The sequence below is a fragment of the Halorubrum sp. SS7 genome, assembly GCF_005435055.1.
GTDB lineage: Archaea > Halobacteriota > Halobacteria > Halobacteriales > Haloferacaceae > Halorubrum > Halorubrum salinarum.
This window is the reverse complement of record NZ_SGXV01000002.1, coordinates 1-54404: the sequence shown is the minus strand read 5'-3', so window position 1 is coordinate 54404 and position 54404 is coordinate 1. Positions and strand designations below refer to the sequence as shown.

The 54404-nt window shown below is 71.8% G+C and carries 60 protein-coding genes and 1 tRNA gene (1 of these 61 running past the window's edge); 38 read left to right on the top strand and 23 right to left on the bottom strand.

What is annotated here, in order from left to right; translation table 11 throughout:
- Together EXE44_RS02675 and EXE44_RS02670 are read left to right on the top strand one after the other, a co-directional pair.
- On the top strand, positions 1-1125 hold the 3' portion of the coding sequence (locus EXE44_RS02675; RefSeq protein WP_137715856.1) for an OB-fold nucleic acid binding domain-containing protein. The gene continues 1056 nt to the left of window position 1, outside the view; 1125 of the gene's 2181 nt are visible here — the last part of the coding sequence; its start codon lies beyond the left edge, outside the window; it ends in the stop codon at positions 1123-1125.
- Between the two features lie 162 nt (positions 1126-1287).
- The gene (locus EXE44_RS02670; protein ID WP_137715855.1) at positions 1288-1869 is read left to right on the top strand and encodes a DoxX family protein; all 582 of its coding nucleotides are present in this window, start codon (positions 1288-1290) and stop codon (positions 1867-1869) included.
- A gap of 81 nt (positions 1870-1950) precedes the next feature.
- Here EXE44_RS02670 and fer read toward each other — a convergent pair whose 3' ends face one another.
- A complete protein-coding gene (gene fer, locus EXE44_RS02665; protein ID WP_137715854.1) occupies positions 1951-2607 on the bottom strand; it encodes a ferredoxin Fer in 657 nt (218 codons plus the stop codon).
- Between the two features lie 184 nt (positions 2608-2791).
- On the opposite strand from fer, the gene fen reads away from it, so the two are divergent.
- The 4 genes from fen (at position 2792) to gcvPB (ending at position 7306) form a co-directional block, all read left to right on the top strand.
- Complete coding sequence (gene fen, locus EXE44_RS02660; RefSeq protein ID WP_137715853.1) at positions 2792-3769, top strand: flap endonuclease-1; 978 nt, start codon at positions 2792-2794, stop codon at positions 3767-3769.
- Between the two features lie 223 nt (positions 3770-3992).
- Positions 3993-4376, top strand: coding sequence for a glycine cleavage system protein GcvH (gcvH, locus tag EXE44_RS02655; RefSeq protein ID WP_137715852.1), 384 nt, complete (start codon positions 3993-3995; stop codon positions 4374-4376).
- A 171-nt stretch (positions 4377-4547) separates the two neighbouring features.
- The gene (gene gcvPA / locus EXE44_RS02650) at positions 4548-5876 is read left to right on the top strand and encodes an aminomethyl-transferring glycine dehydrogenase subunit GcvPA (RefSeq protein WP_137715851.1); all 1329 of its coding nucleotides are present in this window, start codon (positions 4548-4550) and stop codon (positions 5874-5876) included.
- Entirely contained in the window at positions 5876-7306 is a 1431-nt protein-coding gene (gene gcvPB / locus EXE44_RS02645) for an aminomethyl-transferring glycine dehydrogenase subunit GcvPB (protein WP_137715850.1), read from the top strand. The genes gcvPA and gcvPB overlap by 1 nt, the downstream gene beginning before the upstream one ends.
- Before the next feature lie 29 nt (positions 7307-7335).
- Here gcvPB and EXE44_RS02640 read toward each other — a convergent pair whose 3' ends face one another.
- Entirely contained in the window at positions 7336-8226 is an 891-nt protein-coding gene (locus EXE44_RS02640) for a helix-turn-helix domain-containing protein (protein WP_137715849.1), read from the bottom strand.
- A gap of 228 nt (positions 8227-8454) precedes the next feature.
- On the opposite strand from EXE44_RS02640, the gene EXE44_RS02635 reads away from it, so the two are divergent.
- The 5 genes from EXE44_RS02635 to EXE44_RS02615 all read left to right on the top strand — a co-directional run bounded on the left by EXE44_RS02635 (position 8455) and on the right by EXE44_RS02615 (position 13311).
- Positions 8455-9681 carry a threonine synthase gene (locus EXE44_RS02635; RefSeq protein ID WP_137715848.1) on the top strand — a complete coding sequence of 409 codons (1227 nt, stop codon included), beginning with the start codon at positions 8455-8457 and terminating at the stop codon, positions 9679-9681.
- Positions 9647-10669 (top strand): NADP-dependent phosphogluconate dehydrogenase, encoded by a 1023-nt coding sequence (locus EXE44_RS02630; RefSeq protein WP_274595366.1) that lies wholly within the window; start codon positions 9647-9649, stop codon positions 10667-10669. Before EXE44_RS02635 ends, EXE44_RS02630 begins: the two co-directional genes overlap by 35 nt.
- A 102-nt stretch (positions 10670-10771) precedes the next feature.
- Positions 10772-11560, top strand: a complete 789-nt coding sequence (locus EXE44_RS02625; RefSeq protein ID WP_137715846.1) for a winged helix-turn-helix domain-containing protein — start codon at positions 10772-10774, stop codon at positions 11558-11560.
- An 82-nt stretch (positions 11561-11642) separates the two neighbouring features.
- Entirely contained in the window at positions 11643-11987 is a 345-nt protein-coding gene (locus EXE44_RS02620; protein WP_121562574.1) for a DUF5802 family protein, read from the top strand.
- Between the two features lie 415 nt (positions 11988-12402).
- Positions 12403-13311: a Vms1/Ankzf1 family peptidyl-tRNA hydrolase gene (locus EXE44_RS02615; protein ID WP_137715845.1), complete on the top strand. Its 909-nt coding sequence runs from the start codon at positions 12403-12405 to the stop codon at positions 13309-13311.
- A gap of 29 nt (positions 13312-13340) precedes the next feature.
- Here EXE44_RS02615 and EXE44_RS02610 read toward each other — a convergent pair whose 3' ends face one another.
- The 5 genes from EXE44_RS02610 to EXE44_RS02590 all read right to left on the bottom strand — a co-directional run bounded on the left by EXE44_RS02610 (position 13341) and on the right by EXE44_RS02590 (position 15354).
- Positions 13341-13733, bottom strand: a complete 393-nt coding sequence (locus EXE44_RS02610; protein WP_137715844.1) for a rhodanese-like domain-containing protein — start codon at positions 13731-13733, stop codon at positions 13341-13343.
- On the bottom strand, positions 13733-14059 hold the full coding sequence (locus tag EXE44_RS02605) for a cupin domain-containing protein (protein WP_137715843.1): 327 nt from the start codon (positions 14057-14059) through the stop codon (positions 13733-13735). Before EXE44_RS02605 ends, EXE44_RS02610 begins: the two co-directional genes overlap by 1 nt.
- Positions 14060-14106: 47 nt before the next feature.
- Positions 14107-14640, bottom strand: a complete 534-nt coding sequence (locus EXE44_RS02600; protein WP_137715842.1) for a cob(I)yrinic acid a,c-diamide adenosyltransferase — start codon at positions 14638-14640, stop codon at positions 14107-14109.
- Positions 14637-14876 carry a glutaredoxin gene (locus EXE44_RS02595; RefSeq protein ID WP_121562579.1) on the bottom strand — a complete coding sequence of 80 codons (240 nt, stop codon included), beginning with the start codon at positions 14874-14876 and terminating at the stop codon, positions 14637-14639. The genes EXE44_RS02600 and EXE44_RS02595 overlap by 4 nt, the downstream gene beginning before the upstream one ends.
- Positions 14877-14955: 79 nt before the next feature.
- Positions 14956-15354 (bottom strand): thioesterase family protein, encoded by a 399-nt coding sequence (locus EXE44_RS02590; protein ID WP_137715841.1) that lies wholly within the window; start codon positions 15352-15354, stop codon positions 14956-14958.
- A gap of 112 nt (positions 15355-15466) precedes the next feature.
- Between EXE44_RS02590 and EXE44_RS02585 the strand changes: the two genes are divergently transcribed.
- Positions 15467-15946 carry an Lrp/AsnC family transcriptional regulator gene (locus EXE44_RS02585; RefSeq protein WP_053771048.1) on the top strand — a complete coding sequence of 160 codons (480 nt, stop codon included), beginning with the start codon at positions 15467-15469 and terminating at the stop codon, positions 15944-15946.
- Between the two features lie 9 nt (positions 15947-15955).
- Here the strand turns inward: EXE44_RS02585 and EXE44_RS02580 are convergent, their stop codons facing one another.
- Positions 15956-16972 carry an amidohydrolase family protein gene (locus EXE44_RS02580; protein WP_137715840.1) on the bottom strand — a complete coding sequence of 339 codons (1017 nt, stop codon included), beginning with the start codon at positions 16970-16972 and terminating at the stop codon, positions 15956-15958.
- Between the two features lie 264 nt (positions 16973-17236).
- Here EXE44_RS02580 and EXE44_RS02575 point away from each other — a divergent pair, with 264 nt between their 5' ends.
- The 3 genes from EXE44_RS02575 (at position 17237) to EXE44_RS02565 (ending at position 22696) form a co-directional block, all read left to right on the top strand.
- On the top strand, positions 17237-18724 hold the full coding sequence (locus tag EXE44_RS02575; RefSeq protein ID WP_137715839.1) for a proton-conducting transporter membrane subunit: 1488 nt from the start codon (positions 17237-17239) through the stop codon (positions 18722-18724).
- The gene (locus EXE44_RS02570; RefSeq protein ID WP_137715838.1) at positions 18714-21179 is read left to right on the top strand and encodes a DUF2309 domain-containing protein; all 2466 of its coding nucleotides are present in this window, start codon (positions 18714-18716) and stop codon (positions 21177-21179) included. Before EXE44_RS02575 ends, EXE44_RS02570 begins: the two co-directional genes overlap by 11 nt.
- 110 nt (positions 21180-21289) lie before the next feature.
- Positions 21290-22696: an ATP-binding protein gene (locus EXE44_RS02565; RefSeq protein WP_137715837.1), complete on the top strand. Its 1407-nt coding sequence runs from the start codon at positions 21290-21292 to the stop codon at positions 22694-22696.
- A gap of 69 nt (positions 22697-22765) precedes the next feature.
- Here the strand turns inward: EXE44_RS02565 and EXE44_RS02560 are convergent, their stop codons facing one another.
- Together EXE44_RS02560 and phoU are read right to left on the bottom strand one after the other, a co-directional pair.
- Positions 22766-23110: a hypothetical protein gene (locus tag EXE44_RS02560; protein ID WP_137715836.1), complete on the bottom strand. Its 345-nt coding sequence runs from the start codon at positions 23108-23110 to the stop codon at positions 22766-22768.
- Positions 23111-23265: 155 nt separating this feature from the next.
- Positions 23266-23940, bottom strand: coding sequence for a phosphate signaling complex protein PhoU (gene phoU, locus EXE44_RS02555; protein ID WP_137715835.1), 675 nt, complete (start codon positions 23938-23940; stop codon positions 23266-23268).
- A gap of 143 nt (positions 23941-24083) precedes the next feature.
- On the opposite strand from phoU, the gene EXE44_RS02550 reads away from it, so the two are divergent.
- From EXE44_RS02550 to EXE44_RS02540, 4 genes are all read left to right on the top strand, one after another.
- Positions 24084-25742 carry an ABC transporter substrate-binding protein gene (locus EXE44_RS02550; RefSeq protein ID WP_137715834.1) on the top strand — a complete coding sequence of 553 codons (1659 nt, stop codon included), beginning with the start codon at positions 24084-24086 and terminating at the stop codon, positions 25740-25742.
- A gap of 70 nt (positions 25743-25812) precedes the next feature.
- Positions 25813-25947: a hypothetical protein gene (locus EXE44_RS21885; RefSeq protein ID WP_268898302.1), complete on the top strand. Its 135-nt coding sequence runs from the start codon at positions 25813-25815 to the stop codon at positions 25945-25947.
- Positions 25948-26033: 86 nt separating this feature from the next.
- Positions 26034-26777: a carbonic anhydrase gene (locus tag EXE44_RS02545; protein ID WP_137715833.1), complete on the top strand. Its 744-nt coding sequence runs from the start codon at positions 26034-26036 to the stop codon at positions 26775-26777.
- 87 nt (positions 26778-26864) lie between these two features.
- Positions 26865-28109 (top strand): PQQ-binding-like beta-propeller repeat protein, encoded by a 1245-nt coding sequence (locus EXE44_RS02540; RefSeq protein ID WP_137715832.1) that lies wholly within the window; start codon positions 26865-26867, stop codon positions 28107-28109.
- A 161-nt stretch (positions 28110-28270) separates the two neighbouring features.
- Here the strand turns inward: EXE44_RS02540 and ndk are convergent, their stop codons facing one another.
- The 4 genes from ndk to rpl7ae are packed head-to-tail and all read right to left on the bottom strand — an operon-like array spanning position 28271 to position 29538.
- Entirely contained in the window at positions 28271-28750 is a 480-nt protein-coding gene (gene ndk / locus EXE44_RS02535; RefSeq protein ID WP_121562590.1) for a nucleoside-diphosphate kinase, read from the bottom strand.
- Positions 28747-28941 carry a 50S ribosomal protein L24e gene (locus EXE44_RS02530; protein WP_004595320.1) on the bottom strand — a complete coding sequence of 65 codons (195 nt, stop codon included), beginning with the start codon at positions 28939-28941 and terminating at the stop codon, positions 28747-28749. Before EXE44_RS02530 ends, ndk begins: the two co-directional genes overlap by 4 nt.
- Before the next feature lie 3 nt (positions 28942-28944).
- The gene (locus EXE44_RS02525; RefSeq protein ID WP_004595321.1) at positions 28945-29169 is read right to left on the bottom strand and encodes a 30S ribosomal protein S28e; all 225 of its coding nucleotides are present in this window, start codon (positions 29167-29169) and stop codon (positions 28945-28947) included.
- A gap of 6 nt (positions 29170-29175) precedes the next feature.
- Positions 29176-29538, bottom strand: coding sequence for a 50S ribosomal protein L7Ae (gene rpl7ae / locus EXE44_RS02520; RefSeq protein WP_004595322.1), 363 nt, complete (start codon positions 29536-29538; stop codon positions 29176-29178).
- Between the two features lie 278 nt (positions 29539-29816).
- Here rpl7ae and EXE44_RS02515 point away from each other — a divergent pair, with 278 nt between their 5' ends.
- A complete protein-coding gene (locus EXE44_RS02515; protein WP_137715831.1) occupies positions 29817-31244 on the top strand; it encodes a bifunctional UDP-sugar hydrolase/5'-nucleotidase in 1428 nt (475 codons plus the stop codon).
- A gap of 10 nt (positions 31245-31254) precedes the next feature.
- Here EXE44_RS02515 and EXE44_RS02510 read toward each other — a convergent pair whose 3' ends face one another.
- A complete protein-coding gene (locus EXE44_RS02510; protein ID WP_137715830.1) occupies positions 31255-32148 on the bottom strand; it encodes a bifunctional methylenetetrahydrofolate dehydrogenase/methenyltetrahydrofolate cyclohydrolase in 894 nt (297 codons plus the stop codon).
- 93 nt (positions 32149-32241) lie between these two features.
- Positions 32242-33018: an aldo/keto reductase gene (locus EXE44_RS02505; RefSeq protein ID WP_137715829.1), complete on the bottom strand. Its 777-nt coding sequence runs from the start codon at positions 33016-33018 to the stop codon at positions 32242-32244.
- Between the two features lie 216 nt (positions 33019-33234).
- Here EXE44_RS02505 and EXE44_RS02500 point away from each other — a divergent pair, with 216 nt between their 5' ends.
- The gene (locus EXE44_RS02500; protein ID WP_137715828.1) at positions 33235-33774 is read left to right on the top strand and encodes a hypothetical protein; all 540 of its coding nucleotides are present in this window, start codon (positions 33235-33237) and stop codon (positions 33772-33774) included.
- Position 33775: 1 nt separating this feature from the next.
- Here EXE44_RS02500 and EXE44_RS02495 read toward each other — a convergent pair whose 3' ends face one another.
- The 3 genes from EXE44_RS02495 to EXE44_RS20640 all read right to left on the bottom strand — a co-directional run bounded on the left by EXE44_RS02495 (position 33776) and on the right by EXE44_RS20640 (position 35479).
- Positions 33776-34525 (bottom strand): hypothetical protein, encoded by a 750-nt coding sequence (locus EXE44_RS02495; RefSeq protein ID WP_137715827.1) that lies wholly within the window; start codon positions 34523-34525, stop codon positions 33776-33778.
- A 78-nt stretch (positions 34526-34603) separates the two neighbouring features.
- On the bottom strand, positions 34604-35281 hold the full coding sequence (locus EXE44_RS02490; RefSeq protein ID WP_137715826.1) for an HAD family hydrolase: 678 nt from the start codon (positions 35279-35281) through the stop codon (positions 34604-34606).
- A gap of 57 nt (positions 35282-35338) precedes the next feature.
- Positions 35339-35479: a hypothetical protein gene (locus tag EXE44_RS20640; protein WP_199241174.1), complete on the bottom strand. Its 141-nt coding sequence runs from the start codon at positions 35477-35479 to the stop codon at positions 35339-35341.
- 126 nt (positions 35480-35605) lie between these two features.
- Between EXE44_RS20640 and EXE44_RS02485 the strand changes: the two genes are divergently transcribed.
- Positions 35606-36745 (top strand): CBS domain-containing protein, encoded by a 1140-nt coding sequence (locus EXE44_RS02485; protein WP_137715825.1) that lies wholly within the window; start codon positions 35606-35608, stop codon positions 36743-36745.
- A 72-nt stretch (positions 36746-36817) separates the two neighbouring features.
- Here the strand turns inward: EXE44_RS02485 and radB are convergent, their stop codons facing one another.
- Entirely contained in the window at positions 36818-37552 is a 735-nt protein-coding gene (radB, locus tag EXE44_RS02480) for a DNA repair and recombination protein RadB (protein ID WP_137715824.1), read from the bottom strand.
- Positions 37553-37722: 170 nt separating this feature from the next.
- Positions 37723-37929: a cold-shock protein gene (locus tag EXE44_RS02475; protein WP_004595330.1), complete on the bottom strand. Its 207-nt coding sequence runs from the start codon at positions 37927-37929 to the stop codon at positions 37723-37725.
- A gap of 208 nt (positions 37930-38137) precedes the next feature.
- On the opposite strand from EXE44_RS02475, the gene EXE44_RS02470 reads away from it, so the two are divergent.
- The 4 genes from EXE44_RS02470 (at position 38138) to EXE44_RS02455 (ending at position 40827) form a co-directional block, all read left to right on the top strand.
- The gene (locus tag EXE44_RS02470) at positions 38138-38833 is read left to right on the top strand and encodes an SCO family protein (protein WP_137715823.1); all 696 of its coding nucleotides are present in this window, start codon (positions 38138-38140) and stop codon (positions 38831-38833) included.
- The gene (locus tag EXE44_RS02465) at positions 38830-39375 is read left to right on the top strand and encodes a TlpA disulfide reductase family protein (protein WP_121562599.1); all 546 of its coding nucleotides are present in this window, start codon (positions 38830-38832) and stop codon (positions 39373-39375) included. The genes EXE44_RS02470 and EXE44_RS02465 overlap by 4 nt, the downstream gene beginning before the upstream one ends.
- A gap of 16 nt (positions 39376-39391) precedes the next feature.
- Entirely contained in the window at positions 39392-40057 is a 666-nt protein-coding gene (locus tag EXE44_RS02460; protein WP_121562600.1) for a cytochrome c biogenesis protein CcdA, read from the top strand.
- Positions 40058-40170: 113 nt separating this feature from the next.
- Positions 40171-40827, top strand: coding sequence for an AIM24 family protein (locus EXE44_RS02455; RefSeq protein WP_137715822.1), 657 nt, complete (start codon positions 40171-40173; stop codon positions 40825-40827).
- A 30-nt stretch (positions 40828-40857) separates the two neighbouring features.
- Here the strand turns inward: EXE44_RS02455 and EXE44_RS02450 are convergent, their stop codons facing one another.
- Entirely contained in the window at positions 40858-42213 is a 1356-nt protein-coding gene (locus tag EXE44_RS02450; RefSeq protein ID WP_137715821.1) for a sodium-dependent transporter, read from the bottom strand.
- 198 nt (positions 42214-42411) lie between these two features.
- On the opposite strand from EXE44_RS02450, the gene EXE44_RS02445 reads away from it, so the two are divergent.
- Positions 42412-43800: an NAD(P)/FAD-dependent oxidoreductase gene (locus EXE44_RS02445; protein ID WP_137715820.1), complete on the top strand. Its 1389-nt coding sequence runs from the start codon at positions 42412-42414 to the stop codon at positions 43798-43800.
- Between the two features lie 63 nt (positions 43801-43863).
- On the opposite strand, the gene EXE44_RS02440 is transcribed toward EXE44_RS02445, so the two are convergent.
- On the bottom strand, positions 43864-44988 hold the full coding sequence (locus EXE44_RS02440) for a Xaa-Pro peptidase family protein (RefSeq protein ID WP_137715819.1): 1125 nt from the start codon (positions 44986-44988) through the stop codon (positions 43864-43866).
- 247 nt (positions 44989-45235) lie between these two features.
- Here EXE44_RS02440 and EXE44_RS02435 point away from each other — a divergent pair.
- The 11 genes from EXE44_RS02435 (at position 45236) to EXE44_RS02385 (ending at position 54315) form a co-directional block, all read left to right on the top strand.
- Positions 45236-45310: transfer RNA gene (locus EXE44_RS02435), tRNA-Val, on the top strand.
- Positions 45311-45563: 253 nt separating this feature from the next.
- A complete protein-coding gene (locus EXE44_RS02430; RefSeq protein ID WP_199241173.1) occupies positions 45564-47006 on the top strand; it encodes a lamin tail domain-containing protein in 1443 nt (480 codons plus the stop codon).
- On the top strand, positions 47003-47299 hold the full coding sequence (locus EXE44_RS02425) for a DUF3006 family protein (protein WP_121562605.1): 297 nt from the start codon (positions 47003-47005) through the stop codon (positions 47297-47299). The genes EXE44_RS02430 and EXE44_RS02425 overlap by 4 nt, the downstream gene beginning before the upstream one ends.
- A gap of 116 nt (positions 47300-47415) precedes the next feature.
- On the top strand, positions 47416-48114 hold the full coding sequence (locus tag EXE44_RS02420; RefSeq protein WP_137715818.1) for an AAA family ATPase: 699 nt from the start codon (positions 47416-47418) through the stop codon (positions 48112-48114).
- A gap of 99 nt (positions 48115-48213) precedes the next feature.
- On the top strand, positions 48214-48498 hold the full coding sequence (locus tag EXE44_RS02415; RefSeq protein ID WP_006628131.1) for a translation initiation factor eIF-1A: 285 nt from the start codon (positions 48214-48216) through the stop codon (positions 48496-48498).
- 223 nt (positions 48499-48721) lie between these two features.
- Complete coding sequence (gene trxA / locus EXE44_RS02410) at positions 48722-49060, top strand: thioredoxin (RefSeq protein ID WP_137715817.1); 339 nt, start codon at positions 48722-48724, stop codon at positions 49058-49060.
- A gap of 85 nt (positions 49061-49145) precedes the next feature.
- Positions 49146-50288 (top strand): aminotransferase class V-fold PLP-dependent enzyme, encoded by a 1143-nt coding sequence (locus EXE44_RS02405; protein ID WP_137715816.1) that lies wholly within the window; start codon positions 49146-49148, stop codon positions 50286-50288.
- Positions 50289-50360: 72 nt separating this feature from the next.
- The gene (locus EXE44_RS02400; protein ID WP_137715815.1) at positions 50361-50918 is read left to right on the top strand and encodes a class I SAM-dependent methyltransferase; all 558 of its coding nucleotides are present in this window, start codon (positions 50361-50363) and stop codon (positions 50916-50918) included.
- Positions 50919-51013: 95 nt separating this feature from the next.
- Positions 51014-52117 carry a DoxX family protein gene (locus EXE44_RS02395; RefSeq protein WP_137715814.1) on the top strand — a complete coding sequence of 368 codons (1104 nt, stop codon included), beginning with the start codon at positions 51014-51016 and terminating at the stop codon, positions 52115-52117.
- A 91-nt stretch (positions 52118-52208) separates the two neighbouring features.
- Positions 52209-53495, top strand: coding sequence for a glucose-6-phosphate isomerase (locus EXE44_RS02390; RefSeq protein ID WP_137715813.1), 1287 nt, complete (start codon positions 52209-52211; stop codon positions 53493-53495).
- A gap of 85 nt (positions 53496-53580) precedes the next feature.
- Entirely contained in the window at positions 53581-54315 is a 735-nt protein-coding gene (locus EXE44_RS02385) for a CPBP family intramembrane glutamic endopeptidase (protein ID WP_137715812.1), read from the top strand.
- Positions 54316-54404: the final 89 nt, after the last annotated feature.

Here is a 54404-nt window from a genome sequence, read left to right as displayed (position 1 = left end):
GCCGACGGCCTCCTCGACGCGGCCGAGGCGGTCCGCCGGGCGGTCCTCGAATCGCGGCCGATCGTCGTCCGTCACCCGGCGACCGCCGACGGCTACGTCGCGGGCGCCGCGGTCGAGCGCGCCGTGCTCCCGCTGATCCGCGACGAGCACGCGAAGAGCGACGCCGAGTACCACTACTTCACCCGCCGCCCGCTCGACGAGCCGGTGTACGGGATGGACGCGGCCACCAACGACGCGACGCGGATGCTCCAGGACCGCGACCGCCACGACGAGAAGCTCCCCCTGTTCCTGCTCGTCGGCGCGGGCTCGACGACCGAGTCCGCCGACGGCATCGACCTGCTGTCGGTGTACGGGGTCGACGCGGTCGTCGTCGACGCCGCGGTCGCGGACCCGGAGACCCGGGACGCGGTCGACACGCTCGTCTCGCCGGAGCTGTCCGACGTGGGCGGCGACGAGACGCTCTCGACGGGCGCGCTCGTCGCCTCGCTGGCGTCGGCGATCAACGGCGAGGTCCGCGAGGACCTGCGACACCTGCCCGCCGTGAGCTACTGGGCGGACGCCCCCGACCGCTACGTCGACCTCGCCCGCGACGCGGGCTACGACGCCGAGCGCGTCGCGGAGCTCCGCGAGGCGGTCGCGCTGGAGGCGTACTACCAGTCGTACCAGGACAAGCGGGAGCTCATCGCCGACCTCCTGTTCTCGGACGGCGGCAACCTCGCGGCGCACGTCTCCGAGCAGTTCCGCGAGAAGCTGGAGACGGAGATCCAGACCGCGGACGCGAACGTCGTGACCGAGGCGGTCGACGGCGTCGAGTTCGCGCTGCTCGACACCGACGGCTACACCCACCGCTACGACTTCCCGCCGACGCCGCTCCTGCTCGACGACCTCCACCGGCGCCGCGCCGACGGCGAGCCGTTCGCGACGGTCGGCGTCGGCACCGACGAGCTGTACGTGCGCACGACCGCGGACGTCTCCGTCCGCGACGTGGCCGAGCGCGCCGCCGAGCTCGCGCCGAACGCCGACATCGCGACCGCCGGCGTCCGCGAGGGGAAAATCGAGTTCCTCTCGGGCGAGCGCGACGCGGTCGAGGACGCCGTCGTCGCCGCCGTCGCCGAGTCGTTCTGACCTGCCGGGCCGGTTCGGCCCGGGGTCCCCGCTCCCGACCGTCAGCCCGGGGCGAATATGTTCGGTGGTTTTGAATTGCGCTTCGCGTAGAACCGACGAGCATCGGATCCGCCGGTAGATTATTGCTGATGTGTGAAACTTCCTCACGTGAGGTGTTACATAATGGCAACACAACCGTCGGAACGGACGCTTCGCGCGGACCTGCTCGGTCGCAACGTGGACTTCAACTACTCGGAGACCTGGCTCGCGTACTCGATGCTCGGACTCCGGGTCGTGATGGCGTGGGTGTTCCTCCAGGCGGGGCTGTCGAAGCTGTTCGAGGGCGGCCTCGCCGACCCGCTCGCGTGGAGCTCGGTCGGGTTCCTCCAGAACGCCATCGCGGACGCCAACCCGCTCCAGGGGCTGTTCCTCTTCTTCGCGGACTACGCGGCGATCATCGACCCGATGGTCGTGTTCGGACAGATCCTGATCGGGCTGGCGCTGCTGTTCGGCGTCCTCTTCCGGTTCGCCGCGCTGATGGGCGCGATCATGATGTCGATGTTCTGGACCGCCGCGTGGCAGGGCGGACTCATGGACGGGTTCCCGGTCGCGCACGGCTACTTCGTAGACAGCTCGCTCGTGTACCTGCTGATCCTGTTCGGCCTCGGCGCCTGGGGCGCGGGCCGGATCGTCGGGATCGACCGGGCGTTAGAGGAGACGGAGCTGGTTCGGAACACGCCGGCGCTCCGGTATCTGCTGGGGTGAAGGAACCGGCGTCACCCGCGGTCGCCGGCGGTCGGCGAGCCGCGGTCCGCCACGGTGATTTTTACGGCGCGCGATCCGCGCTCAGCGGCGCGTGAACGGGCCGGGCGGGAGGATCAGGTCGTCGAGCTCCGGCCGCTGTTTCACGTTGAACACGACCGACAGCTCGTCGGTCAGCGGGTAGCCGTTACAGGAGAGCCGGAAGCCGCGCTCGGCCAAGTCCTCGGGCATGATGTGGTCGGTCGGCTGCGAGAGCTCCCCCTCCGCGAGGTACACCGCGCAGTTCGCGCAGGCGCCGCCGCGACAGGAGAAGGGCCACGCGAAGCCGCTCCGCTCGGCCGCCTCCAGCAGGCTCTCGTCGGGGTGGACCAGCAGTCGACCGTGGGCGTCGGGACCGAGGTCGGCGTGGCCGGCCTTCCGGAACAGCTCGTCGTCGTCGAGCGACCAGCCGTAGTCGACGACGGCCTCGTAGTCGAGGAACTCGACGCGCGTCGAGGCGGGCTCGCGGGCGTCCTCCCCCTTCGTGAGGTCCACGTCCGCCGCGTCGGCCCGGTCGTCGCCCCCGTCGCCGTCCCCGTCGCGCTCGGACAGCTCCCGGTAGGCGCGACGCACGAGCTGGAACTCGTCGATCGAACCGCCCTGGTCCGGGTGCGCCCGCTTGACGCGCTCGCGGTAGGCCCGTTCGATCGCGTCGTCGTCGGCGTCCTCGTCGACCTCCAACACCTCGAACGGGGAGACCATTCAGACGGGGGTCCGTACGCGCGTGACGCACATAAACTGCCCAGAAGTCGGCAGGCGGGTCCCGGGGGCGTGCGGGAGGCGGACCGGACGCAGGGGAGACGGACCGGGCGCAGGGGAGACGGACCGGGCGGCGCGGGCCTCGGACCGGTGGGCGTTTAATAGCGGCGCGCCCCAGTGACCGACGATGGGAAACGCCGACCTGCGCGACCTCGCGTCGATCCGCGACGTCCCCTTCGCGGACATCGAGGGGAGCGTCGTCGCCGTCGACGCGCACAACTGGCTGTACCGCTACCTCACGACCACTGTCAAGTGGACGAGCGACGAGAAGTACACGACGGCCGACGGCGTCGAGGTCGCGAACCTCATCGGGGTCGTCCAGGGGCTCCCGAAGTTCTTCGAGCACGACCTGATCCCGGTGATGGTGTTCGACGGCGCCGTCACCGACCTGAAGGCCGACGAGGTGGCCGAACGGCGCGAGAAGCGCGAGGCGGCCGAGGAGCGCAGGGCCGCCGCCGAGGAGCGCGGCGACGCCGTGGAGGCGGCGCGCCTGGAGGCCCGCACCCAGCGGCTCACCGACACGATCCTAGAGACGACCCGGGAGCTGCTCGAACTGCTCGACGTGCCGGTCGTCGAGGCGCCCGCGGAGGGGGAGGCGCAGTGCGCGCACATGGCCGCGACCGGGACCGTCGACCACGCGGGCAGCGAGGACTACGACACTCTCCTGTTCGGCGCGCCGACGACGCTCCGCCAGCTGACGAGCAAGGGCGACCCGGAGCTGATGGACCTGGCGGCGACGCTCGACGACCTCGGACTGGACCGCCAGGGGCTCGTCGACGCCGCGATGCTCTGCGGGACCGACTTCAACGAGGGGGTCCGCGGGATCGGGCCGAAGACGGCGGTGAAGGCGGTCCGGGAACACGGCGACCTGTGGGGCGTCTTGGAGGCGCGCGGCGCCGAGATTCAGCACGCCGAGGCGGTCCGGGAGCTGTTCATGGACCCTCCGGCCGAGGACGTCGCGGTCGACGCCGACGTGAACCCGGACGTCGAGGCCGCCCGCGAGTACGTCGTCGACGAGTGGGGCGTCGCCGCGGACGAGGTCGAGCGCGGGTTCGAGCGCATCGCGGAGTCGCAGGTCCAGACCGGGCTCGACCGCTGGACCTGACGGGGCGGCGCGACGCGGGTTCGGCCCGGCGTTCCCCCGCTCGACCGCCGCGAACACACCTTTTATTTCCTCGTCGCCGGAAGGGTGATTCACACGTGTCGCGGACCGCCACCCGATCGCGGACGCCGCCCGCAGCCGACCGACGGGTCGCCCCCGGCGGCGGCGCCGACGGCCCGGCGCCCTCGCGGCCAGGCCTCCGAGCGGACCGCGGCGACCCTGACCAATGAGCTTCGACGTTCCCGACGACAGACGGTACCTGGAATCGCACGAGTGGGCGACGACCGGCGGCGACACGGTCCGGATCGGCGTCTCCGACTTCGCGCAAGACGAGCTGGGCGACGTGGTGTTCGTCGAACTCCCCGAGGTCGGCGACGAGGTCGCCGGCGGCGAGTCGTTCGGCGTCGTCGAGTCGATCAAGGCCGTCTCCGACCTGTACGCGCCCGTCTCGGGCGAGGTCGTCGCGGTCAACGAGGCCCTGTTCGACCGCCCGGAACTCGTCAACGAGGACCCGTACGGCGAGGGCTGGATGCTGGAGGTCGCCCCCGCCGCGGACGGCGAGGCCGACGGCCTGCTCGACGCCGACGAGTACGACGACCAGATCGCGTGACGCCGGGGACTCCCCGGCGCGCGGACCGCGGACACCGGACCACACACCCATCCGACACACGACCATGACCACGCCACCTTCCAACGTTACCGCACCCGCGAACCGACGAGTCGCACCCGGACGGGCCACCGGCGGACGGCCGAACGACCGCGGACGAGGCGAGACGCACCGATGAGCCGGGCGAACGGCACGCCGTACGCGCCCCACACCGACGAAGAGACCGCGGCGATGCTGGCCGAGATCGGCGTCGACGACGAGGAGGCCCTGTTCGACATCCCCGACGGCGTCGCCTTCGACGGCGAGTTCGGCATCGATCCCCGGACGGAGCGCGAGATCCGCGACGAGTGCGCGCGGGTCTTCGCCCGGAACGACGACCTGACCGAGTTCCTCGGCCGAGGCCACTACGGCCACTACGTCCCGAGCGTCGTCGACCACCTCGCGGACCGCGCCGAGTTCCTCACGAGCTACACCCAGTACCAGCCGGAGGTGTCCCAGGGGTTCCTCCAGGCGCTCTTCGAGTACCAGTCGATGCTGGTCGAGCTGACCGGCCTCGACGTCGCGAACTGCTCGATGTACGACGCCGCGACCGCGCTCGGCGAGGCCGCGACGCTCGCGGACCGCGTCCGGTCGACCTCGGGCGACACCGTCCTCGTCCCCGAGCAGCTCCGCGAGGGGAAGCGGGCGGTGCTGGAGAACTACTGCGACGGCGCCGACCTGACCGTCGAGACGTATCCGATGGCCGACGGGACCGCCGACGTCGACGCCCTCGCGGACCGCGCGGGCGACGGCGTGGCGATGCTGTACGCCGAGAGCCCGACCGTCCGGGGCTGTATCGAGGAGCGGCTCGCGGCGATCGGCGACCTCGCCGACGAGACGGACGCGCTGTTCGTCCTCGGCTCGGACGTGGTCGCGCTGTCGGTCCTCGAGTCGCCGGCCGCGGTCGGCGCCGACGTGGTCGTCGGCGAGGCGGGCTCGCTCGGCCTGCCGACCGCCTACGGCATGGGGCTGGGGATCTTCGCGTGTAGCGACGACTTCCTGCGGCAGGTCCCCGGGCGGCTCGTCGGCGCGAGCGAAGACGCCGACGGCGACCGCGCGTACACCCTGACGCTCCAGACCCGCGAACAGCACATCCGCAAGGAGCGGGCCACCTCGAACATCTGTACGAACCAGGCGTGGGTCGCGCTCCGCGCGGCGATCCACGCGGCGACGCTCGGGCCCGACGGGCTCGTCGACCTCGCGAACGACTGCGTGCGCGAGGCCGCCGACCTCGCGGACCGGATCGACGGCCTCTCCGGGGCGAAGGCGCCGGTCCACGACCGCCACCACTTCCGGGAGTTCGCGGTGCGGGTCGACCAGCCGGCGCCGGCGGTGGCGGAGGGCTTAGAGGCCGAGGGGTTCGCGGTCCACGCGATCGGCGACCACCTGCTTCAGGTGTGCGTCACCGACCTGAACGCCGGGAAGACGGACGGACTCGTCGCGGCCTTCGAGGAGGTGCTCTGATGATCCACGACCAAGCGAACTACGAGCGAGAGGGAGAGGGCCTCCGCGAGCCGCTGCTCTCGGAAAAGAGCCAGGAGACGGTCGACGTGCGCGACGACTCCCCGCTGCCCGACGACCTCACCCGCGAGGAGCTGACGCTGCCGAACCCGTCGGAGCCGGAGACGGCGCGCCACTACACCCGGCTCTCGCAGATGAACTGGGCGATAGACGCGGGGCCGTACCCCCTCGGGAGCTGCACGATGAAGTACAACCCCAAGTTCACCGAGGACGTGGCGGCCGACCCGAACGCGGCGATCCACCCCGACCGCTCCGCGCGCTCCGCGCAGGGGAACTTGGAGCTCCAGTACCGGCTCCAGGAGGCGCTCGCCGAGATCGGCGGGATGGACGCCGTGACGCTCCAGCCCCCGGCGGGCGCCGCCGGCGAGCTCACGGGCATCCTCGTCGCGAAGGCGTACCACGAGCACCACGGCAACGACCGCTCCGAGGTCGTGATCCCGGCGTCCGCCCACGGGACGAACTTCGCGACGGCCGCGACCGCGGGCTACGACGTGGTCGAGCTGCCCTCCGGCGATGACGGCCGCGTCGACCTGGAGGCGCTGGAGGCGGCGGTCGGCGACGACACCGCCGCGCTCATGCTGACGAACCCGAACACCGTCGGGCTCTTCGAGCGCGACATCACGGAGGTAGCCGACATCGTCCACGACGCCGGCGGGCTGCTCTACTACGACGGCGCGAACCTCAACGCGCTGCTCGGGCGCGGCCGCCCCGGCGACATGGGGTTCGACGTGATGCACTACAACGTCCACAAGACGTTCGCGACCCCCCACGGCGGCGGCGGCCCGGGCGCCGGGCCGGTCGGCGTCGTCGACGAGCTGGCGCCGTTCCTCCCCACCCCGCGGGTGCGCGAGACGGACGGCGGGAAGGGGTACGAGCGGTTCGAGCCCGAGCACACGATCGGGAAGGTCCACGGCTTCGCCGGCAACTGGCTCGTGGCGATCAAGGCGTACGCGTACATCGCGCGCCTCGGCGACGAGGGGCTAGCGGACGCGGCCGCGAAGGCCGTCCTCAACGCCAACTACCTCGCCGAGCGGATCGACCTCGACGTGCCCTTCGGCCCGTTCCACCACGAGTTCGCGGCGACGGCCGGCGACCGCGACGCCGCCGACGTGGCCAAGCGGATGCTCGACTTCGGCGCCCACCCGCCGACGACCAAGTGGCCGGAGATGGTGCCGGAGGCGATGCTGACCGAGCCGACCGAGATAGAGGGACGGTCCTCCCTCGACGACCTCGCGGAGGCGTTCAACCTCGCGTACGCCGACACCGACGAGGCGCTCGACGCGGCGCCGAGCCGGACCGCCGCGAGCCGGATCGACCAGGTCGGCGCCGCCCGGAACCCGCGGCTCTCGTGGCAGGCGCTCGACGGAGAGTAACCGTCGCGACGGACGCGGCGACCGCGGTCTCAGGGCTCGGTCGCCGCGGACCGGACCGGTTCCTCGCGGTCGGCGGCCTCGAACTCGTCGGCGTCGGACTCGTCGCCGGCGCGCTCGGCCGCGTCGAACTCCTCGCCGTCGAGCGCGACAGCCCCGGCGGGTTCGGTCGCGTCGTCGCCCGCCGTCTCCGGCGGCGAGAAGGGTCCCTCGCCGTCGACGAACCGCCGCATCACCCGCCCCTCCGCGCGGTGGAGCGTCTCGCTACAGGTCGACTTCGCGATGTCGTTCGCCGCCGCCAGCTCGGTGAGCGTACACCGCCGCGGGGTGTCGTAGTAGCCGGTCTTGACCGCCTCGAACACTAACTCGCGCTGCGCCTCCGTGAGCGTCCGGTCCGGCTCGTCGCTCCCGGTGGCGGCGACGCCGACCGTCACGCCGTCGGCCGCGAGCCGTCGACCGAACGCCTCGACCCGGTCGCGGTCGCCGACGACGCTCATCGTCGCGCGGCCGTCGACGACCTCGACCGCCGCCGCTATCGGGAGCCCGACCGCCCGCGCCGCGGGGAGGTACGCGGGCGCGCGGCCGACGACCCGGAGCGTGCGAACGTCTCCCCGGCGCTCGACCGCCGTCGCGCGGTCGACCCGGTCGTGCTCGCGGAGCGCCGCCTCGACGCGGTCCCTGTCGGTGCCGCCGACGCGGACGGTCGCGGCCGCCGTCAGGCCCTCGCCGGTCGCACCCGGGCCGTCGTCGTCGGTCGCCCCCGGGCCGTCGTCGTCGGTCGCCCCCGGGCCGTCGTCGGTCGCCGCCGAGCCGTCGACCGCGATCGTCTCCGCGACCCGGAGCGTCGCCGCGGGGACGCGGCGGGAGACGTCCCCGAGCCACGACCCGGTCGGGAGGTCCAACCGCAGTTCCGTTCGGCTCATCGGTTCCACCTCGCTTCCCCCGGCGGACCGGACGCGGTCGCTGAAGCGGGCATCTCCCGTGGAGGTACGGCGGCGGCCGCCGTCGGCGTACCCCTTCATACGTTTCGAGCATAAGTACCCGCGGCCGCGACGCCGAGCACCTCGCGGCGCGCCGCGACCGCGGCACCGAAGGCCCCGGATCGCGCCGCGACCACAGCACCGAAGTCCCCGGCACGCGAGCCGAGGTCCATGGAGACGACAGACGCGTTCATCGGCCTGACCTGCGTCGACTGCGGCGAGACGTTCGACGCGGAGACGGCGACGCACCGCTGTCCCGACTGCGACGGCATCCTCGACCCCGACTACGACTACGACCGGATCGACCTGACGCCGGAGGCGCTCGACGCCCGACCGGACGGGTCGATGTGGCGCTACGACGAACTGCTCCCGTTCCCGGCCGAGGCGGCGGTGTCGCTCGGCGAGGGCGCCACGCCGCTCGTCGAGTGCCCGGCGCTGGCGGACGCGATGGGCGTCGGGCGCGTCCTCCTGAAAGACGAGGGCGCGAACCCCACGGGGACGTTCAAGGACCGCGGGCAGGCGGCCGCGATGACGGCGGCGCGCGAGCACGGCGCGGCGGAGGTCGCGCTGAACAGCGCCGGCAACGCGGGGCAGGCGGCCGCGGCGTACGCGGCCCGGGCGGACCTCGACGCGCACGTGTTCCTCCCCTCCCGGGCGGGGTTCACCCAGAAGGCGATGACGGAGGTCCACGGCGCGGACCTCACCGTCACCGACCCCGTCGACGGCAACTCGCAGATCGGCGACGCGGGGAAGGCGTACGCCGAGGCGATGGACGAGCACCCCGAGTGGTACTCGACGAAGACGTTCGTCACGCCGTACCGCCACGAGGGGAAGAAGACGATGGCGCTGGAGCTCTTGGCGCAGCTCGACTGGGAGGCGCCCGACGGCGTCGTCTACCCGACCGGCGGCGGCGTCGGGCTGGTGGGGATGCACAAGGCGGCCCGCGAGGCGCGCGACCTCGGCTGGACCGACGGGCTGGTCCCGATGTACGCCGCGCAGGCCGCGGGCTGTGCCCCGATCGTGCGCGCCTACGAGTCGGGGGCGGACCGCCACGAGCCGCTCGCGGACGACGAGGTCGACACGGCCTGTAACGGGATCGCGATCCCCGACCCGGGCGCGAGCCACCTCATCTTGGAGGCGGTCCGCGAGTCCGACGGCGGGGCGGTGGCGACGACCGACCGCGAGATACTCGACGCCGCGATCGAGGTCGCGCGGAGCGAGGGGCTGGAGGTCGGCGCCACCTGCGCGGCCGCGGTCTCCGGGGCGTTCGCGCTCGCCGAGTCCGGCGAGTTCGGCCCCGACGACACCGTCGTCCTGCTGAACACCGGCGCGGGCAACAAGGACGTGGACGCGCTCCGCGCGCATCTCGGCGAGCGCGAGGCCGAGGCGGGAGAATAGCCCCGCGGCGGACGGGCGGGCGAGGAGCCGAACCGGAACCACTACGGCGGGCGGTCGCCACCCCTCGCGCATGGAACTCGGGGTCATCGGACTCGGTCGGATGGGGCAGATCGTCGCGAACCGGTCGCTGGAGGCGGGCCACGACGTGGTCGCGTTCGACCTCTCGGCGGAGGCGACCGCCGAGGCGGCGGCGAACGGCGCGGAGCCGGCCGACTCGGTCGCGGACCTCTGCGAGCGGTTGGACGGGTCGGGTGAGACCGACGGCAAGCGGATCTGGCTGATGGTGCCCGCGGGCGACGCCGTCGACGCCACCCTGGCGGACGTCGAGCCCCACCTCGACGGCGACGACGTGGTCGTCGACGGCGGGAACTCTCACTTCGAGGAGTCGGTCCGCCGCGCCGAGGCGACGGACGCCGCCTACCTCGACTGCGGGACCTCCGGCGGCCCCGCGAGCGCGGAAGCCGGGTTCTCCCTGATGGTCGGCGGCCCCGAGTGGGCCTACGAGGCGATGGTCCCGGTCTTCGACGCGGTGGCGACCGGCCCGGACGGCCACGACCGGATGGGCGAGTCCGGCTCGGGCCACTACGTGAAGATGGTCCACAACGGCGTCGAGTACGCGCTGATGCAGGCGTACGGCGAGGGGTTCGAACTGCTCACCGACGGGCGCTACGACCTCGACATGGAGTCGGTGGCCCGCACCTGGAACAACGGCGCCGTGATCCGGTCGTGGCTGCTGGAGCTCTGCGAGGAGGCGTTCCGCGAGGAGGGCTCCGACCTCGGCGACGTGGCGGACCACGTGGCCGGCGGCTCGACGGGGACGTGGACGGTCGAGGAGGCGCTCGAACAGGAGGTGCCCGTCCCGATCATCTACCAGGCGCTCGCGGAGCGGTTCGACTCGCGGAACGAGGGGCGGTTCTCCCGGCGGCTCGCCAACCGCCTCCGGTACGGGTTCGGGCGCCACGAGGTCGCGCGGCGCGACGACGCGTAGCCGTCCCGACGCGCGCGGCTTCGACGCGAGTCGGTGCCCGCACGCGGCGGGACCTCTTCCTCGAACGACACGTATTACTGAAGGCTGGCCGACAGTTCACTCGTGCTCGACCTCGCCTTCAGTCGTCGGCAGTACCTCGTCCGCCTCGCAGACGGTCCCGCGCGGATCCGGGACCTCGTCGACGAGTTCGAGCACTCCAGGTCGACGGTTAACCGCGCGGTCCGGGCCCTCGAAGCGGACCGGCTCGTCGAGCGCGGCGCGGACGGCTACGAGGCGACGTACGCCGGCCGGATCCTCTTGGACACCGTCGACGAGGCGGTCTCGGTCGCGGAGGCGGTCGAGACGGCGAACGGCGTCCTCAACGAGCTCCCGTCGTCGCCGCGGAACCACCGGTTCTTCGCGGACGCCGAGGTGGTGACGATAGCCGAGACGCCGCCGGCGACGGTGTTGTCCCGGCTTCAGCGCGTCGCCGAAGCCGCCGACCGGCTCCGGGGCGCGTCGATCGCCGCCAACGACGAGCGGTTCGTTTCGACGCTGTACCGCCGCACCGTCGTCGAGGAGTCGCTGGAGCTGTCGTACGTCCTGACGGAGTCGGTCGCGGACTACCTGGCCGCGGAGAGCCCGGAGCGGGCGCGCTCCATCGTCGAGGCCGAGGTGGAGGTGAGCGTCGTCACCGACCTCCCGTTCGCGTGGTACCTGAGCACCGTCGACGGCCGGACGACGGCGTACCTCGCGATCCACGGCGACAAGGGCAAGTTCCTGGGGTACGCCGCGAACGACGACTCGGACGCCGTGGCGTGGCTCGCCGACCTGTTCGAGTCCCACCGCGAGCGCGGCACGCCGCTGGCGGCGTACTACCGGTCGAACGGCGGCGACGCGCTCGCTCCGTAGCGGGCGCCCCGCCCGAATCTCAGCGCGCGCGAGCCGCGGGAAACGCTTATATGTGGTCATGGCAGAGAGTACCACGCATAGAATGTTCGAGCGATTCTCGAGCGGCTACTACCTGGGGGAACTGTACGTGGAACCCCACGGCGGCGAGCGCGCCGTCATCCAGCGGGCGGACCACGAGCACGTCAACGAGCAGCTGTACGCGGACGGCGAGGGGGTCGAGCGACTCGACGCCCCGCTCGTCATGAAAGTCGACGGGGGCCACATCCCGGTCGCCGGCGACGACGACGTACCGAGCGGGACGCTCGCGATTCCGCGGGAGCTCGCCGATGAGACGCTCCCGGACCGTCGGAACGTGCTGTTGGCGGACGCGGACCGCGCCGAGAAGCTCCTACGCTGGGAGGGGTGGGAGCCGTTCGTGAACGCGTAGGACTACGTGATTGACCCCGTTTTCGCTGATTTCGTCCCCGTGACCGGCTATTTATAAATAGCTGCTGACGGGTCGACGGCGAACACCGCCAAAGCCCCAGCCGGGAGGCGGGCGCACGCTCGTTGCGCGCCTCGGTCGCTCGCTCCGCTCGCTCCCTGCGGTGCTTACATCGCCTGCGCCCGCCTCCCGGCTGCCCCTTTGAGTCCCGCCCCGCGCCGCAACCGTGCCTCACACCTCCCCAGCCTCGTCGCTGGCGGCGCCAGCCGCCAGCGACTCCCTCGCGCGTGCTCCTCGCGGCCGCCTGCGGCGGCCACTCGGAGGCACGCGCCACCGCACGGTACTCGTTTATAAGTGAGTTCGACCTCGTCGTCGTCGCAGACGCACCTTTTAGGTCGCAGGGGGTCGCGGGTTCGGTATGATCGACAGGCTGCTCGGGCGCGCCGAGCTGAAGGAGCGCATCGAGGAGTTAGAGGAGGAGAAGCGCCACCTCGAACGGCGCGCGGAGGCCGAAGAGGAGCGGCGGTCCGACGCCGTCGCCGACCGCCAGCGCGCCGAGGAGCGCGTCAACGAGCTCGAACACCGGATCGAGTCGCTAGAGGAGCGGCTGGAGCGCGCGGAGGGGACCGAGGCGTCCGTCGAGTTCCGGCGCGTGAGCGACCTGCGCGGCCCGAAGCTGACCGACGCGCTCGACCGCTTCCGCGCCGTCGAGAGCGACGACCCCGAGGGGCTGTTGACCGCGTTCGTCCCCGACGCCGACTCCGTCCCGGCGACCGTCGCGGACTGGTTCGGCGAGCGCGCGGCGCTCGTCCGGCGCGCGGCTCCGGCCGTGGTCCTCGCCGACGACACCGGCGCGGTGAGCGTCGCGCTGACCCCGCCGATAGCGCCCGACCCGTTCGACCGGTGGAGCGACCGCTTCCGGCTCGACGAGTCGTGGTTCCGCCCGACAGGCCGGTTCGCGTTCGCGCTGGTCCGCTCGGACACCTTCGCCGTCGGCACCTACGAGGGCGCCGAGCGGGTCGCCTTCGAGGGGTTCACCAGCGACGTGAAGGAGGCCCACTCGAAGGGGGGATTCTCGCAGGGGCGCTTCGAGCGCCGCCGCGAGGGTCAGATCGACGACCACCTCGACCGGGCGGCCGAGGCGCTCTCCGAGGTCGCCGACGCGGACGACCTCGACCGCGTGATCGCCGTCGGCGAGCGCAGCGTCCTCGGGCGGGTGCGCGACCGCGCCGACGTCACCGACGTCTCCGACGCCACCGGGAAGCCGGAGGCGGCGCTCGACGACGCGTTCCGCGACTTCTGGCGGGTTCGCGTTCGCGCGATCTGAAGTCCGATCCCCGGAGCGGCCGGCCCGCGTCAGAAGGGCGACTCGGGGCCTTCGTCGGCGCCCTCGTCCCCGTCGGGCGTCGGCGACTCGGTCAGGTCGCCGACCGCTTCCTGCCACCCCTCGATGCCGCCGCGGAGGCTCTCGACGCGCGCGTCCTGCGTGCCCTCGTAGCTGCCGATGAGCTGGGCCGCCTGCTGGCTGGCGACGCCGTGGGGACAGACGGTGACGATCCGGTCCGCGCCCTCCAGCTCCGCGATCCGGCTCGTCAGCTCCGGGAAGGGGATGCACTCGCTGTCGGGGAGGTGGCCGCGGTCGAACGCTCGCTGATCGCGGATGTCGACGATACGCAGCGACTCGTCGGGGGAGCCGTCGCGCTCGTCCAGCAGCGCCGACAGCTCCTCGGGATCGATTTCGCCGTCCATCAGGGGAGGGGTGCGATGCTGGCCGTGAGCACGGCCCGATCGTCGGTGTCGTTGCGGGCGCCGTGGACCGCGCCGCGCTCGTTCGGCACCACCGCGGGCGCCGCGAGCGCCGCCTCCTCGCCGTCGCGGACCACGGTCGGCTCACCCTCAAGCACGTGGAACACGTTCGTGGCGTCGGCGTGTTCGTGCGGGTCGACCGCCGCGTCGGGGCCGAGGACGAACGCCTTCACGAGCACGTCGTCGCTCACCAGTAGCTCCGCCGTCTCGACCTCGCCGGGGCCCGGGTCGAGCCCGTCGACCGCCGCCGCGTAGCTGTCGAGCGTCATACCTCCACCTCGCGGGGAACGGGGAAAAATCGCGCGCTCGGGGCGACTCAGTACGTGGGCGACTCCTCGGGCTCGCCGTCGCGCGCGTTGACGACCCGACCGAGGGTGAAGAGGAGGTCGGAGAGCCGGTTGAGGTAGGTGACGACGGCCTCGTTTATCGGCTCCGAGCGCGCGAGGTCGACGACGCGCCGCTCCGCGCGCCGCACCACGGCGCGCGCGTGGTGGAGTGCCGCGCCGGCCTCGCCGCCGCCGGGCAGGATGAACGACTGGAGCGGCTCCAGCTCCTCGTCGAACGCGTCGATGCGGTCCTCCAGCTCCGCGGCGTGGTCGTCGTCGACCTGCGGGTCGTCCGGGTCGGGGTCGGGGTTCGCGAGGTCCGCCTGGACGATGTGGAGGTGGTTCTGGACCGTCTCCAGGAGGTCGTCGACGTCGTCGTGGCCCGTCGGACGGACCGTGCCGAGGAGGGCGTTCGCCTCGTCGACGGAGCCGTACGCCTCGATGCGGTGGCTCGACTTCGACACCCGGCTCATGTCCCGGAGGTCGGTCTCGCCCTCGTCGCCCCGGCCGGTGTAGATGCTCATGCGAGAGTCCTCTCGACGTACTCGACGATGTTCGCGCTCTCGGCCATCGTCACGCCGCGCTCCTCGTCGACGAGGACCGGGACGCCGCGCTGGCCGCTCACGCGCTTGACCTCGTTCCGCCGCGAGTGGAGCGCCTCCACCCACTCCGTCTCGTAGTCGACGCCCGCCTCGTCCAAGGCGTCGGCCGCCTTCTCGCACCAGGGACACCCGTCGAGGGCGTACAGTCGAACGCTCATACCGATCGATCCGTCCGCGGCGTCAAGAAGGTGTGCGTCCGGAGCGGATCGGCCGGCGGGACCCGGTCCCCCGAGCCCCTCAGAGGTCGTGGTACGACTCCATCTTGGTCCGGTGTTCCTCGGGGATCGGCGCCGGCTCTCCGGTCTCCGGGTCCAACGCGACGACCGTCGCCTCGGCCTCCGCGGCGACCGCGTCGCCGACGCGGATCTCGTGGGCCATCGTCGCGCTCGACCGCCCCAGGTCGGCCAGTTCGACGGTGACGGTCACGTTTTCGTCCGGTAACTCGATCGGGCGACGGAAGTCGATCGACAGCGACGCCAGCACGTTCGACGACTGCGAGATGTCGATGTCGAGCACGTCGCGGAAGTATCGCGTCCGAGCCTGCTCGATGTACGTCGCGTAGACAGCGTTGTTGACGTGGCCGAGCGCGTCGATGTCGCGGAACCGCACTTCGATGTCCACGGTGTAGGGCGCCATACCCGACCAACTGGCGGCGGTCGTATGTAGGCGTCGGGATCGAGGCGACGACCGGCGGCGCGCCGAACCGCCCCGACAACGTATAAAAGCGGCACGCGCCTATCGGCGGGGTATGGACAACGGCGCGATCGACGACGTCGACAGGGCGATCCTCTACGCGCTCCAGGCCGACGCCCGGAACACGTCGTCCGGGGACATCGCGGAGCGGACCGGCACCTCGGATAGCACCGTCCGCAAGCGCATCCAGCGGCTCGAGTCGGAGGGCGTGATCAAGGGGTACAGCGCCAGCGTCGACTACCAGCGGTCGGGGTACCCGCTCCGGATGCTGCTCTACTGCACCGCGTCGATCCCGGAGCGGGGCGAGCTCATCCCCGACATCTTAGAGATCGACGGCGTCGTGTCGGTCCAGGAGCTCGTGACGGGCGAGCAGAACCTGCTCGTGACCGTCGTCGGCGAGTCGGACAGCGACATCACGCCCGTGGCGCAGGCGCTCCTCGACATGGGCGTCACGGTCGCCGACGAGGTGCTCGTGCGGACCCACGAGACCACCCCCTTCGGGCGGTTCGACGCGGAGCGGCACGAGGGCGACTGACCGGGGCGGTCAGCCGACGACCCGCTTCACGTCCAAGCCGGTCGCGCGCCGGACGACCGCGCTGACCGGATCGGCCGTTCCGGACATGTTGTCCGAGTCGCCGTCGAGGACGAGCAGCGCCGCCCGCCGTCCGGGCTCGACGACGCCGCAGTCGAGCCCGGCGATCTCGGCGCCGGCGGCGGTGGCCATCCGCAGCACCTCCCGGTCGGTCACGTCGAACCGCTTCGCGGCGGTCGCCATCTCGCGGAACATCGACGGCTGGTTCAGCATGACGTTGTCCGTGCCGAGCGCGACGGTCGCGTGGTCGACCAGGTCGCGCATCGGCGCCGTCCCGACGCCGAGGACCGCGTTCGCGCGCGGGCAGACCGCGATCGGAACGGACTGGTCCGCGACCCGTTCGAGGTGCTCTTCCTCGGCGTGGACCATGTGGACGAGCAGGTCCGGGTCCAGGTCGAGCGCCGGGTGGATGTCCGTCGCGTCGGGCTCGCCCGCGTGGATCGCGAAGGGGACGCCGCGCTCCTCGCAGGCGGCGCGCTCGGCGGCGAAGTCGTCGTCGTTGGCGCCGGAGGCGCCGTAACCGTCGGCCACGTCGAGCACCGCCGGGTCGCCGCTCCCGAAGATGAACGGGTCAACGCCCGTGTCTTCGGCCGCCTCGCGGAGCGCGCGCGCGCCGGGAGGACCCGACTCGCGGAAGTCCAGCGCGGAGACGGTGCCCGTCCGGCGCATGTACCGGAGGGTGCGACGCATCGCCGACACCAGTTCGTCGCGGTCGGCGGCCGCCAGCCGGCGGTGTTTCAGGCTGTCTGGCGGCGCCACGGCCTCGTCGAGCGAGAGGCCGACGGCCGCCTCCTTCGCGACGGAGTCCCCGAGGTGGGTGTGCGCGTTGACGAACGCCGGCAGCACGATGTCCGTCGACTCCGTGGCCGTCTCCTCGACCGCCGCTATCCGCCCGTCCTCGACGACGACCCGTCCCCGCACCGGCTCGAACGACTCGCCGGCGAGGACGGTCCCCGAGAGTTCTTCCATACCGCCTCTCCGAACCGGGGGACGTTATGATTTCCTGAGTGGCGACGGCGGGCGAGCGGAAGTCGAGTGGGGTCGCAGGCCGGGGTCGTCCGCTGTACGCTCGCGAGTCGGTAACCATAATGTTCTATAATGCGAGATAATCGAACGGATTGTGAATACAGACAATTTTAATAGACGGTACGTTCTCGAAGGGGAGTAGATGCGACCGAATTCGGATCCGGACGCGGTCCGGACTCCGACGGCGGTCGCGTGACGACTCGAGCGATGTCAGGACGCACCTCGAAACCGACGGTCGGAGCGCTCCGGGAGACGGCCGAACCCTCGTCACTTCCCGTCGCATTAACCCGGCTCGCGTGGACGCTGTTCGCCGCGAGCGTCGCCGTCCTCGTCGCCCGACTCCGACTCGGCGGGGTGTGGGAGATCCCCGGCGCGGTCGCCGTCGACGGGCTGACCGTCCTGATGTGGGTGGTGGTCACGTTCTTCAGCGGGATCGTCCACAGCTACTCGCGCCGCTACATGGCCGGGGACGCCCACGAGACCGACTTCTTCCTCGGCGTCTTCGGGTTCACGCTCGCCGTGATGGCGCTCGTCGCGGCCGACCACGTCGCGCTGTTCTGGACCTGCTGGCTGGCGATGGGGCTCCTGATGGCCCGGCTCGTCGGCACCGTCGACGGCTGGCCGCAGGCCCGCGCCGCCGCGGGCGTCGCCCGGCGTCACTTCCTCGCCAGCAGCGCGCTGCTCGGCGTCGCGCTGACGGCGCTGTGGCGGACGACGGGCGAGACGACGATATCCGGCGTCGCCGCGAGCGCCGACGCCCTCGGCGGGCCCGCGTGGCTCGTCGCCGGCGCCGCGCTCGTCCTCGCGGCGATGATCCAGTCGGCGCTGGTCCCGTTCCACGGCTGGCTGCTCTCCTCGATGACCGCCCCCACGCCCGCCTCGGCGCTGATGCACGCCGGATTCGTCAACGCGGGCGGGATCCTGCTGACCCGGTTCGCGCCCGTCGTGACCGTCGAGACCGGGCTCATGCTCGCCGTCGTGGTCGTCGGCGCCGCGAGCGCGCTGGCCGGGAAGCTGCTCAAGACCGTCCGGGCGGACGTGAAGGGCGAACTGGGCTGCTCGACGGTCGGGCAGATGGGCTTCATGATCGTCCAGGCCGGGCTCGGCTTCTTCGGCGCCGCCGTGACGCACCTCATCCTCCACGGCTTCTACAAGGCGTACCACTTCCTGAGCGCGGGCGACGAGGTCGAGCGCGCGGCTCCGGGGGAGGCCGACCACGACGCCGGCGGAACGGGCGTCGCCGGCGCGGTCGTCGTCCTGCTGACGGGGGTCGCGGGCGGCGCGACGTTCGCGCTCCTGACGGGGAAGGGGACGAGCGTCGACACCGGGCTGCTGCTCGCCGGGTTCGTGACGCTCACGACGCTCCACGCGGCCCGGAGCGCCGTCCGGCAGACCGCCCTCTCGACGGCGGCCCGCTACGCGGCGGTCCCGCTCGTCGCGCTCCCGGCCATCGGCGTGTACGCGCTCGCGTACCGGGCCGTCTCGGGGGTCCTCTCCGGACTCCCGCTCGTCTCCGCGCCGACCGAGCTGACCGCGCTCCACGTGGTCGTCGCCGTCGCCTTCCTCGCGGCGTACGTCGCGGTCGAGACCGGCGTCCACAAGCGGAGCGAGCGCCTCTACGTCGCGCTGCTGAACGCGGGGCAACCGGCCCCGAACACCGTCCTGACCGCCACGGAGGAGTACAATGACAACTGAGATCGGTACCGACGACGACGCTGACGACATCGAAGCGGAGATCGACGCGGCCGCGACCGCGGTGGGCTCGGTCTGGCCGGTCCACTCGTTCGTGACCGCGAACCCCCTCGCCGGCTTCGAGGACCTGCCGTTCGACGAGGCCGTGAGCCGGGCGGCCGACCTCCTCGGCGGTCGCGGCTACCCGCGCGCGGAGACGTTCCGGGCGGCCCTCGACGAGGGGCGGATCGACCCGGAGCGCCTCGACGCGGAGCTGACCGACCGGGGGTACGAGGCGGACCCCGAGGCCATGCTGGAGCGGCTGGCGGCCGCCGAGGACGCGGACGGAGCGAGCGGCGCCGGCGAGGCGGACGGCTCGGACGCGGGCGCCGACCGCGTCGACCGCGTGCTGACGAAGTGGCTCTCGGCGTTCCTCGACGAGGGGCAGGCCGAGTGGGCGATGCCGAACCGCGAGGCGGGGTTCTACGACGCGTTCCGCTCTGTGGCCCGCCACGACGACGAGATCCCCGACGACGGGCTCGTCGCCGACCTGCCGGCGTCGCCGACCGAGGCGATCGAGGCCGCGCTGGCGCCGTATCCCCGCGAGCGGTGGGCGGCCGTCTTCGAGGCGCAGTTCGCCGCGCTCCCCGGGTGGACCGGCCTGCTCAAGCGGCGCGCCGACGACGGCGGCGCGTGGCAGTCCGCGTACCCGATCACGCTGACGGGGTACCTCGCGGCGCGGCTCGCGCTGGCGGACGCCCTCGGGGTCGACCTCTCGCCGCCCGAGACCGACGGGCCGGCGGTCGAGCCGAGCGACGAGATCGCCGACGCGTTCCTGAGCGCGTGGGAGGCGACGTACCGCGACGGGCTCGTCGAGCGCGTCGCCGCCGAGAGCGAGGCCCGCGGGGAGGAGCGCGGGGCGCGCGCCGACGGCGGCGCGTCCGGTCGCCCGGACGCCCAGCTGGTCTTCTGTATCGACACGCGCTCGGAGGTGATCCGCCGGCACGTCGAGGCGACCGGCGACTACGAGACGCACGGGTACGCCGGCTTCTTCGGCGTCCCGATGGAGTACAGCGGCTACGACGCCGACGTGTCCGTCGACGCCTGTCCGCCGATCCTCGACCCGCAGCACCGCGTCGAGGAGGTCCCGACGGACGGCGACGCGCGCAGGAGCCGCGACCGCTGGGGCGGCCTCCGCGAGGCCGCCGGCGAGGTGATCGAGACGGTGCGGTCGAACCCCGCCACCGCGTTCAGCTTCGTCGAGGGCGCCGGGAGCGGGTACGGGCTCGCGCTCGCCGCGCGCACGCTCGTCCCCGGCCGGGTGCGCGACCTGCTCGGCGGCGCCGACGACGCGGTGCCGGGCGACCACGAGTTCTGCGAGCCCGGTGTTCACGGACACGACGACGCCGGCGAGGGGCTCCCGACGGGGCTGTCCCGCGACGAGCGGGTCGAGTACGCCGCGACCGCGTTCGAGCTGATGGGGTGGGAATCGTTCGGCCGCCTGGTCGTCTTCACGGGCCACGCGGCCGAGACGGCGAACAACCCCTACGACTCCAGCCTCGACTGCGGCGCCTGCGCCGGCAACCCGGGCGGCCCGAGCGCCCGGGTGCTCGCCGCGATCTGTAACGACCCCGAGGTCAGGGCCGGCCTGCGCGAGCGCGGGATCGACGTGCCCGACGACACCGTCTTCCTCGCCGCCGAACACAACACGACGACCGACGAGGTGACGCTGTACGACCGCGACGTGCCCGACTCCCACGTCGACGACCTCGAACGGCTGCGCGCGGACCTCGACGCCGCCCGCGAGCGCGCCGCCGACGAGCGCACCGGCGGGGCCGCCGAGGGGGCGGGCGTCCGCGAGACCGAGCGCCGCGCCGGCGACTGGGCCGAGACGCGCCCCGAGTGGGGGCTGGCCGGCAACGCCGGCTTCGTCGTCGGGCCCCGCGATCTGACGGACGGGCTCGACCTCGACGGGCGGGCCTTCCTCCACTCGTACGACTGGGCGACCGACGCGGACGGCGACGCGCTCGAAGCGATCCTCACCGGACCGATGGTCGTCACCCAGTGGATCAACGCGCAGTACTACTTCTCGACGGTCGACAACGCGGCGTACGGCAGCGGGTCGAAGGTGACGCACAACCCCGTCGGGAACGTCGGCGTCTACCAGGGCAACGGCGGCGACCTGATGACCGGCCTGCCCCTCCAGTCGGTCATGGCCGCCGCCGACGAGCCGTACCACCTGCCCCTCCGGCTCTCGACGGTCGTCCACGCGCCGGTCGACCGCGTCACCGAGATACTGGCCGACAACGAGTCGGTGGCCGGGCTCTTGGACAACGGCTGGCTCTCGCTGACGGTCGTCGACCCGACGCGCGACCACCGCGCCTTCCACTACGACGGCGCGCTGGAGTGGACGCCGACGCCGGAGTCGGCCGACCCCGCCCGCGAGCGGCGCGCGGCCCCCGCTGTCGCGGACGACTGAGCGCCGCCCCCGGGCGACGACCGGTCCGCCGCCCGGCGCCGGCGATCGCGCGGTATCAAAAGTGATTGTCGGGAGGTAACGCCTATGCGTCAGGCGTCGTTCTCGGCGGTATGAGGAGCGAACGGCCCGTTGACCTGCTGTACGTCAACGACGACGATCAGCTCCGGGAGCTGGTCTCGCGGCAGTTGCGGGCGGAGAGCGACCGGCTCCGGATCGAGACCGCGGACTCAGCGGCCGAGGGGGAGCGGCTGCTGGCGGAACGGGCGATCGACTGCGTGCTCTGCGACCACCACATGCCGGAGGTGACCGGCGTCGAGTTCCTGCGGTCGGTCCGCGAGGACCGGCCGGACCTCCCATTCCTGCTGTTCACGAACACCGGGACCGAGACGGTCGCGAGCGAGAGCATCGAGGCCGGCGTCACCGACTACGTGATCCAGGACGCCGTCGAGAACCAGGCGCCGCTGCTGGCGCGGAAGATCGTCACCTACGTCGAACACCGGCGGGCCCAGCGCGAGCGCGACCGGACGAACAGGCGGCTCCGCGAGATCGCCGCCGTGACGGACCAGGTGTGGTGGGTGTTCTCGCCGACGTGGGACGAGCTCCGGTTCATCAACGAGGGCCACGAGGCGATATTCGGCCAGCCGGCGGCGGAGATCCGGGACGACCCGACGACGTTCTTAGACAAGATCCACGGCGACGACGTCGCCCGCGTTCGGCAGGCGATGGAGTCGGCCTCGGCGGGGACGCCGCAGGTGGTCGAGTACCGCGTCGAGAAGTCCGACTCGGTGCGGCTCTGGGTCGAGTCGCGGTGTAAGCCGATCACCGACGAGGACGGCGCGGTCGCCTCGCTCGTCGGGCTGACGCGCGACATCACCGACCGGAAGCTGTACGACCGGGAGCTGACCGAGACTGTCGACCAGTTGGAGGAGTTCACGGCGACCGTGTCACACGACCTCCGGAACCCGCTGAACGTGGCGGCCGGGAACCTCAGCCTCGCGGCGTCGGACATCGAGGACGACCGGATCGACACGGCCATCGACGCCGTCGGCCGCATGGACACGCTCATCGACGAGCTGCTGACGTTCGCGAAGGAGGGCCGCACGCTCGGCGAGCGGCGCGACGTTCCGTTTCGGGAGATCGTCGAGAAGAGCTACGAGAACGTCCGGGCGCCGGAGAGTTCGCTGCGGGTGACCGACAGCGTCACGCTGGCGTGCGACCCCGCGCGGGTCACGCAGGCGTTCGAGAACATCATCCGGAACGCCGTCGAACACGGCGGCAGCGGGGTCACGCTCACGGCCGGCGTCCTGCCGGACGGCGGCGGCGTGTTCATCGAGGACGACGGCCCGGGGATCCCGCCCGAGGAGCGCGACCTGATCTTCGAGAAGGGGCACACGACCCGGGAGGACGGCAGCGGGTTCGGGCTGGCGATCGTCGAGCGGATCGTCGACGCGCACGGCTGGGAGGTCCGCGTCACCGAAGACCCGGGGGCCGGCGCTCGGTTCGAAATCGCGACCTGATCGGCGCGGTCCCGTGAGGAGACCGTTCGTCGGGCGGACGGTCGAGGGGAACCGGCCGCGACGCCTCGGTCAGACGCCGGGCACCCCGAACGCGCTGATCCCGAGCCCGAGGACGCCGTTCAGCACGGCGATGACGACTAGGGCGGCGGCCCACGCGACGAGTCCCATGACCGCCGCGTCCCTCCAGCCGCCGGGGTACCGCCACTTGATCACCCACACCCACGCGACCAGCGCGACGACCGGCCCGATCAGCGGGATCAGCGATCCGAGCGCCCAGGCGAGGGCGCCGAGCAGCGCCGTGACCACGGCGTGCGAGTAGTCGTCGACGCCCGCGACGATCCGACCGCTGACGTAGATGCCCAGGCCGCCGACCAGCAGCGCGACGACGAACGAGATGATTGCTCCGAGAACCATGCGTCCGACCTCGCCGCTCGGACGGATATAACAGGGGGGAAGCGTCAGGCCCGGTGACAGGTTCCGGGTCGGGTACGCGGACTGTGCCGGGTCGGTGACGGAGACTGCGACCGGACCGTCGACGCGGCGGAAAATCGGAGGAGACCGGGCGGCGGTCAGTACAGCAGCGCGTCGTCGTTCTCGATCATGTACAGCGACCGGGCCGCGATGTTGACCGCGTGGTCGCCGACGCGTTCGAGGTCGCGGATCGTGAGCAGGAGCCGCGAGACGTTCCGCATCGTCGCCTCCACGTCCTCCTCCTCGCGGAGTTCGTCGCGCTCGATGAGGTCGCGGACGACGAGGTCGCTCGCGGCCTCGCAGGCGGCGTCGAGGTCGTCGTCCGCCTCGGCGACCGCGTAACAGCGCTCGGGGTCCGACTCCGCGTAGGCGTCCATCGCCTCGTCCAGCATCGCCAGCGTGTCGTCGCCGATGCGCTGGACGTCGACGTCGGGGAACACCTCGCGGTCCGCTCGCTTCGCGTACTCCCCGAGGTTCGTCGCGAGGTCCGCGATCCGTTCGAGGTCCGTGATGATCTTGAACGAGGCGGCGATGAACCGCAGGTCGCCCGCGACCGGCTGCTGGAGCGCGATGAGGTCCGTACACTGCCCCTCCAACTCCAGGTAGAGGTCGTTGATCTCGGCGTCGCCGGTGATCACTTCTTCGCCTAACTCCTCGTCCTGCTGTTCGAGGGCGTCGAGCCCCTTGCGGAGGCGCTCGGCGACCACTTCGCTCATGTACAGCACGTCGTCGCGGAGCCCCTCTAACTTCGTCTGGTACTGTTCGCGTGGCATCGTGTTGGCGTATCCGCCACGCCGAACGCACAAAAACACGTCGGCGGCCGTCGGTTCTCGGCGACAATCTCCGGTTGTCAGGCGTACGGTCGAACGCTGCCACGGAGTCTCCTGATTTATCCCCCGGAGCGATAGGGGAGCGCATGTCAGGTGAACTCGACCCGTCGCGGCGGCGCGTCCTGCGCGGCGTCGCGACCGGGGTGACGGCGGGGGCGATCGCCGGCTGCGCCGGCCGCGGCCCCGACGCCGAGGGGAACGGAACCGCCGAGACGGACCAGAACGGAACGGACGACGGGAGCGGAGGCGGGAGCGAGCCGGTCAGCGGCGGGGAGCTGGTGTACTCCCAGCAGGTGTCGCCGATCGAGTTCGACCCGATCGTCGTCAACGACATCTACTCCCAGCAGGTGTGCTCGCAGGTGTTCGAGCCGCTGTACGCCTACGACGAGGGGACCGACCCCGTCCCGCACCTCGCCCGCGAGGAGCCGACGATCGAGCGCGACGGGACGCGGTACGTCGTGGAGCTGCGCGACGGCCCGCGCTTCCAGAACGGCGAGCCGGTCACCGCGGAGGACGTCCGGTACTCGCTGCTGGCGCCGGTCGAGGAGGAGACCGCGAACGCCCCGGACGTCGACATGATCGACGCGGTGGAGGTCGTCGACGAGCGGACCGTCCAGATCGACTTACAGTACGGGTACGGCCCGTTCTACGCGCTCGGGCTGACGCGGAACGTGGTGCCCAAATCGGTCCGAGAGGAGGACAAGGACGCGTTCAACCTCGAATCGCCGGTCGGCTCGGGGCCGTTCGAGTTCGTCGACTGGACCGAAGGCGAGTTCGTCGACCTGGTGAAGTGGGACGACTACTGGGGCGACGAGCTGCCGCACCTGGACCGGCTCCGGTTCGAGCCGGTCGCGGAGAGCACGACGCGCGTCGTCTCGCTGGAGACCGGGCAGTCGGACGTCGCGGACGGGATCACGCCGCAGACGTGGCAGACGGTTCAGAGCGCGGACAACATGTCGCTCCAGTCGGAGCCCGGCATCTCCTACTACTACCTCGCGTTCAACTGCAACGAGGGGCCGACCGCGGACCCGCAGGTCCGCGAGGCGATCGACTACGCGGTCTCGATGGACCAGGCGGTCTCCGACTTCATCGAGCCGGCCGGCGAGCGCAACTACGGACCGGTACCGCTCCCGGTCGCGGACTCGTGGGACTTCTCGGTGGACGAGTGGGCAGATATTCCTCACGACCGCGACGTCGACCGCGCCGCGGAGCTGCTTGCGGACGCCGGCGTGCCCGAGGACTACACCTTCCGGATCATCGTGCCGCCGGACGACCTCCGGGAGCAGATCGGGATCTCGGTCTCGAACGGGCTCAACGAGGCCGGCTACGAGGCGGAGGTGCGCCGCTACGACTGGGGCACCTTCCTCGATTCGTACAGCACGGGGAACGAGGACGACTACAACATGTACGCGCTGGGGTGGCTCGGCGGCCCCGACCCGGACTCGTACGTGTACAACCTGTTCTACGACGGGCAGATCGGCGCCACCAACGGCACCTACTACGAGAACGACGACCTCATGGACGAGATCGTCGAGGCGCGGCGCGCCAGCGATATCGACGAGCGCCGCGAGCGCTACGAGTCGATCATCCCGACGCTGCTCGAAGACCGGGTCCACCTCCCCAGCTACAGCCTGCGCGTCTCCATCGGCGTCCGCGACTACGTCAACGACTTCGTGGCCCACCCGCGCTCGCAGTACAACCCGCGGGTGCTGAGCGACTACAACAACGTGTGGATCGACGAGTGACCGACCGGTTCGGCGGGTAGGGCGGCGCTCGGTCGAAGCGTTCAAACCCCGCGGCGACGAGGGCCCGCACATGCAGAACCTCGAAGACGTGGTCCTCGACGAGAACGAGGAGGCCCTCGCCCCGGCGGTCGTGATCGCGACGGTCGCGCTCCTCGCGGTGTTCGTCGTCGGATTCGCGGTCTCCCTCGTCGGACTCGTCGCCTGAGGCCGGCCGCTCGGCCGGCGAACGCGGCCCACCCCGGTGAGGCCCCGCGCACGGCGTTTTTTGTTCCCGCGTGCGGTCGGGACGGTATGGACAGCCGGATACTCGCCGACCTCCTCGACCGCAACGACGACCACGTCGCTGCGCTGCCGCCCGGCTCCTTCGACCGGCACCGCGACGACCAGCGGCCGGGCGTGGTCTCCGTCTGCTGTTCCGACTCGCGCGTCTCGCAGGAGGGGATGTTCGCCGTCGACGAACCCGGGTACCTCTTCACGTCCGGCGCCATCGGCAACAGCGTCAGCGCCGTCGTCGACGGCGAGCGGGTCCTCGACGGGAGCGTGGCGTATCCGCTCGGACACACCCACACCGAGGTGCTCGTCGTGGTCGGCCACACCGGGTGCGGCGCCGTCGACGCCGCGCTCACCGCGGCCCGCACCGGCGAGTTCCCGAGCGAACCGGGCGTCCGCGCCGACGTCGAGGCGCTGCTGCCGATCGTCGAGGACGGGCTGAGCGATCCGCGGGTCGTCGGCGGGGCGGCCGACGAGACGGGCGGAGACGCGACGGGCGAGGACCGGGGCGACGGCGCCGGCCCCTCGATCCGCGACCGCCTCGTCGAGCACAACGTCCACGAGCAGGTCGCGTTCGCCCGCGGGCGCGAGGAGGCGGCGGACGCCACCGTGTACGGCTTCGTCTACGACCTCCACGGCGCGTACGGCGACCGCGACGGCGCGGTCTACCTCGTCAACGCCGACGGCGAGCGCGACCCCGCGGCGCTGCGCGACCTCGTCGGCGAGGAGCGCGCCGACCACGTGGGGACGCTGCTGGCGCGGTAGGGTCGGATCCGGGCACGGCTCCCCGCGGCGCGGGCCGGGGGGCCGCATCCGACAACCGTTTCACGGCGACGCCCGAAGGGGGTTCAAATGGACCGACGCGTCCTGTTCGCGACGCTGATCCTGCTGGCCGGCGGGGCGACCGGCGTCGGGGTGGCGCTGTTCGCGTTCGTCGGCGTCGACGACGCCACCACGGGGACCACGGTCGTGTGGGAGTCGGAGCCGGCGGCCGGCGACGACGGCAGCGGCGCCGTGGTCGCGACCGTCGACGGCGACCCGCTCCTCCTCCGGCCCGCGGTCGAGAACGGGTCGCGGGTCGTCCGCGCGACGGTCGTCGGGACCGGTGAGACCCCGTGGACGGTGCCGGTCGCCGGCCCGGACGCGGAGCGCGGCGGCGGCGACGACGGGGACGGCTCCGTCGACGGTCCCGTCGGCGTCAGCGGACTCGCGACGGGCACCCTCGGCGGCGACCCGGTCGTCGCGCTCACGACCGCGTCCGGCAAGCTACTCGTCGTCGACGCGGCCGACGGCGCGGAGCGGTTCGCGGTCGACCTCGGCGGCCCCTCGGGGATCCGCCCCGCCGTCGGCGACCTCACCGGCGACGGAAGCGCGGAGGTGGCCGCGGTCACGGCCGACGGGAGCGTTCTCGTCGTCGACGGCGAGGGCGACGCGGTCGCGGAGGCCTCGCTGCCGGGCGAGGTGGCCCGGCGACCGCTCGTCGTCGAGCCCGACGCCGAGGCCGGCAAGCGGGGCGGGCTGGCGGTGCTGACGACCGCCGGCGACCCCGCGACGGTCCACATGCTCGACGCGAGCGGCGGGACGCGCTGGACGACGGAGCCGAGCGTGAACCCGCTGAGCTGGAACGCGGCCGACAGCCGCGACGGACCGGTGCTGGCGCTCGGCGGCGCGAACGGGAACATCGAGACCGTCGAGACGAGCGACGGGTCCGACCGGTACGAGGTGAAGCTCCAGGACCGCCCGATCGCCGTCGGGGACGCCGACCCCGGTCGGGTGTACGTCGGCGGCTCCGGGAGCGTCTGGGCCGTCGACCTCCTCGACGGCGAGGTGGTCTGGAAACAGCAGTACGGCGCCTCGACTCGGATCAACGAGCCGCGGATGGGCGACGTCGACGGGAACGGCGAGCGCGCGCCGGTCGTGGTCAACCGCGCCGGCGAGGTGCTCGCGATGACCCAGCAGGGCGAGGTGCTCGCCCGGGGCGGCCCCGCCGAGGTCGTCGTCTACGGCGGCCCCCTGTTCGCCGACGTGACGGGCGACGGCGGCGACGAGGTGATCGTGGTCGCGGACGACGGGACCGCCGTCGCGGTCGACACCTGAGCCGGCGGGGACCGTCGCGGCCGTTTATATACGGTCCGTTGGGGGAAACCGGACGACTGAGCGGAGCTTCTCGGAGAAATTCACCGGAAACGCGGTGTGTCGAGCGAGCGATGACTCTGGGGAGGCGGGGCGGCGGCGAAAAGCGAAATCCGCGAGCGGCGTCAGTGGTCTTCTTCCTCGTACACCCACGCCGAGGTGTCGAGGTCGTAGTCGACGAGTTCGTCGTCGTCGAAGAACAGGTCGATCTCGCGCTCGTTGGCGCCCTCGTCCTCGTGGTCCGACGCGTGGATCACGTTGTGGCCGAGGTCTAAGCCGAAGTCGCCGCGGATCGTGCCCGGGGCGGACTCGGTCGGGTCGGTCTCGCCGACCATCGCACGGACCTGTCGGGTCGCGTCCGCGCCCTCCCACACCATCGCGAAGACGGGGCCGGAGGTGATGAACTCGACGAGGCCGTCGAAGAACGGCTTGTCGGCGTGCTCGCCGTAGTGCTCCTTCGCGAGCTCCTCGTCGAGCTGGACGAACTTGCCGCCGACGAGCTTGAGCCCGCGCTCCTCGAAGCGAGAGACGATCTCGCCGATGAGGCCGCGCTGGACGCCGTCGGGCTTCACCATCACGAAGGTGCGCTCGTCGTGGTGGCTCACTGCTCGTCGCCTCCGGCTCGGTGGCCCTCCTCGGTCCACTCGACGTCGCGCGCCTCGCGGCCGAGGAAGTAGTTCTTCTCCGCCTTCGAGTCGACGAAGTGGAGGACGGTGCCGTCCTTCTTGACGAACATCGTGCCCGTGCCGGGCTCGATCTCCTCACCGCTGTAATCGCACGTGCGTGTCTCGACCATTGGTTATCGGCCTCCGATGGAGTCGGCGTCGCGCTGGGTCTCCCGAAGCTGGAGCACGTCGCCCAGACGGACGGGACCCAGGACGTTCCGGGTGATGATCCGGCCCTGGTTCGATCCCTCCTGGATGCGGCACTTGACCTGCATGGCCTCGCCGTGCATCCCGGTCTTGCCGACGACCTCGATGACCTCCGCGGTCGTCGAGTCGCCGGTGCCCTCTTCTGCGCTCATGGGAGGTTATCGGAGCTCCGCGACCTTCTCGCCGATGTCCTCGACGTCGTCGGCGGCGTCGCCGGCGTCGACGACGGCGGCGGCGGCCGAGCCGACCTCGAGGCCGGCGGCCTGCCCGACCTCGTCCTGGGTGTCGACGAAGGCGACGGGGATCCCCTTCTCCTCGGCGAGCTCGGGGAGGTGCATCACGATCTCCTCGGGGGAGACGTCCTCCGCGACAATGACCAGGTCGGCGTTGCCGCGCTCGACGGCCTTGGTGGTCTCGTTGGTTCCTTTCTTCACGGTGCCGGTGTCTCGGGCGACCTCGAGCGCTTCGAGGGATCGCTCCGCGAGGTCCGCCGGGGTGTCGTAGTCTACGTAAACGGGCATATGTTGTTCACCTATCCTCCGTGTAGGCTCGCGTGTCCGTCCCGTGGTCGGTCCCTAACGGAACGGCACATCATCGACCCCACAGAGGCTGTGCCCCGTCGTAGTCCGGACATCCATAAAAGCGCTTTCAATGTCCTGCGCGTGTGCGAGCGGGGATCACGGGGCGAAACCGCGGGCGGGGGAACGGACGGCGCGCGATCCGGCCGCGCCCCGGCCGCGCGGGCGCCGATCGACTCCGCGATTTTTAAACCCCGCTCGCCCCTCTCGTTTCACATCGAATGGTCCGCCTCGTTCACTACTCCGACATCGAGAACGTCTTCGACGCCCCGGAGCGGGCGGCCCGCCTCGCCGGCCGGATCCGCGCGCTCTCGGGCCCCGACGCCGCGGTCGTCGGGACGGGCGACACGACCGCGCCGGGCGTCCTCTCGCTGGTCGCGACCGGCAGGCAGGTCCTCGACTTCTACGAGGCGACCGACACCGCCTTCGACACGTTCGGCAACCACGAGTTCGACTACGGCCCCGACGCGCTCCGCGGGCTCGTCGCCGACTCGCCGGCGACGTTCGTCTCCGCCAACGTCCGCGACGAGGAGGGCGAGCCGTTCGGCCGCGCCGAGGGCGTCGTCCCGTGGGCGACGAGCGAGGTCGACGGCGAGACGGTCGGGTTCGTCGGCGTCACCGACCCCGCGACGGACTCGCTGAACCCGATGGCCGCGGACCTCTCCTTCGACGACCCCGTCGACGCGGCGCGCGACGCGCTCGCGGAGATGCGGACCGCGGTCGCCGAGCGCGGGGAGGAGGGGGCCGGCGGCGACGCGGGCCCGCTCGATCACGTCGTCGTCCTGTCGCACCTCGGCGCCGGCGACGACGACCTCGCCCGCGAACTCGACGTCGACGCGGTGCTCGGCGGCCACGTCCACAGCCGCCGGAACGAGGTCGTCGCGGACACCCTGCTCGTCCGCCCCGGCGTCAACGGCGAGGCGGTCGCGGAGATCGACCTCGACGCAGAGCCCCCGACCGCGACGCTCCACGAGCCGGACGGGGCCGAGCCCGCGCCCGGCCTCGAGGCCGCGCTCGCGGAGCGGATGGCCGCGGCCGACCTCGACGAGGTCGTCGACACGGTCGCGGAGCCGATAGCGCGGACCGGCGACGTGGTCCACGGCGGGGAGTGCCGCGTCGGCAACTTCGTCGCGGACGCGTTCCGCTGGGTCCACGACGCCGACGTGGGGCTGTCGAACGCCGGCGGCCTCCGGCAGGGCGACCCGTTCGCCGGCGACGTGACGAAGGCGGACCTGATCAGTCTGATCCCGTTCGAGGAGCCGGTCGCGCTCGCGTCGGTCACGGGCGCCGAGCTCCACGACGTGTTCCGCGAGATGGCCGCGCCCGACGTGGACTTCGGCGAGGAGGACTGGTGGCACGGCCACGTCTCGAACGCCCGGGTCGTCTGGGACGACGACGCCGAGCTAATCCTGGAGGCCACCGTCGGCGGTGAGCCGATCGACCCCGACGCCCGCTACACGGTCGCCGTCTCCGAGTACCTGCTCCACTCGGAACACGAGTACCCGACGCTCGCCCAGCGTCACCGGATCGACGAGGCGGACATCCAGTACGAGGTGCTGGCCGACTACGCCCGCGAGCAAGGGATAGACCCCGAGATCGAGGGCCGGATCGAGATCCGAAACCGCGCCGCCGCGGCCGACGACGACTGAGCGGCGAGCGCTACGGTAAGCTCACGTCAACGCCGCGCTGGAGGCCGGCCGCCTTCACCGTGTTGTAGAGGAGCATCGCGCGCGTCATCGGCCCCACGCCGCCGGGGACCGGGGTGATCGCCCCCGCCACCTCGCTGGCCGACTCGTAGTCAACGTCGCCGACGAGTTCGTACCCCTTCTCCGTGTCCGCGTCGACCCGGTTGATTCCCACGTCGATTACGGTCGCGCCCTCTTTCAGCATCGAGCCGTCCACGAACTCCGGGAGGCCGGCGGCCGCGACGACGAGGTCCGCGCCCGCCAGCTTCGCCTCCAGGTCCTCGGTGCGGGAGTGGCAGACCGTCGTCGTCGCGTTGCCGGTCGGCGACTTCTGGATCAGGAGGTTCGCCATCGGCTTGCCGACGATGTCGGAGCGCCCGACGACGACGGCGTCGGCGCCCTCCGTCTCCACGTCGTAGGCGTCGAGCAGCTTCTGGACGCCGTGGGGGGTACACGGCTTGAACCGGGCGTCGCCCGCGACGAGGCGGCCGACGTTCTCCGGGTGGAAGCCGTCCACGTCCTTCTCCGGGTCGATCCGCCGGAGGACCGTCCGCTTGTCGACGTGGTCCGGCAGCGGGAGTTGGACCAGAATTCCGTGGACGTCGCCGCGGTCGTTGAGGTCGTCGATCGTCTCGTACAGCTCGCTCGCGGGGGCGTCGGCGTCGATCTCGACGTGGAAGCTCTCGATGCCGACCTCCTCGCAGTCGCGCTGTTTCATCGAGACGTACGTCTCGCTGGCCGGGTCGTCGCTCATCAGCACCGTGGCGAGCCCCGGCTCGACGCCGGCGTCGGAGAGCCGCGTCACCTCGTCGGCGACCGCGCCGCGCACGTCGGCCGCGACCGCCTCCCCGTCGATGATCTCTGTCACGGGAGGATGTCGACGGCGGCGGGATAAAAATCATACGGGATCGTGGTTATCAGCCTCCCAATTTCGAATATTGTATACAAGAATGAGGATCGATTACTCGGGGAACAGCTCTTCCTCGCGCTCGACGGCGTCGATCGCCGCGACCTCCGCGTCGGTGGGGTCGAGGTCGGCCGCGGCGAGGTTCGCCCGGAGGTGCGCCTCGCTCGACGCCTTCGGGATCGTCACCACCGGCTCCTTGGCGGCGGCCCACGCGATCGCGACCGCCTCGGGCGTCGTCCCGTGCGCCGCCGCGGCTTCGGCGACCGCGTCGACCTCTCGCACCCGCCCGCCGGCGAGCGGCGAGTAGGCGACGACGGGATAGCCGTGCTCGCGGGCGTGATCGAGCAGTTCCGGGCGGTGGAACAGCGGGTGGAGCTCGGTCTGGTGGGCGGCGGGCGGGCGACCGAGGACCTCAACCGCGCGGTCGAGGTCCGCGACCTCGAAGTTCGAGACGCCGACGTTCCGCACGAGGCCCTCCTCGACCAGTCGGTCGAGCGCCGGCAGCGTCGCCTCGGGGTCGTAGTCGCCGCGCGGCCGGTGGACGTACAGCAGGTCGATCGCGTCGACCCCCAGCCGCTCCGCGCTCTCGCGGGCCGCGGGCGCGACGGCCTCGCTCCCGAGGTCGTCGATCCACAGCTTCGTCGCGACGGTCACGTCGTCGCGGCCGAGGTCGGCGGCGGTCAGTCCCGCGGCGAGCCCGTCGCCGACGACCGCCTCGTTGTCGTAGATCCGGGCGGTGTCGAGGTGACGGTACCCGACCGAGAGCGCGGTTGCGACCGCGTCCGGGTCGTCGATCCCCATCGTTCCGAGCCCGACCGGCGGGAGGTCCATGCGCCGCGGTCCGGGCGACGCGGACAAAAGCCTCCCGTCACGTCGCCGGCGGCGGCCGACGCGACGCCCGGAGGCCACGGATCACTTAGGTGAGCGGCGTTCGTAACCCCGCCCGTCGATGTCAGTCCGCCCTCCGCGTAGTCCCCGCGCCGGACCCGCTCCGTCCGCGCCGCCCGCGCCGCCCGTCGAACAAGTGTCGATCGATCCCCGCGCCGCGTGACCCGTACCGGGACGTGGTCGTTCGCGACGACCGCGGGACGAGTCGAGGTAGCCCCCGGCGAGATCCGCGTTCGGAAGGGGCTCGCTCGCGTGGCCGAAACCACCGTCCGGCGCCTCGCGAGCGGCCGAGCGCCCCTCGTCGGACGCGAGGTGGGCTGGTCGGCCGTCGCGAGCGGGATCGCCATCCTCGGAGCGCTGATCGAGTGGGTCGCCGGGTCCGGGCAGGGGATCGAGGTCGCGGCGTTCGCGCTCGTGACGGCGCTCGCCGGCGTCGGCGTCACGGCGCTCCAGAACGCCCGCGCCGAGGTGTCGACCCGCGATGTCCGGCACGTCGAGTTCAGGGACGGGGACGTGGTCGTGGTACACGACGACGACGGCGACGAGGGCGAGACCGTCCTTCACCCTCGGTCGCCCGCGGCCCGGAACGACGCGGCGCTCGCGTTCCGGCTGCGCGGGATCGAGGTCCGCGGCGTGGCCGACGCGGAGGGCGTCTCCCGGACCGTCGTCGACGCGCCGAAGGCCGAACTGGTCGCGTGAGTCACCGCGTCATCGACACCGACCGCTCGACGACCTCGTACCCCTGCGCGGCGAGCACGTCGGCGTAGTACCGCTCCGCGACCCGTCCCTGCGGGAGGCGGCGGAGGTCGAACCGCCGCGTCGGCCGCAGTTCGACGTCGACCACGCTCCCGCCGTCGGCCGCCTCGCGGACCGCGACCGCGTACGACGCCCACGCCTTCCCGCCGGCGGTCCCCTCGATTTCGACCGTCGCGACCGGCCGGCGCTCGTGCTCGCCCCCGTCGACCGCGCCGTCGAGCGCGTCCCCGTCGCTCACGTCGACGGAGAGGTCGAGTTCGACCGTCTTGAGTCCCAAGAGGTACGAGAACTCGTACGTCGCGGCCGTTCCGGACGCGTCCCCGTCGGCGGAGTCGGCCGGGCCGTCGTCGGCTCCGCGCACCTCGTCGGCGACGGCCCACTGGAACGCGAGGATCGGCGGCCTCCCGGACGCGAACTCGCGCACGACGGTCGCCGGCGGGGCGTCCGTCCGGAGCCGCGCGGTACCGCGCCGTCGGAACGCGGGCGCGCGGAGCGCGAGCAAGAGGAGACCGCCGACCGCCACGCCGGGCCAGAAGGAGAGCGCGGTGACGGCCGCGAGGACGGCGCCGGCGGCGAGCAGCGCGAGCGTCCAACTGACCGCGCGTTCGGCGCGGCGGTAGCGAGCGGTCGCGTCGTCGAGGGCGTCTCGGTCGGTGCGTCGGCGCGACCCGACGCGGGCGGAGGGCGCGGACACGGCTCGGACTCGTCGGGCGCGCAGTTCAGGATTGCGGTCGAATCCCGGTCGGTCGGCGTCTTCCGCGAGGGTCGGCGGTCAGGCCGGACCGTCGGTCGGCGCTCGGCCGCAGATGCTGACGAGGTCGTGGAGGTCGTCTATCTCGTAGGTCGGGTGGCAGGCGAGCTCCGTCGACCGGCGGTGCGGGCGGCGGAGGAACGCGGAGTCGATCCCCGCGTTGTCGGCCGCGCGCACGTCTGACTCGTTGTCGCCGACGAACAGCGCCGTCTCGGCGCCCAGGTCCTCGAGGGCGCGTTCGAGGTAGTACGGGGAGGGCTTCTTGCGCGAGAGGCTGGCCACCGAGGGCTCGCGGCCGTACGCCACCTCGAAGTGGCCCGCCAGCCCGAAGTGGTCGAGGAGGGCGTCGACGGTCTCCTGCTGGTTCGAGGAGACGACGCCGAGCGAGGCGTCCAGCGCGCGGAGCGCGTCCACGTCGTCGTACGGCGTCTTCTGCCCCTTCCGGGCCGCGTCGATCTGCGCCGCGGCGGCGGTCTCGTCCCTGACCCGCCAGAACTCCGTCGGGTCGACCCCGTACCGCTCGCAGATGTCGGTCAGGGTCGCGGGGTCGACGCCGACGGCCACGTCGTCGACGTGCGAGAGGTCGGGGTCCTCGACGCCGAGGCTCACGAACGCGTCCCACGCGGCCTCGCGGAGCGTGTCGAACGGCGTCCGTCCGACCAACACCCCGTCGTTGTCGAGGACGACGGCGTCGTACACGCCTCCCTGTGCGGGGGTAACGGGCAAAAAGCTTTCACACGCCGGGGGGACGGCGCCTCACACGCCGAAGAGGCGGAGGAAGAGCCCGGCAAGCACCGCGAGCGCGCCGGCGATCACACCGACGAAGGGGATCGGGACCGGCAGCGGGATCACGATCAGCGCGACGCCGACGGCGATCAGGACGGTCGAGAGCTTCACGAAGCGGCTTCGTCGGCGACGCCCAAATACCTTCAGGCGGATTCCGGCGATCGGACGAGACGTGTCGGCGGGCGCGACGACTCCCGCACTTTCAATACCCGGCCCGTCGAACTCTCAGAGTGGACTATGAACATCTCTGATATCGCGGTCGCGGAATACGTGGAGGTCGACGTCGACGAGCGGCTCGCCAAGGTCCGTTCTATCTTCGAGCGAGAGAACCCCAAGGGGATCGTCGTCGTCGAGGACGGCGAGTACGCCGGCGTCGTCGGCGAGAAACAGCTGATGCGGTCGCGCATGGAGGACGACACGAAGGTGTCGGCGGTGATGAAGCCCGCGCCCTCCGTCGACCGGCACGAGGACGTGCGCGAGACCGCTCGGCTCCTCGTCGAGGGCGACGTGAAGATCGCGCCCGTCTACGAGGGAGAGAAGCTCTACGGGATCGTCACCGTCGACCAGATCCTCGAGGCCGTCATCGACAGCCTCGACGCGATCACCGTCGCCCAGATCGCCACCGAGGACGTGATCGGCATCGGCGAGACGGAGAGCGTCGGCCGCGCGATCAACCGCCTCCGGGAGAACGGCGTCTCCCGGCTCCCGGTCCTCGACGACGAGGGCGACCTCGTCGGCGTCGTCACCACGAACGACATCGTGGAGTTCGTCGTCCGGGACCAGGAGCGGCAGGGCAGCGGCGACCGCGCCGGCGACATCGACCGGATGCTCGACATCCCCGTCTACGACATCATGTCGAGCCCCGTCGTCACGGCGACGAACGACGAGACCGCGCAGGCGGTCGTCCAGCGCATGTTCGACAACGACGTCTCCGGGCTGGTCGTCACCCCCGAGGGCGCCGACACCGTCGCCGGGATGGTGACGAAGACCGACGTGCTGCGCGCGCTCACGTTCACCGAGCAGGACTCGATGGACGTCCAGATCACCAACGTCGACCTGCTGGAGGGCACCAGCCGCGAGCACATCGTCGAGTCCATCGAGCAGGTCGCGGACAAGTACGCGGAGATGCAGGTCATCCACGCGCACGTCCGGCTCCACGCGCACAAGGAGAAGCTCCGCGGCACGCCCCTGATCCAGTGTCAGATCCGCCTCCGCACCAACGAGGGACAGGTCGGCGGCTCCGGCGAGGGGTACGGCGCCGAGCACGCCTTCCACGTCGCGCTCGACAAGCTAGAGCGGAACGTCTTAGAGATCAAGGGCGTCAACGCCGACGAGGAGTACCGCGGCCAGCTCCTCCGGAAGCTCGGCGAGCTGTGAGCCGGTAGGCCGCCGTCCGGTCGACCGACCGCTCTCCTCTTTTCTGCCTCCCGCGGCCGCTCGCCGCGTCAGCTACCCGTCCGCGCCCTCCGCGAGCCCGTCGCCGACGATCCGGAAGGTCGCGGTGTCGCCCGCGGGCTTCGACCGGTGCTTTTCGAGGGTCACGCGGCGGTTCCCCCCGCGGAACCGGTCGACGCGGAGGATCGCGCCGGTCCAGTGGTTGAGGGTGTTACCGCCGAGCGCGCGGTCCCGGTCCCCCTCCGGGTCGGTGAATACCTGGTTCGTGATCACCACGGCGACGTCGTGACGCCGGGCGAGAGAGAGGAGATGGGTCACCTGCTTCGCGACCTTCCGGAGCGACTCGCCGCCCTGGGTGTCGCCGGCGCGCTCCAGCCGGTAGAAGCCCGTCGCGGAGTCTAAGACGATCAGTTCGACCTCCTCGGCGAGCTCCTCGGCGTCGCGGACCGCCTCGCGCTGGTCGTCAAAGTCGTACGCCTCCGAGATGACCAGCCGCGAGGCGAGCGCGTCGAGGTCGTCGTCGCCGCCGTCCCGGGCGAGCCGCCCCTCGGCCAACTGCTCGAACCGGTCGATGGAGAGGCCCTCGGTGTCGATGTAGAGGGCGCGGTCGCCGCCGGCCGCGACCTCGACCGCCGCGGCGAGCGCGAGGTTCGTCTTCCCCGCGGCCGGCGGGCCGTACACCTGCGTGACGACGCCGCGCTCGAAGCCGCCGCCCATCAGCTCGTCGACCGGTCGACAGCCGGTCGGGATCGGATCGCTCACTGGAACCGCCTTGGCCCGCGCTCGTATTTAAACGGTCGATCGCGTCGCTCAGCGGAGGACAGCCGTCGCGTGACCGATATTGGCCGTCGCTCGTCGAGGTATTATAAGTGTGAGAGAAACGGAGATGGCGCCGATCGCGTCGAGCGACGGCCGAAATCCGGTAGTTCGTGCGGACGCGCCGTCCGCGGTGTGAAGGGTTAGTTGCGGACGAGGTTCGTCGCGCGGGGTCCCTTGGGGGACGACTCGATGTCGAACTCCACTTCCTGTCCCTCCTCGAGGTCCGGGCCGCCGACGTCTTCCATGTGGAAGAACACGTCTTCGTCGTCGTCGAGGTCGCCGTCGTCAGTCGAGATGAAACCGTAGCCGCCAGTGTCGTTGAAGAAATCAACCTTACCGTTTGCCATTGCGAATAAACGTACAGCCGGTTCGGGGATAACCCTTGCGAGGGTCACGGTACCACGGGGGTTCCGGACGTTCGTCCAAGCGCGCAGTCTCCGGAGAACGTCCGCTCACGGCCGCTGAACCGGCTCTTCGGGCGGCCGCGGTCGTGTTCATCGCGCGCCACCAGCCGCGGGGTTCATTTACGAGCGACCACGTAGGTCGGACAACGACATGGACCGCCGCCACTTCCTCCGCACGCTCGCCGCGACCGGCGCCGTCGCCGGGACCACCGCGACGGCCGGCTGCGCCGGCGTTCTCGGCGACTCCGGTCCCGAGGGGACGGTCCTCGGTCCGCCGGAGCAGAGCCGCGGCGATCCGGTTCACCCGATCCAGGGCGACGAGATGCCCGAGTTCGCCGTGCCGGACCCGATCACCGGCGAGGAGATATCGACGGCGCAGTTCGAGGGAGAGCGCGCGTTCCTGTGGACCTCCTTCTACACGAGCTGCCCCGACGGCGTCTGTCCGGCGCTCATCCTCCGGCTGCGGCGCGCACAGGAGGTCGCCGCCGAGGAGGGGTTCGGCGACGAGGCCGCCTTCCTCCCGCTCACGTTCGACCCCGAGCGCGACACCGCGGCGGTGCTCCGCGAGTACGCGAACCGGCGGGGCGTCGACCTCGACGCCGGCAACTGGCACTTCCTGCGGCCCGAGAGCTACGAGGCGGGCGTCGAGCTGATGGACGAGAACTTCGGGCTCAAGATCCAGAAGACGGACGCCGAGGGGTACGAGAACCTGGAGTACGCGTTCCCGCACTACGGGCTCATCCTGCTCGTCAACAAGCGCGGCATCGTCGAGCGCGCGTACCCGCGCGGGCCGGCCACCGACGTGGAACGGATCGTCGACGACTTCAGACGGGTGGTCACGGCGTGAGGCGGCGGCACCTGCTGGCGGGGCTCGCGAGCGTCGGCGTCCTCGGCGGAGCGGGCGCCGTCGCGACCGGCGGGGTCCCGGACCCGCTCGGAGGCGAGGAGGCCCCCGAGCCGGTCGAGCCGGTGACGATAGACGCCATCGACGCGCCGGGAAGCCGCGACGGCGAGGTGACGATTCCCGCGCCCGACCGGCCGACGTTCGTCGACTTCTTCGGGACGTGGTGTCCGCCCTGCGCCGAGCAGATGCCGGCCCTCGTCGCGGCGCACGACCGGATCGGCGACGACGTGCTGTTCGTCTCCGTGACGACGGAGCCGGTCGGCGAGGCGGTCAGCGAGGAGACGGTGGTCGACTGGTGGCGCGAGCACGACGGCGACTGGCTCGTCGCGGCCGACGTCGCGGCCGAGCTCGCGGCGCGGCTCAACGTCGGGAGCTACCCGAGCGCGCGCGCCGTCGACGCCTCGGGACGCGTCCGCTGGGCGACCTCCGGGACGCACACCGCCGACGAGTTCGTCGCGGGCATCGAGCGGGCGCTCGACCGATGACCCGGCGGCGCGACCGATGACCGACGTCTCGCTCGCGACGAACGTCCCGTTCGCCGTGACCGCGGGCGTGGCGACGTTCTTCTCGCCGTGCGCGTACCCGCTCCTCCCGGGGTACGTCGGCTTCTACGTGAACTCCGTCGAGGCCGACTCCGCGTCGGTGGTCGGCGCGGGCGCCCGCGGCGTCGCGGCCGCGGTCGGCGTGTTGGCCACGTTCGCGCTGCTCGCCGGCGCCACCGTCCGGATCGGCTACTCGACGCTGTCGAACATCACCGTCTTCGAGACGCTCGTCGGGGCGCTGCTGATCGCCTTCGGCCTGCTCGTGGTCAGCGGGCGCGCGCCGTCGGTGTCGGTGCCGCTGCCGGAGCGGCGCGCGAGCGTGTTCGGCTTCGGCGTCTTCGGCGCGGGGTACGCGCTGGCCGGGGCGGGCTGCGTGGCGCCGGTGTTCCTCGGCGTCGTCGCCCGCGCGGTCGCGCTCCCGGCCGAGGCGGCGACCCTCGTCGTCGGCGTCTACGCCGGCACCGTCGCCGTCCTGATGGCCGCGACCACGGTCGCGACGGGCGTCGGCCTCGTCAGCAACGCGAACCGGGTGATGGCCCACGCCGGCCTGCTGAAGCGGATCGCCGGCGCCGTGATGGTCGTCGCGGGAGTCGGGCAGCTCTACCTCGCGCTGGTCGTGTACTGAGCCCGGCGCGTCGCGGGCGCCCCCTGTGACGCGCCCGCACGCCGCCCCATACCTTCTTAACCGATAGCGGGGAACCTCCGTACAGCCGAACCGAACGGTTCGGTCCCCGCATCATGAACCTAGACGAGTTCACCGCCGCGAACGCACCGACCGACAGCGCGGAACCCTTCCAGCGCGAGAACAGCTACACCCTCGACGTCGAGGTCGCCGGCACCGTCATGGCGAAGGCCGGCTCGATGGTGGCGTACACGGGCGACGTGTCGTTCACCGGGAAGGCCTCGGCCGAGGGCGGGGTCACCGGCTTCCTCAAGCAGGCCGCGACCGGCGAGGGGACGCCGATCATGGCCGTCGAGGGCGACGGACACGTCTACTTCGCGGACGACGGCAAGAAGGTCCAGGTGATCGAGCTCGGCGCCGGCGAGTCGATCACGGTCAACGGCGAGGACGTGCTCGCGTTCGAGGAGTCGCTCTCCTACGAGATCAACACCATCGACAGCCTCGCCGGCGCGCTCGCCGGCGGCTTCAGCAACGTCTACCTCGAAGGGCCTGGCTACGTCGCGATCACGACGCACGGCGATCCGATCGTCTTGGAACCGCCGGTGGCGACCGACCCGAGCGCGACCGTCGCGTGGGGCGGCACGTCGCCGGACGTGGAGGTCAACCGGAGCCTCTCGGACATGATCGGCCAGGAGTCGGGCGAGCGCTACCAGATGCGCTTCGACGGCGCCGACGGCTTCGTCGTGGTCCAGCCGCGCGAGGAACACGTCTGAGGCGGGGAGGCGACGCCCCCGCGGCCGCGGTTACCGCGCGGCCAGCCAGTCGGCGAAGCCGCCGGTGAGGAAGTCGACGTAGTCGGTGACGCCGAGGACTAACGAGACGAAGATGACGACGACGAGGGGGAGTCGAACGACCCAGATCCACGCGCCGTCGAAGCCGGCGGGGGCGCCCATCCCCTTCCGGAGCTCCTCGCGACCGACGCCGGGCGCGACCCAGCCGACGAACAGCGCGAGCAGCAGCGATCCGAGGACGAGCAGGATGCCGTACGCGAGCCCGTCGTACAGGCCGAGGAAGATCGAGTCGATCGTGACCGGCACGCCGAGCAGGAACACCGCGGCGCCCAGCGCGGCCGACGCCGGGACGCGGGCGACGCCGACCTCGTCGATCAGGTAGGAGACGAGCACTTCGAGGATGCTGATCGCCGAGGAGAGCGCGGCGATCCCGACCATGCCGAAGAAGACGGTACCGAGGATCCGGCCGCCGGGAATGCCCGCGAACGCGGCCGTGAGACTGACGAAGATCGCGCCGGGTCCGCCGGACCCCGGTTCGATCCCGACCGTGAAGAGGACGGGGAAGACGACGAAGCCGACGAGGACGGCGACGAGCGTGTCGATCGTCGCGATGATCCCGGCGTCGGCCGCGAGGTTCCGGTCCTCGCCGAGGTAGGAGGCGTACGTGATCATCACGCCCATCCCGAGCGAGAGCGTGAAGAACGCCTGTCCGGCCGCGGCGGGGAGGATCTCCGTCCAGTTCGCCGCGATCGTCCCGAAGTCCGGCGAGAGGTAGTAGGCGTACGCCGCGCTCGCGCCGTCGAGCGTGAATCCGTACGCGGCCAGGCCGACGAGGAGCACGAGGATGGCGGGGATCATCACCTTCACGCTCAGTTCGATCCCGCGCCTGACGCCGGCGGCGATGATGCCGACGACGAGCAGCATGAACAGGGCGTGGAAGACGAGCGTGTCGAGCCCCGTCGAGACCGTCTGGTACAGCGCCTCGGCCTCTGCCGGGTCGGTCAGCGTGTACCCCTCGGTGATTCCGATGAGCGTGTAGCGCAGGAACCACCCCGCGACGACGCTGTAGTACGAGAGGATGATGAACCCGGTGACGACGAACAGCCACCCGGCGGACCCCCAGACGCCGCTGCCGAGTTCCCGCAGCGCGCCGACCGGGTTCCGGTCGGTCCGGCGCCCGATGACGAACTCCACGAGGATCGCCGGGAACCCGATCAGCGCGACGAACGCCAGGTAGGTTATCAGAAACGACGATCCGCCGTACTGGCCGGTGATGAACGGGAACCGCCAGACGTTCCCCAACCCGACCGCGCTGCCGACCGCGGCGAGGATGAAGCCCGCTCGCGTCGCCCACGTCTCGCGTGCCATTTGTGTGCCGGATGAATCCTCACTGCCCCCTAAAAACGTGTCTCTCCGGCGCTCTTACTACCGATCATCGAACATGATCAATCGGTCACCGGCGTCGGCCGAGGACGACGGGGCCGCGCGGCCGCGCCGGGACGCCGACCCTCTCCGCGCCGCGTCGGGGACCGTGAATTTAATAGCCGGACGGCAACCTCTCGGGGTATGGAACGCGTAGACGTCGCGATCGTGGGCGGTGGGCCGGCCGGGTCGTCCGCGGCGCACGCGGCCGCGACCGGCGGCGCGGACGCCCTGGTCATCGAGAAGGGGGTCCCACGGGCCGACCGCGACCGCCTCGGCCCGGACTCCACCGACGCGGCCGGCATCTTGGACTACTGGGTGGACATCATGGGGATCCACCCCGACGAGTTCGACGACGGGGTCGTTCAGCGCGAGCTGAACCGCGCGGAGTTCCGCGGGCCCGACGAGGCGGCGACGCTGACCTCGACCGGCATCGACTCCTCGTACGACAAGTTCGGCTACACCTTCCAGCGCGCGCGCTTCGACGACTGGCTCCGCGACCGCGCCGAGGACGCGGGCGCCGAGTACCGCGTCGGCACTTCGGTCCGCGGCGTCGACACCGACCTCTCGGTCGCGCCCGGCGACGACGGCCCGCGCCACGTGCTCGACCTCGCGGACGGCGGGAGCGTCGGCGCCGACTTCGTCGTCCTCGCCGACGGCCCGCAGCGGACGGTGACGAACCGCGTCCTCGACGAGTACCTGCCGGCGGACGCGCAGGCCTCCGAGCGGTTGGCCTCCCGCACGGCGAACCACATCGCCTACCAGGAGTACCGGCGCGTCCCCGAGGAGGTGTTCGAGGAGGTGAACGACGCCATCGTCTTCTGGTGGGGCGTGATGCCCGGAGAGACCGCGTACCCGTGGATCTTCCCGAACGCGGACCGGGTCTGCCGCGTCGGCCTGACGATGCCGATCGGCCTCGACATCGACGAGGTGGACGCCTCGGAGTACGCCCTCCTCCGCGAGGACGACGAGTCGATCCCGCAGGGCGGCGAGTACATCCGCCGCCTCCTGGAGTGGCAGTACGCCGACGAGTACGACGTCGAGGAGGAATTCCCGCTGGTCGAGGGGGCGGGCAAGCGGAAGGGGACGGAGACGTACCCGATCTCGTCGACGCGGCCGATCGACTCGCCCGTGGACGCAGGCATCGCGGTCGCGGGCGGCGCGATGGGGACGACCTCGGCGTTCCACGAGGGCGGCGACCACGTTGCGGTCCGCACCGGCGCCATCGCGGGCGAACTCGCCGCCGAGGGGGACCTGGCCGCCTACAACCGCCGCTGGAAGGAGGCGATCGGCGACGAGGTCGTCCGCAACGTGACCATGGCCGACATGGTCGCCGACTACGGCCCGGACGACTGGAACCGCGTCATCGGGGCGGCCGACGCGATGCTCGCCGCCGAGGCCGGCGGAAACCTCCTCTCGCAGCCGTACCGGTCCGGCTGGGAGTCGCTGAAACTCATGCTCGGCTACAAGTGGAACAAGCGGCGCGTGAAGAAGGGGTACGTGGGCATCGACGAGAGCGAGTACGTCTACTGACTCGCTCCGCGCGCCCCGGTCCGGACCGGGCTATCCGGAGCGGGCGCCGCGCTGGAGGCGCCGCTATCGGATGACCGGCGCCGCCAGCTCGACGGGCTCGCCGTCGACCCCCTCGACGTCGACCGGCTCGACCTCGTGGGTCGGCCACCGACCGGTCTTCGTGAGCCGCTCGGTCAGGTCCGGCGCGACGAGGTGCGTGTCCTCGCTTTTCGTCCCCTGAACCGTCGGGTTCCACGCGTAGCCCATCGGCCACCGGACCGGCTCGTCACCGTCGGGCGTCGCGAACCACTCCCGGCCCGCGAAGCCGGCCGCGCCGCCCTGGTGGTGGTTCTCCCACTCGTCGCCGAAGCCGACCGCGTCGTACGCGTCCCGGATGACGCCGAAGAGGTCGCCGGCGGTGTCGGGGCCGTCGTCGTCCCCGGAGAGGGCCCCGGCCGCCGCGGCCTCGGTGGCGCGGACCGCGGTCGCCTCGACGCGCGCCGCGGCGCGGTGGCGCTCCTCGAACCAGTCCGGGGCGTCGAAGGCGACGGTGCGCGTCATCGAGGCGTACAGGCCGGCGCGCTCGGCGGTGACGGACACGAGCGCGTAGTCGCCGAGCGCCGCGTCGGTCGGCGTGTAGTGGCGGAACGACTGCGCCCGCTCCGCGCCGCCGACGAGGACGACGGGCGTGTCCACGTCGCGGGAGGCGAGCGAGATGTCGATGCCGGCCGCGACCTCGTACTCGGGGTCCTCGGGTTCGAGGTTCCGGCAGACCGTCTCGACGGCGGCCGCGACCTCGCGGCCGAGCTCGCGGTACCGCTCGACGTCGTCGTCGGTGAGGGGCTGTCTGAGCCGGCTCCCGTCGACGGCCTCGAAGCCCGGCACGTCGAAGTCGGCGGCCGCGGGCGCGGGCGAGCGCTCGGCGACCGCCTCCGGGAGCGAGTCGGCGTACCACGGGAACGACTCGACCGCGAACGCCTCGGGGAGCTCCTCCGCGGCGAGCCGCTCCGCCTCGATGTTGTCGGTGATGACGCGGAGCTCGCCGTCGTAGCCGGCGGCCGCGACCCCCGTCGTCGCGTCGTCGTCGACGACGTTGTCGCCGCCGGTGAGCCACGCGAACCCGTTCGGGCGCGCGAACCAGACCGCTTCGAGCCCGCGCTCGTCGAGGTACGCGTCGAGCCTCTCCGTGCGGGCGGCAAGGTCGACCATACCCACGGACTCTCACCGAACGGGTAAAACCGGTCGGAACCGCGCCGACGGCCGAGAGACCGCCGCGCGAGGTCGGTGGGGTTCTATCCCGGACAACCCGAGACGACCCCGGATGAGCCCGAACGAGACGGGATCGTCGCCGCGCCGTCTCCCGATCGATCGCTCGGAACCTAGTCGGCGGGCGGGCGGAAACGAAAGGTTCAATTACGTCCCTCGGAAACGAAGAGATGCGTCAGTAAGCCCCTGCGGGTTGGTAGTCTAGTCCGGTTATGACACCTCCTTGACATGGAGGAGGCCGGCAGTTCAAATCTGCCCCAACCCACTTCCTTATACCCGAAAACCGCACGACGGCGAGAGACGTTTATATCGTCGAATGAGGCTCGGACCGGTGGTCCGGTCCAAGTCGAGCGCGTTTCGGGTCCGGTCACTGTGCGCCACGATATTGGGAGCACTGCGACGTCCGACCACCGACCGAACAGGGCCTCGGAACGGCGGCACCGCCGACTCCGCCGACCGGCCGGTCGGGAACGGTACCGGACACGTACCTCTTTCCCTGTGTAGCGCAGTAAGGAAATATGAAACGAACAGGGGGTGCGCTCAAGGTCCTCCTGGTCGTGGGGATCGTCGTCCTCGCGGGCTGTGCCGGCGCGGCGCCCGGCGATCAGGCGCCGACGGGTCCGGACACGGACGACGAGACCCCGGCCGGGACGGCGAACGGGACCGTCGAGGTCCACTACATCAACGTCGGACAGTCGGTCAGTACGCTAATCCTCGGGCCGGAGGGCGAGACGATGCTCGTCGACACGGGGCACTACAACGACGACGGGGAGTACGTGTTGGAGTACCTCCGGCGACACGACGTCACGCGGATCGACCACCTCGTCACCTCGCACAACGACGCGGACCACATCGGCGGCAACGCGGCGGTCATCGAGTACTACGAGACGGAGGCCGACGGGATCGGGGGCGTCTACGACCCCGGGATCGCCGCGAGCACGCAGACGTACGCCGAGTACCTCGACGCCGTCGAGGAGCACGACGTGACGCTGTACGAGACGCGCGAGGGCGACGCGATCTCGTTCGGCGCGGTCGACGTCGACGTGCTCGGGCCGCCCGAGCCGTACCTCGAAGGCGAAGCGCGCAACGAGAACAGCATCGTGCTGAAGCTCACGCACGGCGAGACGAGCTTCCTCCTCTCCGGCGACGCCGAAGACGACCAGGAGGCGTACCTGGTCGACACCTACGGCGCGGAGCTGCGGTCGACCGTGCTGAAGGCCGGCCACCACGGCTCGTCGAGCTCGTCGAGCGGCCCGTTCGTCGACGCGGTGGCCCCGCGGGCGGTCGTCGTGTCGAGCGCGTACGACTCGCAGTACGGGCACCCGACCGAGGAGGTGCTCCGGCGGTTCGCGGACCGGTCGCTCCCGACGTACTGGACCGCGACGCACGGGAACGTCGTCCTCGTGAGCGACGGGAGCGGCGTCTCCGTGCGGACGCAACGCGACGCCCCCACCGACCCGCTCGCGCTCCGCGACGCCGAGCCGATCGAACCCGGCGCGGGGGGCGAAGTCGTCGAGCGCGCTCGGCTCGGGGGCGACCCGGTCGCGGGCGGGACCGACGGCGAGACTGAAGGCGAAAACGGGGGCGACGGCGGCGACGGCGGGGACGACGGGACGGCGAGCGGCGCGGACGCGCTGGCGGTCGCCGCGATCAACGCGGACGCCGAGGGCGCGGACGGGGAGAACCTCAACGACGAGTACGTGGTCTTCGAGAACACCGGCGGGGAACCGATCGACCTGTCCGGGTGGACCGTCGCGGACGAGGCGGGCCACAGCTACGAGTTCCCGGAGGGGTTCGCGCTCGACGCCGGGGCGACGGTCACGCTGCGGACCGGGAGCGGCGCGGACACCGAGACGGACCTGTACTGGGGCGCCGGGTCGCCGATCTGGAACAACGCCGGCGACACCGTGATACTCTCGAACGCCGAGGGGGACCGCGTGCTGGAGGTGAGCTACGAGTGAGCGACGTCGACCTCCCGGACGGCGAGTACACCGCGGTCGTCGACGCCGTCGAGGACGGGCTCGCGACCGTGTTCTTCGAGCGGGACGGCGAGGAGGTGGGAGACGCGGTGGTGGACGCCGCGCGGCTCCCGCCGGACGGGCGACGCGCCGACGCCGTCCTCTCGGTGACTCTCAACGGCGGACGCATCGAGTCCGCCGCCTACGATCCCGAGCGGACGGAGGCGCGCTCGGAGGCGGCGCAGGACCGGTTCGACCGGCTCTCGGAGCGGCCGCCGTCCGACGACGACGCCTGACCGCTCGAGCGGTCGGAGCGCGCCGCGCCGGACGGACCGAGCGTTGAGCGCGGCGGGGGCTCGCGGGGGCGGACGATGCGAAGTTTCTTTAGCGTCACCCCGGAGGGTACGGGTAGATGAGCGACGGAGGCGGCCGACGACCGGACCGGGCCGAATCGCCGACTTCGAAGCGTGACGCGTCCGATTCTCTCGCCCCGGAGGCGTCGACCGCGGCCGCTCCGGCCGCCGAGGACGGGCTCTCGTCCGGGCGGCTGGTCGTCGTCTGCGGCCTGCCCGGCGTCGGCAAGACGACCGTCGCCAAGCGGGTCACCAAGCACGTCGACGGCCGGATCCGCCGTACCGACGTGATCCGCAAGGAGCTGTTCGACGACCCCGAGTACACCGACGCGGAGACCGCGGCCGTCTACGCCGAACTCCTCTCTCGCGCCCGCGACGACGTCGACGCCGGCGACGCCGTCGTCCTCGACGCGACGTTCGCGGACGCGCGGTTCCGCGCGGACGCCCGCGAGACCGCCGCCGCGGCCGCCGCCGAGTTCGACCTCGTCGAGGTCGCTTGCGACGAGGCCGTCGTCGAGCGGCGGATCGAGCGGCGCGACGGGATCAGCGACGCGGACTTCGACATCCACCTCCGGTTCAAGGAGCTGTTCGACGAGATCGCGACCGACCACGTCGTCGTCGACAACTCCGGGACGCAGGCGGAGACGTTCGCGCAGGTCGACGCCGCGTTCGGTGGCGACGCGCCCGGCGAGGACGCGCCGAACGAGGAGGCCGCCGCCGGCGACGACCGCTCGGCCGCGGTCACCGACGCGGAGTGAGGGCCCCGTCCACGGCGCGGCGGTCGTGTGAACAGACCGCATGACGGGAGTACACACGCGTCTCCCATCACTTATACGGGCGAGCGCACTACGGGTGGTATGAGCGAAGAATCCGGGCGGAAGAACCTCCGCATGCCCAACGACGACGAAGTGTTCGCCGTGGTGACGGAACACCTCGGCGGCAACCACGTTCAGCTGCGCTGCGCCGACGGCGTGGAGCGCCTCGGCCGGATCCCCGGCCGCATGAAGTACCGCACGTGGATCAGCGAGGGCGACGTGGTCCTCGCCGAGCCGTGGGACTGGCAGGACGAGAAGGCGAACGTCGAGTGGCGGTACGAGGACGAGGACGCCGACCAGCTGCGCCGCGAAGGCCACATCCAGTAATCGAAGCGCGCGCCGCGTCGCCGCCGACCGGTCCCTCTCAGTCTCTCTCAGTACTCCGACGCGCTGCGTTCGGGCGGTCGCCCGGTCAGCGTCGTTTCTCACCTCGATAGCGGCCGGGCCGGCTCGCACCGCAGGCCGGTCGGGCTGACCGCGCCAGCCGTGTTACGTAGTATTGTGATTTCTATCCAAAACCATTATCACGTCGAGGCGCGTAGACGGGGGTATGAGTTCGACAGAAGCGGCCCCCGCGGAACCGATCCAACTGACCGACGCGGACGCGTTCGACGACCACGTCGCCGACGGCGTCGTCCTCGTCGACTTCTACGCCGACTGGTGCGGCCCGTGTCAGATGATGGAGCCGGCCGTCGAGGCGGTCGCGGCGGACACCGACGCGGCGGTGCTGAAGGTCGACGTCGACGTCCACCAGGCGCTGGCCGGCGAGTACGGGGTCCAGGGCATCCCGACGCTGCTCGTGTTCGCGGACGGCGAACTCGCCGACCGGATGGTCGGCGCGCAGTCCGAGCAGGCCCTGACCGACGCGATCGAGCAGCACGCCGCCTGAGCCGTTCCGGACGCGCAACACGCCCAACAGGCGGGGCGCTGCCGGCGGCCGATCCGCCGCGGCCCGAATCGCCGAAACCGACACCATGAGAACGATTCGACTCGACGACGACGGTATGACCCCCAGAGAGCTCCGCGCGGACGTCCCGGCCCTCGGCGACGCGGCGTACTTCAACTTCGGCGCGCACGGCCCGAGCCCCGAGTACGTCGTCGAGGCGGCGGCCTCGTTCGTCGAGGACCACGAGTACGGCTCCGCGACGACCGACCCCTACGAGCACGCCTTCGAGACGTACGAGCGAGTGCGCGAGCGGATCGCCGCGTTCGTCGGCGCCGACCCCGAGGAGATCGCGCTCACCGAGAGCACGACCGACGGGATCAACCGCGTCGCCGGCGCGATCGACTGGGAGCCGGGCGACGTGGTCGTCCGGACCGACCTCGAACACCCCGCCGGCGTCCTCCCGTGGCGGCGCCTCGAACGCGAGGGCGTCGAGGTTCGCGTCTTGGAGACGGAGGACGGTCGCCTCGACCGCGACGAGTACGCCGCGGCCGTCGCGGACGCCCGCCTCGTCTGCTTCAGCGCGATCACGTGGACGCACGGCACCCGCCTCCCGGTCGCCGACCTCGTCGAGGTCGCGAACGACGCCGGCGCGTTCACCCTCGTCGATGCGGTCCAGTCGCCCGGGCAGGTGGCGATGGACGTGGGCGAGTGGGGCGCCGACGCGGTCGCGGCCGCGGGCCACAAGTGGACGCTCGGCCCGTGGGGCGCCGGGTTCCTCTACGTCGACCGCGACGCCGCGGCCGACCTCGCGCCCCGCGCCGTCGGCTACCGGAGCGTCGCGGACCCGACCGGCGACGAGATCGAGTTCAAGCCGGCGGCGGGGCGGTTCGAGATCGGGACGACAACGGCGGCGGCCCACGTCGGCCTCGTCGAGGCGCTCGACGCGATCGACGCGGTCGGGCTCGAGGCGATCGAGTCGCGGATCGAGTCGCTCACCGACCGCCTGAAGGCGGGCGTCCCCGACGACCGGCTCCGTAGCCCGCGAGCGTACGAGTCGGGGCTCGTCACGATCGACGTCGACGACCCCGAGGCGACCGTCGAGCGGCTCGGCGAGGAGGACGTCGTCGTCCGCTCGCTCCCGCACCCGAACGGGATCCGGGCGTCCGTCCACGCGGTCTCGACGGAGACGGAGGTCGACCGGCTCCTCGACGCGCTGGAACCGGAGTGGTGAGCCGCGGCGGAAGCCGGCGGTCCCGCACCGCGCGACCGGACGCGTTTTAGCACTCGACGGACAAGACCGCGTATGGGATTCCACACGTTCGACGCCGAGCAGGCGGACCGGCTGGAGCGCCCCGGCCGGTACCGCTGGGTGTCCGCGGAGGAGCTGGTCGGGCCGCTGGTCGAGGCCGACGCCGCGGTCGTCGCCGACCTCGGCAGCGGCACCGGCTTCTACACGGACGACGTGGCGCCGCACGTCGAGACCGTCTACGGCGTCGACGTCCAGCCCGAGATGCACGACCGGTACCGCGAGAAGGGGACGCCGGCGAACGTCGAGCTCGTCGCGAGCGACGTGGAGGACCTCCCGTTCGCGGACGGGGAACTCGACGGCGCGGTCTCGACGATGACGTACCACGAGTTCGCGAGCGACGCGGCGGTCGCCGAGGTCGCGCGCGTCGTGCGCTCGGGCGGCGTCGTCGCGACGTTCGACTGGTCGGCCGACGGCGACGGCGAGCAGGGCCCGCCCGTCGACGAGCGGTTCGCCGCCGCCGACGCGGTCGCCGCGCTGGAGGCCGCGGGCTTCGAGGTCGTCTCGGCGGCGACGCGGACCGAGACGTTCGCGGTCGTCGCGCGGGCGCCGTAGCGCTCGCCGCCGCGGGGGTGAACCGACCGTCTCAGCCCCGGGGACGAACGTTCGTGAAGAAATAGCGTTAGGTGCGTTCGGCCCGTAACGGGAACATGTCCGTTCGTCACCGATCGGTCGCCGCGGTCGCGGTCGCACTGCTCGCGACGCTCGTCGCGCGGCCGGTCGCCGCCCACGTCGACTACGTCACCGAGGACTCGGGCGACCCGCTCGACGCGGTGGCGTTCGTCGCCGAGGTGCTCTCGGACCCGTTCAACGCGGCCCTCTTCGCCGGGTCCGGGCTCGTCGCGGTCGCCGGGCTGGCCGCGTACCTCCGGATGCGCCCGACCATCGTCGACGTCGTCGTCCTCCGGGAGAAGCTCGCCGGGTACGGCGACCTCGTCCCGTGGATGCTGCGGCTGGCCGTCGGGCTCCCCCTCGTCGGCGCCGGCTTCCAGGGGTACCTGTTCGCGCCGACGCTCTCGTTCGACCCCGCGGCGAGCCCGCTGCTCCGGCTCCTGTTCATCGGGCTCGGCTTCGCCCTCCTCTTCGGGCTCGCGACCCGGATCGCCGCCGCGGTCGGCCTGCTGACGTACGCGTGGGTGCTCGTCGCGGTCGACCCGCTCGTCGTCCTCGCGGTGGAGTACGTCCCGGTGTTCGTCGCGCTGGGGATCCTCGGCGGCGGGCGGCCGAGCGCCGACGACATGCTCCTGGAGGTCGCGAGCACGCCCGGGTCGTACTACGGTCGGGTCGACCCCGTCCACCACCTGAAGTCGTTCCTCGACGAGAGGACCGGGCCGCTGCGGCGCTACGTGCCGACGGTGCTCCGGGTCGGGATGGGCGTCTCGTTCGTCTACCTCGGGCTGATCCAGAAGCTGGCCGACCCGGCGAGCGCGCTCCGGGTCGTCGAGAAGTACGACCTCACGTCGGTCGTGCCCGTCGACGCGGGGCTGTGGGTCGTCGGCGCCGGCGTGACCGAGGTCGCCGTCGGGCTCGCGCTGATCGCGGGCTTCTTCACCCGCGGCGCGGCCGCCCTCTCGTTCGTGCTGTTCACGACGACGCTGTTCGGGCTCCCCGACGACCCGGTCCTCGCGCACGTGGCGCTGTTCGGCATGGCCTCGGCGGTGTTCACGCTCGGCTCCGGCCCGCTGGCGTTCGATCGCCGGGTCGGTCGGCCCGCGCTCGGCGAGGAGGAGGAACCGATCGCGGCCGCCGACTGACCCGGCGGCGCCCCGGCGTCGCGCCGACCGGCGGCGGGGCGACGGCCGTCCGCCGGCGGTTATTAAGTTCCTCTCGCGCGGTGAGACACGTATGCGAGTGGACCTCGGCAACGCCCTGGAGACGACCCCGGGGCTCACGACGGAGACGTTGGACAGGCTCGACGACCGCGTCGCGGCCGCGCACGAGCGGATCGCGGCCGGGATGGCGGACGACGAGTTCGGGTACGCCGCCCTGACGCTCCCCGAGACCGCGGACGCGGACGCGATCTACGCCGCGGTCGACGGGTTCGACCGGCCCGAGGCGGTGCTGACGGTCGGCATCGGCGGGAGCGCGCTCGGCGCGGCGACGCTGTCGAACGCCCTCGCGAGCGACGTGGACGCCTACGTCCTCGACAACGTCGACCCCGACGACGCGCGGGCGCTGCTCGCCGACCTCCCCCTCGACGACACCGTCGTCAACGTGGTCTCGAAGTCGGGGACGACGGCGGAGACGCTCGCGAACTTCCTCGTCGTCCGCGAGGCGATGGCGGACGCGGGCGTCGACTGGACCGAGCGCACCCTCGTCACCACGGGGGAGTCGGGGAACCTCCGCGAGTTGGCCGACCGCCACGGCCTGCCCTCGCTGCCGGTCCCCGACGGCGTCCCGGGCCGCTTCTCCGTCCTCTCGACCGTCGGGCTCGCGGTCGCGGCGCTCCAGGGCCACGACGTAGAGGCCGTCCTCGCGGGCGGCCGCGACGGGATGGACGCGCTCGCAGGGTCGCTGTACGAGTCGCCCGCCTACGCCTACGGGGCGGCGACGTACGCGCTCGCGGAGCGGGGGGCGCTCACCAACGCCGTGATGCCGTACGCCGAGTCGCTGGAGACGTTCGCGGAGTGGTTCGCCCAGCTGTGGGCCGAGAGCCTCGGGAAGGACGGGCTCGGGCAGACGCCCGCCCGCGCGCTGGGCGCGACCGACCAGCACTCCCAGCTCCAGCTGTACCGCGCCGGCCCGCCGGACAAGCTGGTGACGCTCGTGCGCCCGACCGAGCGCGCCGACGCGCCGATCCCGGAGACCGACCTCGACGGGCTCGCGTACCTCGGCGGCTCGTCGCTCGGCGACCTGCTCGACGCGGAGTTCGAGGCGACCGAGGCGAGCCTCGCGGCCGCCGGCGTCCCCAACGTGCGCGTCGAGGTCGACCGCGTCGACGAGCGCGCGCTGGGCGAGCTGCTGTTCGGGATGGAGGCGGCCTGCGTGCTGTACGGCGAGCTCGCGAGCGTCTCGACGTTCACGCAGCCAGCGGTCGAATGGGGGAAGAAGGCGGCCCGCGGGCTGCTCGGCGGCGGCGACTTCGCGGAGGCCGAGGCGGTCGACGAGAAGCGCGAGCTGCGGATCGAGTGAGCCGCGCGCGCTCCCGGACCGGACGCGCGGCGACCGCCGATCGCCATCCGGTGCGTCTAAGCCTCGGGGTCTCGTACGCCCTCCAATGAGCGACGACGCACCGGGCTCGGAGATCGCCGAGCGAGTGCTCCGGGTCGCGAGCGCGCTGTTCGCGATCGTGTTCGCGCTCCTCGTCGCGAGCGCGATCACCGTCCCGGCGGCGGACCTGGCGGTCTCGATCGGGCTGGTCGCGGAGGGGTCGACCGGCTACCAACTGCTCCGGACGGTGCTCCAGTTCGGCGGGTTCGCGGTCGCGGTCGCCGGGTACCTCGCGATCACGGGCGAGTGGGAGCTCGCCCGCGCGTCCCGGCCCGACGCGCGACAGGCGGCGATCGTCGTCGGCGGCGGGGCCGTCCTCTTCGCGTTCCAGTACGGCGCGCTGTTCGCGCTCGATCAGGTCGGGCTCTCGACCGGACAGAACCAGGCGGTCGTCCCCGCGGGCGACCCGGTCACCTACTACCTCGCGATGATCGCGGTGTCGCTCGCGGTGGTCGGCCCGGTCGAGGAGCTGCTGTTCCGCGGCGTCGTCCAAGGGGGCGTCCGGCGCGCGTTCGACGCGGTCCCCGCGGTGCTCATCGCGAGCCTCGCGTTCGGCCTGATCCACCTCCCCTCGGTCTCCGGCACCCCGGCCGAGCGGTGGGCGTACGTGGGCGTCGTCGTCGTGCTCGGGTCCGTCCTCGGCGCGCTCTACGAGTGGACGGACAACGTCGTGGTCCCCGGGCTGGCGCACGGCGTGTACAACGCCGCGATCTACGTGGTGCTGCTCGCGCAGGCGCTCTGAGGGCCTGAGCGACGTTTCTACGGACACCTATCACCTTCGCGGTGGCGCGTGCCTGCGAGCGGCCGCCACCGGCGGCCGCGAGGAGCACG

What these genes read in the sequence shown, in the direction of transcription:
- EXE44_RS02610 (WP_137715844.1), bottom strand. Translation starts at nt 13,733, where the DNA reads ATGGACGGCGAAATCGATCCCGAGGAGCTGTCGGCGCTGCTGGACGAG.
- EXE44_RS02415 (WP_006628131.1), top strand. Translation starts at nt 48,214, where the DNA reads ATGAGCGAAGAATCCGGGCGGAAGAACCTCCGCATGCCCAACGACGAC.
- EXE44_RS02385 (WP_137715812.1), top strand. Translation starts at nt 53,581, where the DNA reads ATGAGCGACGACGCACCGGGCTCGGAGATCGCCGAGCGAGTGCTCCGG.
- fen (WP_137715853.1), top strand. Translation starts at nt 2,792, where the DNA reads ATGGGAAACGCCGACCTGCGCGACCTCGCGTCGATCCGCGACGTCCCC.
- EXE44_RS02430 (WP_199241173.1), top strand. Translation starts at nt 45,564, where the DNA reads ATGAAACGAACAGGGGGTGCGCTCAAGGTCCTCCTGGTCGTGGGGATC.
- EXE44_RS02530 (WP_004595320.1), bottom strand. Translation starts at nt 28,941, where the DNA reads ATGGTCGAGACACGCACGTGCGATTACAGCGGTGAGGAGATCGAGCCC.
- EXE44_RS02460 (WP_121562600.1), top strand. Translation starts at nt 39,392, where the DNA reads ATGACCGACGTCTCGCTCGCGACGAACGTCCCGTTCGCCGTGACCGCG.
- EXE44_RS02540 (WP_137715832.1), top strand. Translation starts at nt 26,865, where the DNA reads ATGGACCGACGCGTCCTGTTCGCGACGCTGATCCTGCTGGCCGGCGGG.
- EXE44_RS02525 (WP_004595321.1), bottom strand. Translation starts at nt 29,169, where the DNA reads ATGAGCGCAGAAGAGGGCACCGGCGACTCGACGACCGCGGAGGTCATC.
- EXE44_RS02575 (WP_137715839.1), top strand. Translation starts at nt 17,237, where the DNA reads ATGTCAGGACGCACCTCGAAACCGACGGTCGGAGCGCTCCGGGAGACG.
- EXE44_RS02485 (WP_137715825.1), top strand. Translation starts at nt 35,606, where the DNA reads ATGAACATCTCTGATATCGCGGTCGCGGAATACGTGGAGGTCGACGTC.
- EXE44_RS02640 (WP_137715849.1), bottom strand. Translation starts at nt 8,226, where the DNA reads ATGAGCCGAACGGAACTGCGGTTGGACCTCCCGACCGGGTCGTGGCTC.
- EXE44_RS02420 (WP_137715818.1), top strand. Translation starts at nt 47,416, where the DNA reads ATGAGCGACGGAGGCGGCCGACGACCGGACCGGGCCGAATCGCCGACT.
- EXE44_RS02505 (WP_137715829.1), bottom strand. Translation starts at nt 33,018, where the DNA reads ATGGACCTCCCGCCGGTCGGGCTCGGAACGATGGGGATCGACGACCCG.
- EXE44_RS02550 (WP_137715834.1), top strand. Translation starts at nt 24,084, where the DNA reads ATGTCAGGTGAACTCGACCCGTCGCGGCGGCGCGTCCTGCGCGGCGTC.
- EXE44_RS02620 (WP_121562574.1), top strand. Translation starts at nt 11,643, where the DNA reads ATGTTCGAGCGATTCTCGAGCGGCTACTACCTGGGGGAACTGTACGTG.
- EXE44_RS02515 (WP_137715831.1), top strand. Translation starts at nt 29,817, where the DNA reads ATGGTCCGCCTCGTTCACTACTCCGACATCGAGAACGTCTTCGACGCC.
- gcvPA (WP_137715851.1), top strand. Translation starts at nt 4,548, where the DNA reads ATGAGCCGGGCGAACGGCACGCCGTACGCGCCCCACACCGACGAAGAG.
- EXE44_RS02635 (WP_137715848.1), top strand. Translation starts at nt 8,455, where the DNA reads ATGGAGACGACAGACGCGTTCATCGGCCTGACCTGCGTCGACTGCGGC.
- gcvH (WP_137715852.1), top strand. Translation starts at nt 3,993, where the DNA reads ATGAGCTTCGACGTTCCCGACGACAGACGGTACCTGGAATCGCACGAG.
- EXE44_RS02470 (WP_137715823.1), top strand. Translation starts at nt 38,138, where the DNA reads ATGGACCGCCGCCACTTCCTCCGCACGCTCGCCGCGACCGGCGCCGTC.
- phoU (WP_137715835.1), bottom strand. Translation starts at nt 23,940, where the DNA reads ATGCCACGCGAACAGTACCAGACGAAGTTAGAGGGGCTCCGCGACGAC.
- EXE44_RS02455 (WP_137715822.1), top strand. Translation starts at nt 40,171, where the DNA reads ATGAACCTAGACGAGTTCACCGCCGCGAACGCACCGACCGACAGCGCG.
- EXE44_RS02440 (WP_137715819.1), bottom strand. Translation starts at nt 44,988, where the DNA reads ATGGTCGACCTTGCCGCCCGCACGGAGAGGCTCGACGCGTACCTCGAC.
- EXE44_RS02570 (WP_137715838.1), top strand. Translation starts at nt 18,714, where the DNA reads ATGACAACTGAGATCGGTACCGACGACGACGCTGACGACATCGAAGCG.
- EXE44_RS02560 (WP_137715836.1), bottom strand. Translation starts at nt 23,110, where the DNA reads ATGGTTCTCGGAGCAATCATCTCGTTCGTCGTCGCGCTGCTGGTCGGC.
- EXE44_RS02400 (WP_137715815.1), top strand. Translation starts at nt 50,361, where the DNA reads ATGGGATTCCACACGTTCGACGCCGAGCAGGCGGACCGGCTGGAGCGC.
- fer (WP_137715854.1), bottom strand. Translation starts at nt 2,607, where the DNA reads ATGGTCTCCCCGTTCGAGGTGTTGGAGGTCGACGAGGACGCCGACGAC.
- EXE44_RS02590 (WP_137715841.1), bottom strand. Translation starts at nt 15,354, where the DNA reads ATGGCGCCCTACACCGTGGACATCGAAGTGCGGTTCCGCGACATCGAC.
- rpl7ae (WP_004595322.1), bottom strand. Translation starts at nt 29,538, where the DNA reads ATGCCCGTTTACGTAGACTACGACACCCCGGCGGACCTCGCGGAGCGA.
- EXE44_RS02580 (WP_137715840.1), bottom strand. Translation starts at nt 16,972, where the DNA reads ATGGAAGAACTCTCGGGGACCGTCCTCGCCGGCGAGTCGTTCGAGCCG.
- EXE44_RS02595 (WP_121562579.1), bottom strand. Translation starts at nt 14,876, where the DNA reads ATGAGCGTTCGACTGTACGCCCTCGACGGGTGTCCCTGGTGCGAGAAG.
- EXE44_RS02605 (WP_137715843.1), bottom strand. Translation starts at nt 14,059, where the DNA reads ATGACGCTCGACAGCTACGCGGCGGCGGTCGACGGGCTCGACCCGGGC.
- EXE44_RS02545 (WP_137715833.1), top strand. Translation starts at nt 26,034, where the DNA reads ATGGACAGCCGGATACTCGCCGACCTCCTCGACCGCAACGACGACCAC.
- EXE44_RS02445 (WP_137715820.1), top strand. Translation starts at nt 42,412, where the DNA reads ATGGAACGCGTAGACGTCGCGATCGTGGGCGGTGGGCCGGCCGGGTCG.
- EXE44_RS02585 (WP_053771048.1), top strand. Translation starts at nt 15,467, where the DNA reads ATGGACAACGGCGCGATCGACGACGTCGACAGGGCGATCCTCTACGCG.
- gcvPB (WP_137715850.1), top strand. Translation starts at nt 5,876, where the DNA reads ATGATCCACGACCAAGCGAACTACGAGCGAGAGGGAGAGGGCCTCCGC.
- EXE44_RS02565 (WP_137715837.1), top strand. Translation starts at nt 21,290, where the DNA reads ATGAGGAGCGAACGGCCCGTTGACCTGCTGTACGTCAACGACGACGAT.
- trxA (WP_137715817.1), top strand. Translation starts at nt 48,722, where the DNA reads ATGAGTTCGACAGAAGCGGCCCCCGCGGAACCGATCCAACTGACCGAC.
- EXE44_RS02475 (WP_004595330.1), bottom strand. Translation starts at nt 37,929, where the DNA reads ATGGCAAACGGTAAGGTTGATTTCTTCAACGACACTGGCGGCTACGGT.
- EXE44_RS02600 (WP_137715842.1), bottom strand. Translation starts at nt 14,640, where the DNA reads ATGAGCATCTACACCGGCCGGGGCGACGAGGGCGAGACCGACCTCCGG.
- EXE44_RS21885 (WP_268898302.1), top strand. Translation starts at nt 25,813, where the DNA reads ATGCAGAACCTCGAAGACGTGGTCCTCGACGAGAACGAGGAGGCCCTC.
- EXE44_RS02615 (WP_137715845.1), top strand. Translation starts at nt 12,403, where the DNA reads ATGATCGACAGGCTGCTCGGGCGCGCCGAGCTGAAGGAGCGCATCGAG.
- EXE44_RS02405 (WP_137715816.1), top strand. Translation starts at nt 49,146, where the DNA reads ATGAGAACGATTCGACTCGACGACGACGGTATGACCCCCAGAGAGCTC.
- EXE44_RS02395 (WP_137715814.1), top strand. Translation starts at nt 51,014, where the DNA reads ATGTCCGTTCGTCACCGATCGGTCGCCGCGGTCGCGGTCGCACTGCTC.
- EXE44_RS02670 (WP_137715855.1), top strand. Translation starts at nt 1,288, where the DNA reads ATGGCAACACAACCGTCGGAACGGACGCTTCGCGCGGACCTGCTCGGT.
- EXE44_RS02450 (WP_137715821.1), bottom strand. Translation starts at nt 42,213, where the DNA reads ATGGCACGCGAGACGTGGGCGACGCGAGCGGGCTTCATCCTCGCCGCG.
- EXE44_RS02390 (WP_137715813.1), top strand. Translation starts at nt 52,209, where the DNA reads ATGCGAGTGGACCTCGGCAACGCCCTGGAGACGACCCCGGGGCTCACG.